This window comes from Cryobacterium sp. TMT2-15-1, assembly GCF_004402345.1.
Lineage (GTDB): Bacteria > Actinomycetota > Actinomycetes > Actinomycetales > Microbacteriaceae > Cryobacterium > Cryobacterium sandaracinum.
Map to the genome: position 1 here is coordinate 56597 of NZ_SOGD01000029.1, position 55438 is coordinate 112034.

Below are 55438 nucleotides of genomic sequence, written 5' to 3' on the forward strand. Positions count from 1 at the left end.
CAACGAGAGGGGCTGGCACGCCAAGCGCGCTAAAGGAAGTTTCAGACAAAGTGGTGCCTTTCGGGCATCAGATTCCCCAGGCATCCGTTCCGCACGGGCGGCAACTCGGAGCCTCAGAGGTTTCACATGGCGAAGGTGCCGATGGGCACATCCGTTCGCCGTAAGAAGGTTTGATTCGAAAAATCGGGCCGGCCCGGGTGGGCTGCCGCAATAAGAAGAGGGCGTTCTACGACGCAGCGAGCACAACTACGCACTCGCAAGTTTCCATCTTAGCGGATGCTGTCAAGCCTTCGGGTCGAACGCCCGCCCGACGGAAGCCGTGGGGTGGCGCTCCGCACCGGGGGTCAGCTCGCCGACGGGCACCTCCGCGGCCACGGTATTGCCGGCCTGGGGCAGCGGACAGGCCCACATCGGGTCGTACGCGCAGGACGGGTTGTAGGCGAAGTTGAAGTCGAGGATGATGCTGTCGTCGTCGGCCCCGGCGCCCAGGTCGGCGCCCTTGACCGTGTCGAGCAGGTAGCGACCGCCACCGTAGGTTCCGCCGGGCTTGCCGGCCAGGCCGTCGCGCACAGGCAGAAAGAGCCCGCCGCCGTAGCTGGAGAGCCGCCACAGGTCGATCGGTCCGAGGTAGGGCAACCGCACGGTTCCGACGAGGTCGAACTGCACCTTCCCGTCGGTGCCGGTGTCAACCGAGATGCGCACCGGATGTTCCGCGCGGTGCACCTCGGCCTCGAACCGCCAGTCGGGGTCGTAGGCGGCGACCGGCAGCCCGGTGAAGCCGGCCCGGTCGTCGGGCATCAACGGCGACGCCGAATGCCCTCCGAACAGGTCGTCCCTGCCGCTCCGCCACAGTTCGTGGCCGGCGGCCGGGTCGTGCGCGCTGAGCTGGCGTACGCCGCCGTACAGCCCGAACACGCGCCGACGCCAGTCGGCCACCTGCAGGGCGCCGAGGGTGGTGCTCACGAGGTCGCGCCGGACTCATCGACGCCGAGGTCGAGGCTCCAGTTCGGCGCGAGGCGCTTGAGCTGGTGCAGCCGCCACTGCCAGAGCGCCCAGAAAACGGGCCAGCTGGCCAGGGTGAGCGCGCCGGTGCGGAAGATCAGCTGATCTCGAAAAAGCGTCTTGCCGGTGCCGGCCGGGTCGGGAGACACGGCCATCCGGTGGTCCCAGAGGGTGACCGAGGCGAGCGGCCCCGATACCCCGCGGCCGGTGTCACGCAGGATGCGCACGCCATCCTTCCGGGTGGTCGCCATGGTCAGGCGGATCACCTGGTCGCCCATCGGCACCAGGCCGAGCGCGGTCAGGCTGACCGGATGCTCACCCGGCTCCCAGATGGTGGGGAAGCCATCCATCTCGAGCGATTCGACGCTCACCACGGGCGAACTCACCTCGCGGAACACGGCCGGACTCCGCAGGGCGCGCCAGGCGGCATCGGGGGAGCAGTCGAGGATCTCTTTCAGAAGAACACGCATGACCCCAGTCTGTGGTGCTGGGGCATGCAGTACAACTAAGAGGGTGGCAATTCGATACTGGCTGGGCGTTGCCTCGCGCGAACACGTGCTGCGCGCCGTCGCTGTGGGGCTCGTGCAGGCCAGCCACGGGGCCCGGGTGGCGCTCGAGCAGATGGGCGAGTCCGACGGGGTGGTCTACTATTCCCCGAAGACGCACATCGACGGGCTCGCGCTGCGCGAGTTCACCGCGATCGGTCGCATCGCCCCTGGAATCGTGCATCAGGGCGAGTCCGACGCCCCGAGCTCGTACCGCCCGTGGCGACGTCACATCGATTACGAAACGGATGTCGTTGCCGCCTCCATCCGCCCGCTCCTGTCGGTGCTCGAGTTCACGCGCAGCAACCCCGACTGGGGCTACCAGCTGCGCCGGGGGCTGCTCGAGATCTCCCGGCACGACTTCGAGGTGATCCGGCGGCAGATGCGCCGGGAGTAGCGCTGGAACCAGCCGTTCTTCGCCGATGATGCCGAGGCGACCCGTCCCCGCGGCGATTGTGGGTGGGACCGGCGATTTTCGAGGACGTGCCGCCGGGTACGGCGCCGGGGTGAGGCGCATCCGTTCGGTACACTGAACGCATGACTGGCGAGTTCTGGTGGGTGCCCTCGGCCGTCGTTTTCGGTGGGGCGGCAGCGGTCGTCGTGGTGATCGTGATGATCATGCGGCGCCGGGTCCGGGCGCGCGCGCGCGTCGACCGCACTCTGGCCGCGGATCGCACCCGAGCCGCCGCAATCGCCCTCGTGCGTGCGGATGACCTGATCGAGGTCGCCACCGACGAGCTCGGTTTCGCGGTCGCCCAGTTCGGGGAGAACGCCACCAGCGACTTCGCCGCCGCGCTCGACGCCTCCCGGCGGCAGGTGCGTGACGCGTTCCTGCTGCAGCAGAGGCTCGACGACAGCGTGCCCGACTCCGAGGGTGAGCGTCGCCGCTGGACCGAGGAGATCGTCGTGCTCGCCGACGAGGCCGTCAAGCGCCTCGGCGCGCAGACCCGCACTTTCGACTCCCGGCGCGGCGTCGAACGGGATGCCCCGCTGCTACTTGACAAGTTGCGTCGCCGCCTCGACCGGGTCGCCGACCGCGTCGCGGCCGGCACCGCCAGCCTCTCCCGGCTCAGCCGCGCGTATGCCGCGCACGCCCTGGCCCCGATCAGCGGCAACGTCTCCCGCGCCGAAGAGGCCGTCGATGACGCCCGCCGGGCAGCGGATGCCGCGGCCGCCCGTCTCGCCCGCGAAGCCACCGACCCCGTGGGTGACCAGTTGCTCGCGGCCGAGCAGGCCCTGCACCGCGCCGGCACCCTGCTCGACGCGATCGAACAGGGCGAAGACCAGTTGCACGTCGGATTCGCATCCCTGGCCCGAGCGCTTGACGCGGCGGACGCCGAGCTGGCCGAGGTGCGCGCGCTGCGTGACACCCACGAGGAGACCACGGCCCGCGGCGAACTGAACCGCGTTATTGCGGAGGCCGACCGGGTGGTCGGCGAGCTGCGGCAGCCGTCGCGCTTGAGCGACCCTGCCGCTGACCAGGCCCGACTGCGCACGGCGATGGACGGTCTCGACCTGATCCGTTCCGAGGCCCGCAACCGCCAGTTGCGGCTCGACAACGCCCGCGGCGCGCTGACCGGCGCTCTGTTGGCCGCGCGGAGCCAGATCACCGTGACCCGCGACTTCATCACCGCGCATCCCGGCCGCGTGGGCGCTGTGGCGCGCACCCGCCTCGCGGAGGCCGAACGCAAGCTGAGCCTGGCGGCTTCGGAGGCCGACCCGGTGTCCGCACTGGACACCGCGCGCAGCGCGATGGCCCATGCCACGGATGCCGACGCGCTCGCCCGCTTCGACGTCCGGTAGCGCCGCCGCTACCCTTGGGGCGTGAACAAAGACGCGCCCCAACAGAAGTACCAGGTCCGTTTCGATGTCGGCCTGGCCGGGTTCCAGGCTCTGGCCGCCGAGGCCGACGTGGTCATCCTGGCCGACGCTTTGCCGTCGCCCGGCTCCGAGGTCGTTCTCCCGACTGCCCTGCACGAGCACCAGGTCATCGCCGCGAGCCTCGCCAACCGTGAGAGCGTGGCCGACTGGGTGCTCGCCCGCCAGGCGGAGAAGGGAGACCGGTTCTCCGTGGCCGTGATCGCCGTGGGCGAGCGACGCCAGGGCGGCGCCCCCCGGTTCGCGGTGGAGGACTTCCTCGCCGCCGGCGCCGTGATCGACGCCCTCGCCGCCCGCGGCATCGACCACTGCTCGCCGGAGGCGGCCGCGGCCGCCGCGGGATTCGCGGGTCTCACCCGGGCCGTGCGGCACCTGGTCACCGCGTCCGAAACCGCCCAGGCGCTCGTCGCCGAGGGGCGGTCGGCCGAGGTTCAGGCTGCGGTACGTCTCGAGGCCCCGGCGACGCAGGCCCCGGCAACGGATGCCCAGGCGACGGATGCCCCGGCGCGCTCCCCGGGAATCTCCCGACTGCGGGAATTCGCCTTTCCGGGCTGAGGTTGCTCCTGGCACGGCCGCTGAGGCCGAACCCCTCGTTTGACCCTCACTGTTCGAATTTCACTGTTCGAATTTCACTGTTTGAATCTCACTGAAGGAGCAACTCCCATGAAGGCAGTACTCAACGGCACCGTCATCGCCGAAGCACCGCAGGCAGATCTCCTCAAGATCGAGGGCAACTGGTACTTCCCACCGGCGAGCGTGAACTCCGGGTTCCTCGTCGAGAGCCCCACGCAGTACACCTGCTCCTGGAAGGGCGCGTGCCAGTACTTCAGCGTCAAGGACGGCGAGACTCTGCTGCAGGATCGCGCCTTCAGTTACCCGAATCCGCCCTCGGCCTCCTTCGACCGGGTCGGCCAGGACTACAGCAACTACGTCGCCTTCTGGAAAGAGGTCCAGGTCTCCGAGTAGCCCGCTCCGGGCCGTACGGCCGGCCCGAGCAATCGGTGGTCGAGCCTGTCAAGACCACAGGGCACAGCTAGGGCTTGGCCGCCGCCGCCGCAGCCTGTCGCCGGGCGGCGGCCGTGATCTCGCGCCGTGTCCACCGGATCAGGAACCGCTTGTCGAATCCACGCACGCACAGCCCGCAGGCGAACGCCCGGGTGGGTTGTCGGTAACGGTAGTGCACGTGGCCGGCCGGGCAGGTGCCGACCCACGGCGCGAGCTCGTCGGCGATCTCGCCGTCGTGCGTGCTCTTCCCGTCATAGCCGAGGTTCCGCGCGATCACCTTCCACTTCGGCCCGTGGCCGGCGCGCGGTCCGGCCAGGGCGTGCGCGACCTCGTGCAGCAGGATCTGGTGCACGTCATCGTCTTCGTAGCGCGCCGCCAGGTAGCGGGACACGGTGATGCGCCGCACGGAGAAGTTGCAGAGCCCCGCTCGCTTCTTCGCGTTGTCGAAGGCGAAGGTCCAGCTGGGGTCGAGGTGCAGCGTGATCAACGAGTCCGCCCAGTGCCGCACCCGGTCGAGGTCGGCCATCAGGGTGCCACCGCCACCTGGTAAAGCCGGTCGTCGCCGGCGGAAGGGGTGCCGCGGCCATCCGTATTATTGCTCACGAACCACAGTGTGCCATCGGGCCCCGACACCACATCGCGCAGCCGCCCGAAGCTGTTCCCGAACCAGTCATCGACCTCGCCTGTGGAGGGATCGATGCGCCAGAGACGCTCGCCGCGCAGGGCCGCCATGAAGATGGTGTCGTTCACGATGGCGAGACCGCTCGGGCTGGCCTCGCTGGTGGGCCACTGCTGCTCCGGTTTGAGGTAGCCGGAGTCCGCGCTCTGTCCCCGGCCCTCGACGATCGGCCAGCCGTAGTTGCCGCCCGGGGTGATGAGGTTGAGCTCGTCCCAGGTGTTCTGTCCGAACTCGCTCGCCCAGAGCCGGCCGCTGGAGTCCCAGGCGATCCCCTGCGGGTTGCGGTGGCCGTAGGAGTAGACGAGCGTGCCGAACGGGTTGTCGTCCGGCACGGCGCCGGTCGGCGTCATCCGCAGGATCTTGCCGCCGAGGGAACCCAGGTCCTGAGCGTTCTCGGGGTTCCCGGCGTCGCCGACCGTGGCGTAGAGCAGGCCGTCCGGGCCGAAACCGAGCCGACCGCCGTTGTGGTTACCGGCCTTCGGGATGCCGCCCTGCACCGGTTCGGATGCGCCGAGGGTGTGGCTTCCGACCGTGCCGAGCAGCGGCATCCGTACGATCTTGTTGTCGTCGGCGGACGTGAAGTAGGCGTAGACCCACCCGGTTCCGCCCGGTGCGGCCGGGTCGGCCAGTGCGGCGAGGCCGAGCAGCCCGCCTTCACCGCCCGGGCTCGCCTCGGCGACCCGGCCGGCGTCGCGCAGGCTGCCGTCGGGCAGAAGTTCGCGCACGAGGGTCGTGTCGCGTTCGCTGATCAGGGTGCCATCGTCCGGCAGGCGCAGGATCGACCAGGGAGCATCCAGCCCGGAGGCGATCACGACCGGGGCGTCGACCGGCCGCACCGATGGCCCGGCGGTGCCGGTCGGCCCGGGTGCAACGGTGTCGGACGGAACCGGCCGGGCGGGGGTCGAGGTTTCTGCCGCGGGCCCGGGCGCGGTCGCCGTGCACGCGCTGAGCAGCAGGAGCGCGCCCAGGGCCAGCACCCCGGTCGCGCCGCTGCGTGGTGGCATCCGCCCGCTCATCTTCCACCTCCTTCGCACCGGCACGCTCGCCGGCGCTGTGTCCAGCATGCCCCGAATTCCTGCTTCGGGGTGAGTGGCCCCTTTCGTGCATAACTCCTGCAAATCGATGTCCGGAGGCAGCGGGCCGGTCAAGCGCGGGCCGGTCAATCGCCGGCCGGCACCCCGCGGCGCCGAAGTGCTACTGCTGCAGGCGGGACTGTCGCCGCTCGGCGATGAAGGACTCGACCACCGCAACGGCGACGAGCGCGCTCTCAAGGAGGGCGGGCGTGGCGCCGGCCTGCTCCCGCAGCGTCACCGAGGCCGTGAAGTCTGCCAGGGCGGCGTCGAGGTCGCCCTGTTCGAAGTGCACCTTGCCGCGGCTTTCCCGGGCGAACGCCGCGACGGCACCCCACTCGTGCGTCTCGGACTCGAGCACACAATGGGTCAACTCGGTCACCGCCTCGTCGAGCTTGCCTCGGTACTGCTGCACTTGGGCGCGACGGATGCGACTGAACGCGAGTTCTTCCCGCGACCCGGTGAACCGGGACTGGCGCAGCGCAGTGTTCGCCATGTCCCAGGCCTCGTCGAGGCGTCCGGTCAGCCGCAACAGTACGACCTTCTCGTTGAGGGCGGACAGGCTGCGAAGCTCGCCGAGTTCTTCGAGGCGCAACTCTGCAGCAGAGAGGTCGACTTTCTCACGCAGGGTGACGGCGTCGTAGCCAATGATGATGGGCAGGGTGTGGTCCTGAGGCGAAGGCGGCACATGCCGCGGAGTAAACGTGGTCCCGTTCAGCGTAGCCGGGCCGGGCCGGTCCCCGATCCGCCGCGATCCGCCGCCATCTGCCCCGATCCGGCCCGCCCCACCGGCATCCGTCGCCCTCGTCGCCCCGCCGCGAGCAGCACACGTGGCCAACTCAGGAGATCCCAGCGCGTGAGCACATAAAGCCGCGTGAACACGGACGCCCGCAACACTTGGACCCCGGATCTCCTGAGTTGGCCACACATCACCCGGCGCGCGACCCCCGGCGTAACCGCGGCTCAGCTGCCGAGTTGGAACACCGTGCGGCCGGGCAGCGGCGACGGGGTGGCCGTCGCATCCGTCGTCACCATCGCGGTCGCCATGAAGTGCGCGAGCTCAGCACCCTCGACGACTTTCGACGGATGCGGCCCGCCCGCCAGCAGCCGCGACACCCAGCTCGTGTCGATGGGGGTGTGCGCGGCGACGAAGACGATGTTGCCGAACCGGCGCCCCTTGAGCACCTGGGTCTCCGCGAGCGCGAGCACGTGCCCGAAGACGGCGGACAGCGTCGCGGCCTGTGAACGGGCGAACGGCAGACCGGGCCCGTCGGCGACGTTCACGACGAGCACCCCGCGCGGCGACAGAAGGGGAGCGGCCAACTCGTAGAACTCGCGGCTGGTCACGTGGGCCGGGGTGCGGGCCCCGGAGAAGATGTCGACGACGACGAGGTCCACCGCGCCGTGCAGCCCGGCCGGCAACTTGGCCAGCACCTCGCGGGCATCACCGTGCCGCACGCGCAGCTGCGCCCGCTTGTCCCAGGGCAGCTCGCCGCGAACGAAATCGACAAGGTCGCTCTCCAGCTCCACGACCTGCTGACGGGAGCCCGGCCGGGTCGCCTCCACGTACCGGGGGAGAGTCAGCGCGCCGGCGCCGAGGTGCACGGCGGTGATTGGCTCGCCCACCTCGCCGATCAGGTCGATTACGTGGCCGATCCGCTGCACGTATTCAAAGAACAGCTCGCCCGGGTCGTCCAGGTTCACGTGCGACTGCGGCGTGCCGTCCACGATCAGGTTGAAGCTGCCCGGGGTGAATCGGTCGGGCTCGATGACGGCATGGTGGCCGCTCAGTTTCAAGGTGATCGACGGATGTTGCGCTACAGGCCTGCTCATCCCTCAAGTCTGCGCCCTCCGCAGTCTGAACCGGAGCGGCCCGAAACCGGGTTATACCTGAGAATTTATGGCACGTCAAGAATTGAGTGGACATGGTGAGCTATCCGGCATATAGTTGTTCTTTGCGCTCCCAGACTAAACTCTGCCTTCATATTGCGGTCGGCTTTGCGTGCTCAAGCCACCTTGACGCATACCTCGTTCCAGGATTTCAGAACACCGGAATTTCAGAACGCGAGGGTCTGAGGAGTTCGTACTCGGTATTCCTTACTAACAGTGACTAGACCTGACGGGGTCCACGGAGGTTATTTCCTTGGCTGCTGCGCGCAACGCAACCACCAACTCACCCAAGAACGGACGTGCCGCTGGCCGTCTTTCGTTCGCGAAGATCACCGACAATCTGACTGTTCCGGATCTGCTTGCTTTGCAGACCGAGAGCTTCGATTGGCTCGTCGGTAACGACAACTGGAAACAGCGTGTCGCAGAAGGCCAGGCGGCCGGTCGACAGGACCTGCCGACTCGCACCGGGCTCGACGAGATCTTCGAAGAGATCTCACCCATCGAGGACCTCGGCGAAACGATGCAGCTGTCGTTCACCAACCCGGAACTCGAGCCGGAGAAGTACACCATTGACGAGTGTAAGGAAAAGGGTAAGACCTACTCCGCACCCCTCTATGTGAACGCTGAGTTCATGAACCACCTCACCGGTGAGATCAAGACCCAGACCGTGTTCATGGGTGACTTCCCGCTGATGACCCCCAAGGGCACCTTCGTGATCAACGGCACCGAGCGTGTCGTCGTCTCACAGCTGGTCCGCTCCCCGGGCGTCTACTTCGACCGCCAGCAGGAGAAGACGTCCGACAAAGACATCTACTCCGCTCGCGTCATCCCGAGCCGCGGTGCCTGGCTCGAATTCGAGATCGACAAGCGCGACCAGGTCGGCGTACGCATCGACCGCAAGCGCAAGCAGTCCGTCACCGTCTTCCTCAAGGCCCTGGGCCTTACGAGCGAAGAGATCCTCGAGGAGTTCAAGGGCTTCGCGTCGATCGAGCTCACCCTGGAGAAGGACAACATCCTCACCAAGGAAGAAGCCCTCAAGGACATCTACCGCAAGCTGCGCCCGGGCGAGCAGGTTGCCGCCGAGGCCGCGCGTGCGCTCCTGGACAACTTCTTCTTCAACTCCAAGCGCTACGACCTGGCCAAGGTCGGTCGTTACAAGATCAATCGCAAGCTCGGACTCGAAGCGCCGCTCAGCGACTCCGTGCTGACGCTCAAGGACATCCTGGCCACGATCAAGTACCTGGTTGCGCTGCACGACAACCAGACCACGATCGCCGGCGTCCGCGACGGCAAGCAGACCGACATCCGCATCGACATCGACGACATCGACCACTTCGGCAACCGTCGCATCCGTGCCGTCGGCGAGCTCATCCAGAACCAGGTGCGCACCGGCCTGTCCCGCATGGAGCGCGTCGTTCGCGAGCGCATGACCACGCAGGACATCGAAGCGATCACCCCGCAGACCCTGATCAACGTGCGCCCCGTCGTCGCCGCGATCAAGGAGTTCTTCGGTACCAGCCAGCTGTCGCAGTTCATGGACCAGAACAACCCGCTCGCCGGACTGACGCACAAGCGTCGCCTGTCCGCGCTGGGCCCGGGTGGTCTGTCCCGTGACCGTGCCGGCGTCGAGGTGCGAGACGTTCACCCCTCGCACTACGGCCGGATGTGCCCCATCGAAACCCCGGAAGGCCCGAACATCGGCCTGATCGGTTCGCTCGCCTCGTTCGCGCGGATCAACGCCTTCGGTTTCATTGAGACCCCGTACCGTCGCGTCGTCGATGGCAAGGTCATGAACGACCAGATCGACTACCTCACCGCCAGCGAAGAAGACGAGTTCATCGTCGCCCAGGCGAACGCCCCCCTCACCAAGGACTGGCACTTCGCCGACGCCCGTGTTCTCGCCCGCAAGAAGGGTGGAGAGGTCGACCTCTTCCCCGCGGAAGACATCGGCTACATGGATGTTTCGCCTCGCCAGATGGTGTCTGTCGCCACCTCGCTCATCCCGTTCCTCGAGCACGACGATGCGAACCGCGCACTCATGGGTGCCAACATGCAGCGTCAGGCCGTCCCGCTCCTGATGAGCGAGAGCCCGCTCGTCGGCACCGGCATGGAGGTCTTTGCGGCCATCGACGCCGGTGACGTGCTTACCGCCGACAAGGCCGGCGTGGTGATGGAGGTTTCGGCCGACGTCGTCACCATCCAGCTCGACGAGGGGGGCACGCAGGAGTACTACCTGCGCAAGTTCGCGCGCTCCAACCAGGGCACGAGCTACAACCACCGCGTCATCGTGCAGGCCGGCGAGCGGATCGAAGTCGGCGAAGTCATCGCCGATGGCCCCGCCACCGAAAACGGAGAACTCGCTCTCGGCAAGAACCTGCTCGTCGCGTTCATGCCGTGGGAAGGCTACAACTTCGAGGACGCGATCATCCTGAGCCAGAACCTGGTCAAGGACGACACCCTCTCGTCGATTCACATCGAGGAATACGAGGTCGACGCTCGCGACACCAAGCTGGGCAAGGAAGAGATCACTCGCGACCTGCCCAACGTGTCGCCTGATCTGCTTGCAGACCTGGACGAACGCGGCATCATCCGGATCGGTGCCGAGGTTCGCCCCGGCGACATCCTCGTCGGCAAGGTCACGCCCAAGGGCGAGACCGAGCTGTCCGCCGAGGAGCGCCTGCTGCGTGCCATCTTCAACGAGAAGAGTCGCGAAGTTCGCGACACGAGCCTTAAGGTTCCCCACGGTGAGCGCGGCACCATCATCGGTGTCAAGGTCTTCGACTCGCAGGACGGCGACGACGAGCTCGGCTCGGGCGTCAACCAGCGCGTCGCGGTCTTCATCGCGCAGAAGCGCAAGATCACCGAGGGTGACAAGCTCGCCGGCCGTCACGGCAACAAGGGTGTCATCTCCCGCATCCTGCCGATCGAGGACATGCCGTTCCTCGCCGACGGAACCCCGGTCGACATCATCCTCAACCCGCTGGGCATCCCGGGCCGCATGAACTTCGGTCAGGTCCTGGAGACCCACCTGGGCTGGATCGCCAAGCAGGGCTGGCAGGTGGAAGGCAAGCCCAAGTGGGCCGGCCGTCTACCCGAGGCCGCGCACAGCGCAGCTCCGAACACCAAGGTCGCGACCCCGGTGTTCGACGGCGCGCTCGAGGTCGAGATCGAGGGTCTCCTCGACTCGACGACCCCGACTCGTGACGGCGACCGCCTGATCGACCGCACCGGTAAGACCCAGTTGTTCGACGGCCGCTCCGGCGAGCCGTTCCCCAACCCGGTTTCCGTGGGCTACATGTACATCCTGAAGCTGCACCACCTTGTCGATGACAAGATCCACGCCCGTTCCACCGGCCCCTACTCCATGATCACGCAGCAGCCGCTGGGTGGTAAGGCGCAGTTCGGCGGACAGCGTTTCGGTGAGATGGAGGTGTGGGCGCTCGAAGCATACGGAGCCGCTTATGCCCTGCAGGAACTCCTGACCATCAAGAGCGATGACATCCTCGGCCGGGTGAAGGTCTACGAGGCCATCGTCAAGGGCGAGAACATTCAGGAGCCGGGTATCCCCGAGAGCTTCAAGGTTCTGATCAAGGAAATGCAGTCGCTGTGCCTGAACGTCGAGGTGCTGTCGAGCGACGGCACCGCCGTCAGCCTGCGCGACACGGATGACGAGGTGTTCCGCGCTGCGGAAGAGCTCGGCATCAACATTTCCACCCGGTTTGAGTCGTCTTCGATCGACGACATCTAGGCCCGGCCGATGACGAACACTTCGAATACTTTCCAAGGAGAGAAATTGCTCGACGTAACCACATTTGACGAGCTTCGCATTGGCCTTGCGACCGCCGACGACATCCGTCGCTGGTCTCACGGTGAGGTCAAGAAGCCCGAAACCATCAACTACCGCACGCTCAAGCCGGAAAAAGACGGCCTGTTCGGCGAGCAGATCTTCGGCCCGTCCAGGGACTGGGAATGCTCATGCGGCAAGTACAAGCGAGTGCGCTTCAAAGGCATCGTCTGTGAGCGCTGTGGCGTCGAGGTCACGAAGTCGTCGGTGCGCCGTGAGCGCATGGGCCACATCGAGCTCGCCGCCCCGGTCACCCACATCTGGTACTTCAAGGGTGTCCCCTCGCGTCTCGGTTACCTGCTGGACATGGCTCCGAAGGACCTCGAAAAGGTCATCTACTTCGCCGCGTACATGGTCATCACGGTTGACGAAGACGGCCGTCACCAGGACATGCCCGGCCTTGAGAACGAGCTCCGCCTCGAGATCAAGACCATCGAGGGCCAGCGCGATTCCCGCATCGCCGACCGTCTGCAGCGCCTGGAAACCGACCTCGCAGCACTGGAGGCCGAAGGCGCCAAGAGCGACCAGAAGAAGCGCACCAAGGACGCCGCCGAAAAGGAGATGAGCCAGGTCCGCAAGTCTCTCGACGAGCAGATCGCTCACCTCGAGCGCGTGTGGGAAGACTTCCGCACCCTCAAGGTCGGCGACCTGAAGCCCGAAGACTCCGTCTTCCACGAGCTGCAGGACCGTTTCGGCATGTACTTCGAGGCCTACATGGGCGCCGAAGCCATCAAGAAGCGCCTGCTGGCCTTCGACCTGGTCACCGAGAGCGAAAACCTGCACCTGCAGATCGCCGAGGGCAAGGGCCAGAAGAAGATCCGTGCGATTAAGCGCCTCCGTGTGGTCAATGCGTTCATCATCACCGGCAACTCGCCGGCCGCGATGGTGCTCGACGTCGTCCCCGTGATCCCGCCCGAACTGCGCCCGATGGTGCAGCTCGACGGTGGCCGCTTCGCGACCTCCGACCTCAACGACCTCTACCGTCGCGTGATCAACCGCAACAACCGCCTGCGTCGTCTGCTCGACCTCGGTGCCCCCGAGATCATTGTGAACAACGAGAAGCGGATGCTGCAGGAGGCCGTTGACGCACTCTTCGACAACGGTCGTCGTGGCCGCCCCGTCACGGGTACCGGTAACCGCGCTCTCAAGTCGCTGAGCGACATGCTCAAGGGCAAGCAGGGTCGTTTCCGTCAGAACCTGCTCGGCAAGCGCGTCGACTACTCCGGCCGTTCGGTCATCGTCGTCGGCCCGCAGCTCAAGCTGCACCAGTGTGGTCTGCCTAAGCAGATGGCACTCGAGCTGTTCAAGCCGTTCGTGATCAAGCGCCTGATCGACCTGAGTCACGCTCAGAATATCAAGGCAGCCAAGCGCATGGTCGAGCGTTCGCGCCCGCAGGTCTGGGACGTGCTCGAGGAGATCATCCGCGAGCGCCCCGTGCTGCTGAACCGGGCACCGACGCTTCACCGCCTCGGCATCCAGGCGTTCGAGCCTCAGCTCGTGGAAGGTAAGGCGATCCAGCTGCACCCTCTCGTCTGTGCCGCGTTCAACGCCGACTTCGACGGTGACCAGATGGCAGTTCACCTGCCGCTGTCGATGGAAGCCCAGGCCGAAGCGCGCATCCTGATGCTCGCCTCGAACAACATCCTGAAGCCGTCTGACGGTCGCCCGGTGACCCTGCCCACCCAGGACATGATCATCGGTCTGCACCACCTGACCACGCTCAAGGAAGGCGTCATCGGCGAGGGCCGGGCGTTCTCCTCGATCGCGGAAGCGATTCTCGCTTTCGACCAGAAGAAGGACGCGAACCAGGGCCTCGACCTGAACGCCAAGGTGCGCATCCGTCTGGCCGACAAGTACTTCGAAGAGGGCACGCAGCCCGAAGGCGTCGAACTCGTCAACGGCCAGGCCGTCGGAACCGTGCTGGTGACCACCACGCTCGGCCGCGCGATCTTCAACGAGGCCATGCCGGTTGACTACCCGTACTTCGAAAAGGTCGCCGACAAGGGCAGCCTCTCGGCGATCGTCAACGACCTCGCCGAACGGTACCCGAAGGTGGAAGTCGCCGCGACGCTTGACCGCGTCAAGGACGCCGGTTTCTACTGGGCCACCCGGTCCGGTGTGACCGTGGCGCTCAGCGACATCCTGACCCCGCCGAACAAGCCGCAGATCGTTGCCGGCTATGAGAAGCAGGCCGCCAAGGTGCAGTCGCAGTTCGAGAAGGGTCTCACGACCGACCTCGAGCGTCGCCAGGAGCTCATCCAGATCTGGACCAAGGCAACCGAAGACGTCGCCGCGGCCATGCAGGAGAACTTCCCGGCCGACAACACCATCAACCGCATGGTCACCTCCGGTGCCCGTGGTAACTGGCTGCAGGTGCGCAACATCGCCGGTATGCGAGGCCTGGTCAACAACCCGAAGGGTGAGATCATTCCTCGCCCGATCATCTCGAGCTACCGCGAAGGCCTGTCCGTCGCCGAGTACTTCATTGCTACTCACGGTGCTCGTAAGGGTCTGGCCGACACGGCTCTGCGTACCGCCGACTCCGGGTACCTCACGCGTCGTCTCGTGGACGTCTCGCAGGATGTCATCATCCGCGAAGACGACTGTGGCACGACCAAGGGTCTGGAACTGCCGATCGCCGAGGTCAACCCGATGGGCGAGCTCGTTCGCCACCCCAACGTGGAAAACGCGGTCTACGCTCGCAGCCTGGCCACCCCGGCGGTCAACGCCAAGGGTGAGATCGTCGCTGACGCCGGCGACGACGTGGGTGACGTGCTCATCGACAAGCTGGTCGAGGCCGGTGTCGAGACCATCAAGGTGCGCTCGGTGCTGACCTGTGAGTCGGCTGTCGGGGTGTGTGCGGTCTGCTACGGCCGCTCGCTCGCCACCGGGCTGCTCGTCGACATCGGTGAGGCCGTCGGTATCATCGCCGCACAGTCCATCGGTGAACCGGGTACCCAGCTCACGATGCGTACCTTCCACACCGGTGGATCGGCATCCGCCGACGACATCACCCAGGGTCTGCCTCGTGTGCAGGAACTGTTTGAGGCCCGTACCCCCAAGGGTGCGTCGCCGATCGTCGACACCGCCGGTCGCATCACCATCGAGGACACCGACCGCAGCCGGAAGGTTATCCTGACCCCCGACAACGGCGATGAGCCGATTGCCTACCCGGTGCTCAAGCGCTCCACCCTCCTCGTCGAGGATGGCCAGCACGTCGAGCTCGGCACGCAGATCATCATCGGCGCCGTCGACCCGAAGGAAGTTCTTCGCGTCAAGGGTGTTCGCGCCGTGCAGAAGCACATCGTCGGGGGCGTGCAGGATGTCTACCGGTCGCAGGGTGTGCCGATTCACGACAAGCACATCGAGGTCATCGTTCGCCAGATGCTGCGCAAGGTGACCGTCGTCGAGCACGGCGACACCGGCCTGCTCCCCGGCGAGCTCGTTGACCGGTTGAAGTACAACGATCTCAACCGCACCGCGCTCACCGAGGGCAAGAAGACGGCGTCGGCTCGTCAAGAAGTCATGGGTATCACCAAGGCTTCGTTGGCGACCGAGTCCTGGCTGTCGGCCGCTTCCTTCCAGGAAACCACCCGGGTTCTGACCCAGGCGGCCATGGAAGGCAAGAGCGACCCGCTGATGGGCCTCAAGGAGAACGTGATCATCGGTAAGTTGATCCCGGCCGGCACCGGCCTTCCCCGCTACCGCGACGTCACCGTCGAGGCAACGGATGAAGCCAAGGCTGAGCGTTACCCGAACCGCATCTTCACCGATGATGCAGCGTTCAACGAAGGTGACCTGAGCTTCGTCGACTTCGACAGCTTTTCGTCGGATGACTTCACCCCCGGCACCTACAACTAGTCACTAGCGATAGGTTCCACGGACGGCCTCCTGCCTCGGCAGGGGGCCGTTCCGCTTTTACGCCCGCTGCCCGAGCCTGTCGAGACCCGACCCTGCCGAGACCCGCGATAGGCTGGTCCAGAATCTTTCTGGGGGTATCGCATGGGTGCAGGTCCGGTGTCCGCTTCGGCAATGACGCGTCGTCGGATGTGGGTGCTCCTCGGCGCCGTCGGCTCCCTGCTGGTCATCGCCCTCATTGTCCTGCTCATTGTCTGGCGGGGCGGCGCGGGCGCGCCGGAGGGAGAGGCGGTCGGGCGGCCGCAGCCGCACTCGTCCCCTGCACCCCTGGCCCTCGCCAGTGTGCCTGCTCCGACGGCCACGACGGATGGGCCGCATCCGTCGACCTGTGATGAGCTCTACAGCCCGGCGATCGTGGCCGCTTTCGGTGACCTGGTGCTCAACCCGGCCTGGGTCGCTGAGGAGAACTCGGACGTCAACCGGGGGTCCGGGGACCCGGAGTTGATCGCCCTGATCGACGCTGCCGGGGAGCGTCTCACCTGCGTGTGGGCGAACGCCAACGGCGGGTCCGGCCTGGGACTGACCACGGAGCTGGTGTGGGTGACCCCGGAACAGTCGACTCAGATTCAAAGCCGGCTGACCGCCGCAGGTATGAACTGTTACGAGGAACTCGGCGGAATGCGTTGCCTCATCGAGACAACGAAGGACGGTGAACTCGTCGGTGAGTCGCACTTTCTTCGCGACGACATCTGGCTGGCCACCAGATATGTCAATACCGGACCGGACGGCTACACGCACGATATCATCGCCAACGTGTGGGCCGACGAGTAGTCGCCGGGGAGATCCGCAATCCGCGCACAAAGTAGGGTAGAAGCAACGACCGGCAGACCTGCTTTTCGGGAGCAGAGGAACAGTATGCGGTTGGTCGGGCAGCTCGGTGGAGCGCTAGTCGGTGCCATGGGTCTCCTGGTGCTGGTCAGTTGGTACGTTGGAGTCGACGCCCTGCCGCCCGTGCTCCGCGACTTGCTGGCGATGAAGCCGACGGCAGCCCTGGGGCTCGTGCTGGTGGCGGTTGCCGTGCTGGCCGTCGATCGTCGCAGGTTGACCGTGACCCTGGGTCTGCTGGCACTGATGATCGGCGCTCTCACGATCGCGGAGTTCGTCGTCGGCCGATCACTCGGCATCGATGTGCTCCTGCCGGGAATCGACTTCGGGGGGCGGTCGGAGCGGATGGCGCCGTCCACGTCGGTGGCGCTGGTTCTGCTCGGTGCGTCCGTCATCGCCAGCCGGGCCGCTCGATCCGCCGTGATGCTCGGCTTCGCATTCGCGGCTCTGGGCGTCAGCCTGGTCGCGATCCTGGGTTATGCCTACGGCGTCTCCTCGCTGTATTCGCTGGGCGGCTACACGAGTATGGCCTGGCAGACGGCCCTGGGCGTCGGAATCCTCGCCACGGCCCTGTTGGTTCAGCGCCCCGATGCCGGTCTGATCGGCCTCTTCCGAGACGGTGGCAGTGCGGGTCGGCTCCTCCGCCAGGTCATTCCATTCCTAGTTCTGGGACCGTTCATCCTCGGTTGGCTGCGGCTGTGGGGACAGCGCCAGGGCTGGTACGACACGGCCTTCGGCGTCGCCATTCTGATCCTCGGCATGACAGTGCTCAGCTGCGTGCTGGCGTGGGTCGCCGCCCGCCGGCTGCGTGACCTCGATCGTCAGCGTGATGCCGCGATGCAGGCTCTCGCTGAGGCCAACCACACGTTGGAGGCGACGGTCGAGAACCGAACCCGCCAGCTCGCGGAGACGGCCGACACGCTGCACACCCTCATCAAGATCGCACCCGTTGGAATCGTGCAGATGGATGCCGCGGGCGGGCTCGTGTCCGCCAACGACCAGTGGCTGACACTCAGCGGCCTCACGAAGAGTCAGTCGCGCCGCGACGGCTGGGCCACCGCGCTCCATCCGGACGACGCGGAACGGGTGCTCCTCGGTTGGGAAGCGAGCGCCGCAGCCGGCGAGCCCTACGAAACCACCCTGCGGTTCCGCACACCTGAGGGCCACATCAACTGGGTGCAGGTGAACACCGCCCCGATGCGTGATGAGAAGGGCATCATCGGGCACCTGGCCAGCGTCACCGATGTCACCGCGCAGCGTGAGGCCGAGAACGCGGCTACGGCCGCCGCGGCCCGGTTCGAGGCTGCCTTCGCTTCCTCGCCATTGGGAACGGCCATCGTGACGCTCGACGGACAGGTAGTGGCCGCCAACAGGCGGCTTCTGGAACTGGCGGGTCACCAGAACCCGCTCGTCAGCGCCCATATCGAGACGATCTTCATGCCGACTGAGGACGGTGACGATGAGGAGTCGGAGAGCGCTGGCCTGGAAGGTCCGTCGACCCGACAACGCATCGACCGACGGATGCGCCACGAAGGCAATCAGGAAACCTGGGTCAAGGTCAGCATCGCCGAGATCTTCGAGGGAGACCAGGCTGGGGGACTGCTGTACCAGCTGGAGGACATCACCGCCCGACGCCTGGCCGAGGCGCGGGTTGAGCACCTGGCATTCCACGACCCGCTGACGAACCTGCCCAACCGTCTGCTCCTGCTCGACCGGTTGAAGCAGGCGCTTCTGCAGGCGTCGCGCCAGGGGCGCGGCGTTGCGGTGCTATTCATCGACCTCGACCGGTTCAAGTTCGTCAATGACAGTCTTGGGCACCACGCCGGTGACACAGTGCTGAATGAGGTTGCCATCCGCCTCCGGCAGAGCATCCGCGCCGGCGACACGGTGTCCCGGATCGGCGGCGACGAGTTCGTCGTGATCTGCCCGGATGTCGGTGGCAGCGAGGATGTGCACCGGATCGCCGATTCGATCCAGGCGGCCATCGCGCGGCCGATCACGATCGGCGACCAGTCGGCATCCGTCGATGCCAGCATCGGGATTGCTTTTGGCCTCGGGCACGACGATGCCGAACTACTCCTGCGCAATGCGGATCAGGCCATGTACCTGGCGAAGGACCGTGGGCGCGCCCGCTACGAGGTCTTCGACGACGACCTGCGGTACCGCATACATCAGCGGCTCGACAGCGAGTTGGCCCTGCGCGACGCGGTGGAACTGGGCCAGATCGAAACCTGGTATCAGCCGATCGTGGATCTGCAGGACCACAAGGTGGTGGCGACCGAGGCTTTGGCACGCTGGCGGCGGCCCGAGCGCGGGCTCGTGATGCCGGGAGACTTCATTGCTCTCGCCGAGGAAGTGGGTCTGATCAAGGGAATCGGATCGACGGTGCTCGGCCAGGCGTGCCGGGCGGCCACGGGGCTGGCTCAGGGAATGGCGGTCAGCGTCAACGTGTCCGCGCGGCAATTCGTGCAGGATGACTTCGGTGACGTCGTCAAGCGGGCCCTCGCCGAGTCGGGTCTGCCGCCGGAACAGCTCTGGCTGGAGCTGACCGAGAGTGCGGTGCTCGACGCCATCGATTCCGCGGCTCGGACCTTCCAGGAGCTGCGTAACCTGGGCGTGCGGCTGGCCATCGACGACTTCGGCACGGGGTATTCATCTTTCACCCACCTGCGCGCGTTCACGGTTGACCTGCTCAAGATCGACCTGACGTTCATTCGCGACGTCGAGAGCTCCGATCACGATCGCGCGATCGTGGAGGGAATCCTGCGGCTGGCCGATTCCCTGAACCTGGATGTCGTCGCCGAGGGCATCGAGACGACGAGCCAGCGGGACCTGCTGCAGAAAATGGGGTGCCGCTACGGCCAGGGCTACCTCTTCTCGAAGCCCGCCCCAACCGCGTCCCCCGCCCTCCTCCTCGCCCCCTGACGCGCCCCTGCCCGTGACGCTGGTCGAGCCCAAGAGCTACAGCGCTGCCCGCTTGCTCGGCAGTGCCACCAGCGTCTGCTCCGGATCTACCTCGACCGGTGGCCTAAGCCAGTACTGCGTTCCGGTGCGGCTGATCGTCCAGTGCTGGTTGTGCAGCAGCAGGTGGTGGGGATGGCAGAGGAGTACCCCGTCGGCAAGGTCCGTACATCCGTTGTTTTTGAGCCACTCGTTGACGTGATGGGCCTCAGTCCACGCCGGTGGCCGGTCGCAGTCGATCCAGAGGCATCCGCCGTCACGAACCCCCATTGCGACCCGCTGTGCCTCGGTGAAGAGCCGTTCGTCACGGCCGACATCGATGATCTGGCCGTCCGCGTCGAACTTGATGCCGCGGGTGCCGGTGTCGCAGAGGAGTCGGTCGATGGTCTCCTGCGAGATGGGGACCGGGTTGCCCTCGATCTGCCCGTGAGCGGCCCCTTCGGCGGGTTCGACGGGCCCAGATTCGCCCGTTTCAGTCTGGACGGTCGTCGGCGCCGGCCCGGTCTGGCCCTGCTGCCCGGTCTGACCGGTCTGACCGGCCTGGCCACCTTTCAATGCCTTCTCGGTCACGATCACGCGCACCGAGGGGCGGCGGCCGCCGAAGACCCGGCCCGGGTCGGCCTCGCCGGCGATCTTGAGCAGCTGCACGAGGGAGTCCGCGGCGATCTGTTCGGTCGTGCGGGGGTCGCCTTGCATCTACTTTGCCCAGGCTGCGCGGTCCGGGTCCACGAACCGTACCCCGCCGCGGCGGGGGCTGGTGATGGAGTCGAAGGTGGAGAGCACGAACTCGCCGTCTTCGGGGGCAAACAGCCCGCTGAGTCGTACGTTGCCGTTGCCCAGCCGGTAGACCCGCAGGTAGCGGTCGTCGTGGGACTGCTTCTCGCGGGCGGCAATGCCGGCCTCATCGAGCCGGTCGCGCATCCGTCTCGCCTGCTTGAACACCTGATCGGCATTCAGCGACGACACCTCCGCCAGGAGCGCTTCCAGCGCCACCGCGAGCTTCTCGGCGGTGACCGAGGTATCGATTTGGCCGAGCCCCGCGCGAATCGACTCGGCCGCGTCGACGGAGAGGGTGCCGGCGGTGACGGCCCGGGCGATCGGCGCCTGCCACGGCACCTTCGCGGCGAGCTGGGCGAGCTGGGCGACCTCGGCGGCATCGGTGTGGGGCGAGGAGAGCGCCGCCTCGACGAGCCTGTCGGCCGCCTCGGCATCGGCTATCATCGTGCCGACCGCGACCAGCTTGTACGCGTCGCCCTTCGACGAGCCGGTCGAGTTCTGGATCAGGGCCTCCGGGGAGAGGTACCCCTGCTGCGCCGCCAAACCCGAGTGCCCGAGCTCCGGTCGGGAACGTTCGGCGATGGTCGCCGCCATCCAGGCGGCATAGGTATCGACGAGACGGCGGATCGAAGCGATTCGCTTCTGACCGGCCAACACCTCGGCATCAGGAAGGGCCGAGAAGTCAGCGCATGACGAGCCCAGCAGGGCCACGGCATCGGCCGCCTGCCTGAGGTCATCCGCGAGGTTGGACATGTTAAAAGAATACCTCAACTCGCACCCAGTGTCGAGAGTTACTCACATAATTATAGAGAATAATCGAACTTATCTCTGAGCAACTTCGGCCGCTCCGAAGCCGTGCAAGGTCGCCGGTTGCCTCAATGGAGACCCCGGCTATAGTGGAGGGCACAACCTCGGAGTATGCGCCGATGAGTCCAGAGAATGCGGCCGAGAACGAGAACGGCACCGGGCCTGAGCCCCCGACGTCGGGCCGGCCGGCCGCCGGTCGCCGGGCCTGGATCGGGCTGGCCGTCCTCGGAGCCGCACTCCTCGTGATCCTCGTGGTGGCAGTGGTCTGGCGGGACGGCGAAGGTTTCCCGGGCGCAGGCGAGACCACCGGATCCGGCACCGTGACGCCCGCCCCGACCAACCCACCCACCGCTACAGGTTCTCCGACCACCACCACGCCCCCGGCAACCCTCAAGCCGACGCAATCCGAACCCGGGCAGACCGCGGCGCCGGGCGTTCCACGTCCGACCGCGTGAACGTAGCTCTACAGCCCGACCATGGTCGAGGCGCTCGGCGACCTGACCCTGAAGCCCTTCTGGAGCCGGGACCCGGATGCCGGCGTGTCCCACGGCACCGACGACGCCGAGCTGCGCGTCCAGATCGACACTCTCGACCACCTGACCTGCGTCTGGGCGAGCCCGTACGGGGGATCCGACACCGGGATCATCACCACCGTGGTCTGGGTGACCCGGGGAGAGAGCGCCGCGGTGGAGGCCCGGCTCGTCGCAAACGGACTGGAGTGCTTCACCCAGTCGGAGGGCCGCCGCTGCGTCATCCAGACGAACACGGCAGACGGCGCTTTCGGTGAGTCCCACTTTCTGAGGGGCGGCATCTGGCTCGCCACGAAGTACACGAATGCCGGCCCGCTGGGATACACACAGAACATCATCGACAACCTTTGGATGGGTGTCTAGACCGTCTCAAGCAGGCCGAGACCGCCCCGGGCATCGCCCAGCAGCGGCCGCATTCCGCCTGCCGCTCCGCGGGCAGCAACCGTGTCGATGCCGTGTCGACACCGGTCGATACCGTGTCGATGTCGGGTCGAAGCCCCGCCCCGTTAGGATCACTGAACAGAGGCATTTTTTTGAACCGTGTCCCCCCTCATTGTGGGTCTGGCCGGATTCCGTGCCCCCGAGATAGCGTTATCCGTTACTTACTTACCGAGCCTGTTCGAGAGGATCGCGTGGCCAGCCTCACCGAAATCTTGATCCTGCACGGTCTGCTGCCGATCGAGGAGCTCGACCACCTGATGGCCGGCGACCCCGCCGATGAGAGCGCCGTCCGCGCCCTCGTCGCCAAGGGCGTCATCACCGAGGTACAGTTCGCCAAGGCTCGGGCCCAGCAGGCCAACCTGCCCTTCGTCGAGCTGATCGACTACCCGGTCGATCGCCTCGCCGTGGCTCTCGTTCCGGTGGCCGTCTGCAAACGCCACGAAGTGCTCCCGATCGCCGTCGACGACGGCCGCCTCATCCTCGCCATGGTCGACCCCGGCAACGTCTTCGCCGTCGATGACGTGCGCGAAGCATCACGGATGCGCGTCACCCAGGTTGTCGCCGAACGTAGCGACCTCCTCGCGGCTATCACCCGCTACCACCGGGCCGACGACGAGCTCAGCGACCTCACCTCCACACTCGAGGAAGAGAACGCCGCCACCGAGAGCTCCTCGTTCGGAGTCTCGGACTCCATCGACGACGATGCCCCGATCGTGCGGTTCGTGAACCTGTTGGTCAGCCAGGCCATCCAGGACCTGGCCTCGGACATCCACATCGAACCCGGCGAGCACAGCCTGCGGGTGCGCTACCGCATCGACGGCGTGCTGCACGAGATGCAGACCGCACCCAAGAGCATCCAGAACGGTGTTATCTCCAGGCTCAAAATCATGAGCGATATCGACATCGCCGAGCGGCGCAAACCGCAGGACGGCCGCATGACCGTGCGCCATGCCGGCCGTCAGATCGACCTGCGCGTTGCGACTCTCCCCACAGTGTGGGGCGAGAAGGTTGTCATGCGAATTCTCGACAACTCGAACACGACTCTCGACGTGCGCGCGCTGGCCCTGCTCGAGCACAACTTCGAGGCCTACAAGACCTCCTACTCCAAGCCCTACGGCATGATCCTAATCACCGGTCCGACCGGTTCGGGCAAGTCGACCACGCTCTATACGACCCTGGGTGCGGTCGCTCGTCCCGAGATTAACGTGATCACGGTCGAAGACCCGGTGGAGTACCGCATGGCGGGCATCAACCAGGTGCAGGTGAACCCGAAGGCGGGCCTCACCTTCGCGAGTGCGCTGCGTTCCATCCTGCGAAGCGACCCGGATGTCGTTCTGCTGGGTGAGATCCGCGACCACGAGACCGCGCAGATCGCCATTGAGGCTTCGCTGACGGGCCACCTCGTGCTCTCCACCCTGCACACCAACGACGCGCCGAGCGCCATCACCCGCCTGACGGAAATGGGTATCGAGCCCTTCCTGGTGGGTTCCGCCCTGGACTGCGTGGTCGCCCAGCGCCTGGCGCGGCGCCTCTGCGACAAGTGCAAGACGCCATCCGTGCTGACCGTCGACTACCTGACGCGCCTCCGCTTCGCGTTCGACCCGGAGCGCCCGCTGCCCACGATCTTCGAGGCGGTCGGCTGCACGCAGTGTTCGAAGACCGGTTACCGCGGGCGCATCGCCGTGCACGAGGTGATGACCGTGACCGAGGAGATCGAGCGGCTCGCCGTGGCCCGAGCATCGAGTGCCGAAATCGGCCGGGTGGCGCGCGAACAGGGCATGATCACCCTCCGCGAGGATGGCTGGGCCAAGGCCCAAATGGGTTTGACATCGATCGAAGAAATCTTGCGAGTGGTCGCATAGTGCAAAAGGGGATATCTGCATGAGCCAGCCCATCTATGAAATTCCGGTCACGCCTCCTGGGGCTGCCGAGGGCAGCTGGAGCCTCGGCGATCCCGAGCGTCGTGGTGCCGAACCGACGGAGCACGATGCCGCGCCGGCCGCTCCTGACTCGGCGGAGTTCGATTTCGTCGATGTGACGGATGCCGCACAGCCGCCGACAACGGTCCTCCCGGTGGACACCAGCGCGGTCGAGACGACCGGGCGCCGCGCCCGTGCCAACCGCACCGGCGACAACGAGGTCTCCGACCTTGACCTGCTGAACGCCCTGGCCGAGGTTCTCGACCTGAACGCCTCCGACCTGCACATCACCGTCGGAGCGCCGCCGAGCATTCGTGTCGATGGCGGCCTGCGACCGATTGAGGGCGCGAGCAAGTGGATGGGTGACAAGGTCACCTCGGCGCTCTACAGCATCCTCTCGGCGAAGCAGCGCACGCAGTTCGAGGAGGAGCTCGAACTCGACTTCGCCTACACGGCCGGCGGCGCGCGCTTTCGCGTGAACTACTACTACCAGCGCAACTCGATCGGCGGGGCGTTCCGTCTGATCCCGCGCGAGATCAAGCCGCTGAAAGACCTCGGCATCCCCGAGACCGTCGGTCAATTCGCCAAGCTTCCTCGCGGCCTGGTGCTGGTGACCGGGCCCACCGGTTCGGGCAAGTCCACCACCCTGGCGGCACTGATTGACCTGGTCAACCGCACCCGTGCCGACCACATCGTCACGGTCGAAGACCCGATCGAGTTTCTACATAAGCACCAGAAGTCGCTGGTCAACCAGCGCGAGGTGGGCCACGACACGAAGAGCTTCGCCTCCGCACTCAAGCACGTGCTGCGCCAGGACCCCGACGTGATTCTGATCGGCGAGCTGCGTGACCTAGAGACCATCTCGGTGGCCCTGACCGCCGCCGAAACCGGCCACCTCGTCTTCGCCACCCTACACACGCAGTCGGCGGCCCAGACCATCGACCGCGTGATCGACGTGTTCCCGCCGCACCAGCAGGGCCAGGTGCGCGCACAGCTGGCCGCCACCCTGCAGGGCGTGGTCTGCCAAACCCTCGTGAAGAAGGTCGGTGGCGGTCGTGTCGTCGCCACCGAGGTCCTGGTCACGACTTCCGCGGTCGCGAACCTGATCCGCGAGGGAAAGACCTACCAAATCGCATCTTCGATGCAGGCCGGCCGCGCCCTCGGCATGCACACCATGGATCAGCACCTTGCCGAGCTCGTGGATGCCGGCTTGATTACCCGAGCGTCGGCCGAGGAGAAGGCGCAGGACCAGGAGGGTCTTGCTCAACTTATTCGGCGCGTCGATCCGACCGAGACATCAGTGAACTCAATGTCTGGCGGAATCGACTTTGGTGACTCCTTCTCCCCACGGGGGCGGTAAATGGCCGCGACAACGGCCTACGCGTACAAGGCCCGTGATGCAGCTGGCAAGGCCGTCAAGGGGCATCTGGATGCCGCCTCAGAAAGTGCCGCTATGGCTCGGGTGCGCACTATGGGGTTATCTCCCGTGTCGATGGTCGTGGTTCCGCAAGGCGCAGGCCTCAACATGGAGATCAACATCCCCGGATTCACGAAGGGAGTGGGTCTGAAGGACCTGGCGATTATGAGCCGTCAGATGGCCACGATGATCGGCGCCGGCCTGTCGCTCCTGAGAACGCTGAATATTCTGGCAGAGCAAACTGAGAGCAAACCACTCACAAAGATATTGGTCGCGGTCAGGGACGACGTCGAGACCGGCGTGTCGATCTCGGATTCAATGGCCCATCACGCCGAGGCATTTCCCCCTTTGATGGTCAATATGGTTCGGGCGGGAGAGACAGGAGGTTTCCTGGAAGGAGCGCTCGAATCCATCGCAGAAAACTTCGAGAAAGAAGTGAAACTTCGCGGCACCATCAAATCCGCGATGACGTATCCCGTGATCGTTTTGATCATGTCACTCGTATCTGTCGTCGCGATGCTGATCTTCATTGTTCCAGTGTTTGAAAACATGTTCACGAACTTGGGAGGACAGCTTCCGCTGCCGACCATGCTGCTCGTGTACTTGTCCCGGTCAATGGTCTATGTCGTTCCGATCCTCGCCGTGGTTGGTATCGCGTTTGCAATTTGGTGGCCGCGCAACAAGAACTCGGAACATGTGCGTAAGTTCCTTGACCCGCTCAAGTTGAAGCTGCCTGTCTTTGGCCCATTGCTCAAGAAGATCGCTGTTGCCCGATTCAGCCGAAACTTTGCCAACATGATCGGGGCCGGCGTGCCAATCCTCCAGGCCCTCCACATCGTCGGGGAGACATCGGGCAACTGGGTGGTTGAACGGGCACTGGTTAAGGTTGCCGACTCAGTGCGCCAAGGTCATTCCATTAGCGGGCCTCTTGCGCTGGAACCGGTGTTCCCGAACATGGTTGTTCAGATGATCGCCGTGGGTGAGGACTCCGGATCCCTTGAGCAGATGCTGAACAAGATCGCGGATTTCTATGACCAGGAGGTCGAGTCGGCCACCGAGCAGCTGACCGCCATGATCGAACCGTTGATGGTCGCCTTCCTCGGTGTGGTGGTCGGGGGCATGATTGTCGCCCTTTACCTGCCGATCTTCAACATTTCGACCCTGATCGAGTAGTTCCTGAAGCGGGGGCGAGGTAATGAGGCCATTCCCCTCTAACTGGGGGTAGAAACGGCAGTCCACCCCCCCCTTTGCGGGATTTACTGGGAAATTTCTCCCAATATCATTGGTAAAAGCTGGATCTTATGATCCGGAATTCCCGCCCACAGCAGCAATAGACCGAAATGGACATCCTCATGGTTTCTCGCATCATGGGCGGGCTCAACAGCCGCCGCAATTCCCTTCAGAAGAGTGAGAAGGGCTTCACACTCATCGAGCTCCTCGTCGTCGTCATCATCATCGGAATCCTGGCGGCCATTGCTATTCCGGTGTACCTCGGCATCCAGAACAACGCCAAGGACAGCGCCGTGAAGTCAGACGTGGCCAACGCGAAGACCGCTATCGCGGCTTTTGCGACGGACAATAACGGTGCGCTTCCGGCTTCGCTTGCAGTTGCGGACCTGCCCGCAAAGTACGGCTACACCCAGCCGGCGGCTGGCGGCAACTACACCACTCTTCCTGGATTCACGAAGGCCACCGCCCCAGCGACCGGCTACTGCATCATCGCGACAGCAGTGACGGGCACGATAATCGGCGCTAGTGACCTGACCGGTGTCAAGGTAGCTGCCACATGCTCAGCAGGAGTGCTCGGCTAACAACTTGCGGCGTTGACCTGGGGGTGCCTCCAAACTCACCCCCAGGTTTCCGCGAACAGTGGGCGTCCTCCACTCACTGTTTCACTGATCGGAAATTGGTGGAGATGATGATTTCTCTGGGCTCGCGTTCACGAAGTACACGTTGTCAGCACTTTCTGAGGGGCACACAGGGCTTCAGCTTGATCGAACTCCTCGTCGTGGTGATCATCATGGGTGTCCTCACTGCTATCGCCACCCCGTTGTATTTGGGAATTCAGAATAATGCCAGGGACAGCGCCGTGAAGTTGGATGTCTCCAATGCCAAGACCGCGGTCGTCGCGTATGCGATTGATAACAAGGGTGCGCTTCCTGACTCTTTCTCGAATGCGGACCTGCCGACCAAGTACGGCTTCACCATTCCGCCTGCCGACTACTATTCAGCTTCTGGCCTCCCCGCCGTGTCCAAGGGCACTACAGGCTCCGCATTTTGTGTCTAGGCGGAAAGCGTGACGACCAGACAGGTCGCTGCCAGCGACCTGTCTCGCGTGGTAGCGAGCGCCACGGCTGGTGCCTATCAGGCGCAATGGTTCGCTAGCACGATGATGCTGAGGACGGGCGCAGGGATGCCGCACGACGGGGCCACGTGACGCATCACATTACCCAGGGCTGCAAGGCCCACGACACTCAAACGAGGTAGGGATGAACACCCAGGTCAGTGGCCGTCGATCTATCAGCGATGATGTGAGCGGATTTGGCATCATCGAGATCGTGGTTTCGATGTTCCTCCTAGCTCTGCTTATTATCTCCTTCGCACCCGTTCTCGTGAACACAATCAAATTCACCGCTAGAAACACGACGATCGCCACCGCGGCCCAAATGGCCAACAAGCAGATTGAGGCAGCCCGCGCTGTGCGCTCCGCGACCTCCACTCCTCCGAGCTGCAACGACATTAAGCAGTTTCTTTTGGTCACCCTGCCACCGGTCGTCGATCCCCGCGGTATCACCCTGCAGCCGCAGTGGGACCCCTTCGCGACCTGCACTGCGAGTACGATCCCCGGATACGTGCGAGTTAGGGTGTCGGTCTCCCAGGCGGGTTACGCCACCTCGACCGCTTCGGCAGCAACTTTCATCTTCGTCGCCGCGGGTGGAAACTAACCATGCAGGCGCAGCGGGATCACCTGCAATCAGGTCGAGACTTGGGATTCTCACTCGTGGAGCTCTTAATCTACATGGGTCTCCTTGTCCTCGTGATTTCTGTTGCGGGCGGTCTTCTGATTACCGGCTTGAAAACCCAGGAGACAACGCAGGCCGTCACTACAGCGGCGACCACTGCGCAGCAGATCGCTCGTTCCGTGCAAGCGGGAGTACGGAACGCATCGGCGGTCACGGTGACAAGTGATAACCCAGTGTGGCCGACCGGCGCGCAACTTTTGGTCGCGCGCACGATAGGAACCGACCCCCTCTCGACTACCCCGTCTTGCCAGGCCTGGTATTTCACGGGCACTGGGGTGAGTGGTAGCGGTTCGGTTTACACAAAGAGGACAAACCCAGCGGCCGTAATTACAGTGCCTAGCGGTGGCCCCGAGGGGACTTGGACTCTACTGGGCTCCGAGGTCAGACCCGACGACCCGGTGACTGCACGGGTCTTCAACGCCCCGAGTGGGTCGCGGGTCGATCTAAATTTCAACGTATCTGCGGGGACACACCCCTACGTACTGATCAAAACCACGACATACACCCCACAAGTCGCGACGGTGAGCACACCATGTTTCTAGCTAAAAGGGTCCGGGACGTCCACCGAGGCGAACGCGGTAGCGCGATGCTCGTCGCCATCGGTATGACAGCGGTAGCCGGCATCATCGCGATCACGATCACGTCGAGTTCTCTTTACGCCGTCGGCTACACCACGTCGATTCGATCTGGCGTCCAGGCCCAGGCCGCTGCCGAGGCGGGAATTGATTTTGCGGCGGCGGGCCTGGCCACCGCCGTGTGCCAAGCGCAGTACGGACCGACTTTAACCGAACCCAAATTCACAGTCAACGTCTCGTACTCGCTTCAAACAGTTTCCACGACAGGTGACAACGACACGTCCTGGCAAACCGGATGTCCGACGTTGGCCGCCAAGAGGGTCAAGCTTGTTTCTCTCGGAACGGCCACGGTCCTCGGGCTTGCGGGGAATTCGTCGGGCGACACGCGCAAAGTTGAAGCCGTTTACCCCTACGCGCCCACACAGCCCGGCACCGGCGCGGCAATCTATTCCTTCGCCCAAACCGACGCCACCGTCAACAACCTGACGATCCACGCGACAGCGGGGGCGCCGGCGACGGTCCAGTACCTGTCGGGGAGCCTTAACTGCACGTCCGGGTCGGTAATCGATGGCAGTGTGATTCTTGGGCTTGGCGGAGCTTCGCTTGCAAGCGGATGCGAAGTTAACGGCGATCTTTTTGTCTCCGGGTCGGTGAACCTGCAGAATTCCACCGTCCGCGGAAATGTGACTGCGGACAGCGGAACTTACCCGTCGGTGTCACTCGCCCCCTCTGCCACAATCCTGGGAAGCATTTATGCCGGCGGTCCGGTCAAAATGCAGGGCGCGACCGGTGGCGACATCATCGCTGGCCCTGGGATGGGAACGACGAACATCTCCGGATCGGTCGGTGGTTCGGTCATTGCGTCCGGCAATGTGAGCTATTCTGGCCCACCGAGGTCGCCGAGAAATATTGTTGAGGGCCAGAACGGCATGATCGCCCCGACCATCCCGTTTGTGCCCGGATGGCTCGATTATCCATTCGCCCCGGCCGACCAGACGCGCTGGGCTAGCTTGGGCTATACCGAATTGTCCCTGACCGACTGCAGAGCCGCTCCGTTTAGAGCCGCCATGAACACGGTCCTGACCTCGACCACTCCCCGCGTGCTGAATGCGCTTGGTTGTGGAGCCGGAGGGGTGGATTTTAGCCTGCTCACCAGTGCCACTAGCACTCTGAAGAGCAACTTGGTGATCGTTGCGAACGCGTTCGACTTCAGTGGAAACAACCTTGAGTCGTCGGACGGGAGGGACAAAAGCCTCTGGCTCATTATTCCGGATCGGGGACCCGGTGGAAATCCTCTGGAACCGCCCAACCGCACTACGGACTGTCCCCCCGGCGGTATATTCAAAATGAGGAATCACGTGACTGTCGGCTCCCACGTAAACGCATTGATCTACTCCCCGTGCAACATCACCAACTCTGCCGACGTGTGGCAGGGTCAGATCTATGCTGCCGGATCGCAGACCGCCAACGCCTTCACGCTGAACTACGTGCCGATCGGCATTCCGGGCTACGACTTCAACACCGGGCTCTTGATTAATCCGAGCGCCCCAACCACTGGCGTTCTCGGTGCCCGCACGGCGACTCGCAACATAGCCGTTGGTTAGCGTGGCTGTAATCGTCGCTGCTTTCGGGTCATTGATCGGATCCTTCCTCAACGTCGTCGTCTACCGACTACCCCTCAAACGGTCTCTCGTGTCGCCGCCGAGCGCTTGCGGGGGGTGCGGGGCCCGGATCCGGCTCTGGGACAACGTGCCTGTTCTGTCCTGGCTGGTGTTACGAGGACGCTGCCGAGACTGCCATGCACGAATATCGGCCCGGTACCCCCTCGTCGAGCTGGGCACCGCGATTTTTTTCGGTGTAGTCGCGTGGTGGGCTCAGGCTGAATTTCCGTCGACGGGAATCGTGACCTTAGAATCCACCATCACCCGGTTTGCGGCCCTGGCACCATTTCTTTATCTGGCCGCAGTGAGCGTGGCCCTTGCAATAATTGACCTTGACACACACACCCTACCTAACCGAATTGTGTTGCCGGCTTACTTCGTAGGCGCCGTCCTGCTGACGGTAGCTGGCGTGTTGGTGGATGAACCTACTCGCATGTCGGGAGCCTTCATCGGAGCCGGCGCTCTATTCGGGGTCTACTTCCTCATGGCCATGGTCTATCCAGCGGGCATGGGTTTGGGAGACGTGAAGCTGGCCGGCGTACTTGGTCTCTATCTGGGCTGGCTCGGATGGGGGCAACTCGCTGTCGGAGCGTTCTCCGCATTTCTGCTGGGTGGAGTCTTCGCGCTCGTACTCCTTGTTGCCCGACGGGCCAGTCGAAAAAGCGGCATCCCGTTTGGCCCTTGGATGTTGGCCGGAGCATGGCTCGGCATCTTCTATGGTGAACAGATAGCCAGTGGCTACCTGTCCCTTTTTGGTTTGGCATGACCGCGGCAGTCGCGAGGGAGAAGCAATGACGACAAGTGTTGTAGGAATCGACATCGGAACGTCCGGGGTGCGTGCCGCTGAGGTGAGTGACGCAGACAAGGGGAAGCCAATCCTGCTTCGCTACCACTCGGTGGAATTGCCCGAAGGTGCGGTCAATCGTGGGGAGGTTGTTGAGCCCAATACTGTCGCGGCCGCGATCAAGACCCTGTGGTCATCAGGTGGTTTCAAGAGCAAGAAAGTTGTACTTGGTTTGGGAAACCATCGTGTACTTGCCCGTGATCTCACGGTGCCCAAAATGCCCATCAACCGAATTAGGGAGTCTCTTCCCTTCCAAGTGCAGGATCTGCTCGCGGTCCCGGTGGCCGACGCACTGCTCGACTTTTATCCTATTTCCGAGAGCGAAGGTGAATCCGGGCTGGAGGTGAACGGACTTTTGATTGCTGCCGTGAAGGACGCTGTCGTAGGGAACGTCAAGGCGGTCCAACTGGCTGGCCTCACGCCAGTGGAAGTGGATTTGATCCCGTTCGCACTTACACGGGTAATTCACCGAGGCGCCAAATCCGATGGCGCGGTCGTGCAGATCGACGTCGGACAGGCAACCACCACCGTTGTCGTCACGCTGAACGGAGTTCCCCAATTTGTGCGACTCATTCCCGCGGGCGGCGGGGACCTCACCCAGGCGATGGTCCTTCGCCTGGGTTCGACGGCCGATGAGGCAGAGCTGCTCAAACGCACGATCGGCCTAGAACCAGCGTCCGCGCATCCGCAGGCGGCCACGATCATCCACGAGGTGACGACTGAACTGCTCAACAGTCTGAGAAACACTGTCAATTATTTCGTCAACACGAGAAACCACATCGCGGTTACGCGGATTGTCCTGACTGGCGGCGGCGCGCAATTGCGTGGCTTCGCTGCCGCGCTGGGTGAACTGACGCGACTTCCCGTCTTTGAGGCCGATCCCGCTGCGGCGGTAACACTCGGGCGTGGCGTCACCGCTGAAGCTCTGCAGAACACTCGGGGCGCGTTTTCTGTCGCGCTAGGGCTTGCCCTTGGGAGCAACTCATGAGCCGTTCCAAGGTTGGTGACGAGCTGGTATTCGGTGGTGAGCCACGGGTCGACTTGCTGCCCCCGGAGGTCAAGGCCGGGAAGAAGGTCAAGGCAACCCGCCGGCGTCTAGGCGTAACACTCATCGCAGTCGTCGTCTTGGTTATCACGGGGGTGGGCGCTGCGACGTGGCATGCGCAGCAGAGCCAAGATGAACTAGTCTCTGCACAAGCGCGCACGGCAGAGCTACTCGCCAGTCAGGCTAAGTATGCCGAAGTGAATCAGGTCCAGAACGAGGTCGACATGACTATCGCGGCACGCCAATTCGGCGCGTCCACCGAGGTCGACTGGAAGGCTTACCTGTCGCAGGTAAGGGCAGCGCTGCCAGCAGACGTTTCCATCGATACGGTCAGCGTAGATGCCGCGTCGCCACTCGGCGTTTATATCCAACCGACGGCACCCCTGCAAGCTGCGCGTGTTGCGACCCTCACGCTCACCGTGACCAGTCCGAACCTGCCGTCCGTCCCGCAATGGCTCGACGCGATCAAGGGGCTGCCTGGCTACGCGGATGCCACCCCCGGTTCGATCAAACGATCTGAGACCGGCGCGTATACCGTCGACCTCGTCATGCACATCAACGGGGGAGCGTATTCGAATCGCTTTGCCGCCACGGAGGGAAAGTAAGCATGGACCTGAACAGGCTCTGGGTTTTTGGCACCGTTGTACTGATCGCGGCCACCGCCCTCCTCGGCTGGGTCCTCGGGATTTCCCCGAAACTCAGTGAAGCGAGTCTCGCTGACGCAGATCGTGTCGTAGTAGAGGCCGAGAATGCTGCATTTGAACTCAAAGTCGCTGCCCTAAAGAAGAAATTCGCCAGCATTGGTGAGCTTAATGGCGAATTGGCGGCGCTCAGACTAGCTGTTCCAGATGCGGCCGAGATCCCTGCATTCCTCACTCAGCTGGACTCCATCGCGCAACAGCACCAAGTGACGCTGACCGACATTTCGGTGAACGATGCCCAGGCGTACGTACCCCTCGTTGTCGCTCCCCCCGCACCGGCAGCTGAGGCGGTACCGGCAGAGGACGCTGCGTCACCAACACCCACCCCCACCCAAACAGCTGCACCGACGGCGGCTGAGGTTGCCGCAGCCCTTGCTCCCGTCCCAAACGAGCTCATCACTGCCTCGAACTTCGTGTCCGTGCCTGTCTCCCTCACCGTTTCCGGCAGCTATGGGAACGTGCTCGACTTTATTGACGGTCTTCAAAAGGGCACCCGGCTGGTCATGGTGACGACCTTTGCAACATCCATGGTTGAGTCTCCCTCCGTTGCAGCGGCAGCAGCCACCAGTAAAACCGCCGTCGACACCCCCGTGGGTTCGGATCAGGTGACGACCACGATCTCAGCACTTATCTACGTGCTTCTCGATCCCGATACGACCGCCGGCTAGTTCCGCCGCACCGACCGCCACCGAGTAACGCGACCCAACACAGAGCCTCGCCAGGCCGAGCCTCCCTCAGCTGGGGGACACACATTGCTAAAGTTATGGCTGATCGTCACGGCCAACCACAAGGAGCGCACCATGAGCGATACAACGTCCCCTGAGGGCAACCGCAATCGCAACCACGACAACGAGCCTGAACCGGTCGACTACGCCGGCCACGAAGAGCGCACGGATGCCCCCGACTACTCCGGCACCGGCTCCCACTCCGCTCCGGCCGCCTCCGGTGACGCGCACGAGCCGACCACCGGGTCACCCGCGTCCTACCCGGCCGAGCCCGTCGGCGAGCCTGTCTCCTATGACGCTCCCGACGCATCCCGCGAGCCCGCGACGCCTGCCTACGTGCCCGCCGCGTCCGTGAACCGCTCCTCCGAGAACACCACCGCCGAGACCCAGCGCCTCGAGCCGGTCGAGCACGTGGACGAGCGCCCCGTCGCCACCCAGGCAGTCACCCAGACAGCGAACCCGGCCGACGCCCCACCGAACACCACGGCGCAGCCCCCCGTCTACATCCAGGCGCCGACCGCTCCCCGCTACAAGAGCAACCGCGGCCCCGGCGTGCTGATCGCCCTGCTCTCCACCGTCATCTTCGGCGCCCTCTACGCCGTGGTCGCGTTCGTGCTGTCCGGCATCGGCAGCTTGTCCATTGCGGACACGGCCTCGAAGTTCACCGACTTCATCGTGCTGCCGATCTTCTACGTGCCGGTCATCTTCTTCTTCGTCGCGTTCGCCCTGCTGGTGCTGATCGTGAACCGCGGCGGCTGGTGGGCCTACGTACTCTTCGGCTTCCTGGTGGCCGTGGCCGTCTACTTCTCCTACATCGGTGCGGCGCTGTTGAGCGTGCAGGCCTGGAACTTCACGCCCGACCAGGCGGCGCGCTTCATCAGCCAGCAGTGGCTGAACCCGGGGGCCATCGCCGCTGCGGTCGTCGCCCGCGAGGTGCCCATCTGGGCCGGCGCCTGGATCGCCCGCAACGGCCGTGCCGTCACCGAACGCAACACTGCAGCGAAGGCCGAATACGACCGCGTCCTCGCCGCCGGACCGCAGGGCATCCGCAGCAACTAGTCGGTCGACGCCCGGCGCTCAGCGTGCCGGGCCCCAGCAGGTACGCCATCAAGGGGAAGCGATGCGAAATTACCAGAAGTACGCGACGATCGTCGCCGTCTTCGCGGCAGTGCTCCTTGCCGCGCTCCTCGTCGCCGCCTTCGGAATGATCAGCCTGTTGACCGACACGGATGTCATCAGTGACCCCAACGCCGGACCTCTCGTCGGCCCGATCATGACCGCCGCCGCCGTGGTGCTGGTGTTCACCCTGATGCTGCTGCTCGGGCTGCGCACCAGACCGGAGAACCAGCGGATCGCCGTCGGGTACTCCCTCGGCACCGGGGTCGCCGCGCTTGTCGTCTTCGTTCTGGTGGGCGGGGTGCTCTACGCGCTCGGCACCGGGGTGCCGGCCGACACCGCCGGGCTCCCGGGCGATAGCGTCGGGTTCGCAGCCTCCGTGCTGCTGGGCCCGTTCGCGGTGACCACCGGCATCCTCTCCTTCATCGTCACCCTGCTCTACTCGCTGGTCCTCGCCTCACGGATGCCCGAACGCGGCCCCCCGAAATGGCCGTGGGAGCAAGGCGAAGACTGAAACACCGCCGGCCTGAAAGTCGCTGACTGCGGAGCACTCCGATCGGGTACCCTTGTCTTTCATGGGCGGTTCCATCGAGTTGCGGGTCAGCCAACAGGTTGACGACTGGCTCAACTGGCTGCCTCGCTGGCGCCCGGGCACGCATCGCGGCCGTTCACGGCTGTGCCGCACTTGCTTCGGGTCGCCGGTCATCGCCGCCGCCGGCCTCGCCACGGATGTCCCGCACGCCGTGCAGCACGCCCTCGCCATGCGCCTGAAGCACCTGATCGACGCCGAGGTCGACGAGTTCACCGAGACGCACCTCCCCCTGCTGCTCCGGGAGATCCGCCTGAACGAGGAGCGCAAGCAGGCCGCGTTGACCTACCGCCCCGCTGAGGGTCTGGACCCGGCCTACACCGGCCTCGACCTCGACCCGCCGGCCATGCCCGACGCCCCCTACCTCTTCACCTTCGCCGAACTCGCCCGGCCCGAGGCATCCGTGGCCCTGCCCGTTGACCCGCCTCCCTTGACCGTCGAGGAGAAGGCGGCCATCCGCGCCGAGGTCACACGCGCCGACGAACACGCGGCACTGGTCGGCGGTCGGGTCTGCGCCGAACTGTCCCGGCACCGTGAACGGATGCGCAGCGCCGTCACCGAATTCGTCGAACCCTGGGTGCTCGCTCTCCTCGCCGACCTCGACACTGCGCTCGATTCCCCGCTCTGGCCGCGCGGCCCGTGAACAGCACCTGAACGAACCCCCGGGGCCGCGTGATCCATTTGACCCAGCGGTCACCCCCGGGATATCCTTTCAAGGTGTGCGCTTTGTCGTGCGCTTGAGTCATGCCACCGCGATCTTGTCGTGCCGCACCTTAGGCGCCTCGATCTGGCACTCACACAGGGTGTGCTCTCCGAGCAGCCCCCACGGCATACCCACTACGGCCCGCGGAACTCATTCCGCGTGTTTCGGTGGGTCCAGATGAACTCGATCGGGCCGGAAACGGAACGATTCGAATGCTAACCATCAATGAGCTGTCACCGTGCAGCAAAAACAAGGAGTAATTAGTGCCCACCATTCAGCAGTTGGTACGAAAGGGCCGCAGCCCCAAGGTCACCAAGACCAAGGCGCCCGCCCTGAAGTCCAACCCCCAGCAGCGCGGCGTGTGCACCCGTGTTTACACGACCACGCCGAAGAAGCCGAACTCGGCCCTCCGCAAGGTCGCCCGCGTCAAGCTGTCGAACGGTACCGAGGTCACCGCCTACATTCCCGGCGAGGGTCACAACCTGCAGGAGCACTCGATGGTGCTCGTCCGCGGTGGTCGTGTGAAGGACCTCCCCGGTGTTCGATACAAGATCGTTCGCGGCGCACTGGACACCCAGGCCGTCAAGAACCGCAAGCAGGCTCGTAGCCGCTACGGCGCCAAGATGGAGAAGAAGTAATGCCTCGTAAAGGCCCAGCGCCCAAGCGTCCCGTTATCGCTGACCCGGTATACGGCGCCCCCATCGTCTCCCAGCTCGTCAACAAGATCCTCCTCGACGGAAAAAAGGGCCTCGCCGAGCGCATCGTTTACGATGCACTCGAAGGCGTCGTTGCCAAGAACGGTGCGGATGCCGTCGTCACCTTGAAGAAGGCACTCGACAACGTGCGCCCGACCCTCGAGGTGCGTTCGCGCCGCGTCGGTGGTTCCACCTACCAGGTGCCCGTCGAGGTCAAGCCGCACCGCGCCAACACCTTGGCTCTGCGCTGGTTGACCAGCTACGCCAAGGCCCGTCGCGAGAAGACGATGACCGAGCGTCTCACCAACGAAATCCTCGACGCATCCAACGGCCTCGGCGCCGCTGTGAAGCGCCGCGAGGACACGCACAAGATGGCCGAGGCGAACAAGGCCTTCGCTCACTACCGCTGGTAGTCGCGTTCCGGAATCCGGGCTTGTCGAGATCAGATCTCGATGGGCCCGGTTACCGGATGCCCTGTTTCGCCCCAAGATCCATAAGCAAACTTCCGGAGGACCCCTGTGGCACTTGACGTGCTCACCGACCTGAGTAAGGTCCGCAACATCGGCATCATGGCTCACATTGATGCTGGCAAGACCACCGTCACTGAGCGCATCCTGTACTACACGGGTGTCAATCACAAGATCGGCGAGACGCACGACGGCGCCTCGACCATGGACTGGATGGCGCAGGAGCAGGAACGTGGCATCACCATCACGTCTGCCGCGACGACCTGTTTCTGGGCCTCAAACCAGATCAACATCATCGACACCCCCGGCCACGTCGACTTCACCGTCGAGGTGGAGCGTTCGCTCCGCGTCCTCGACGGCGCCGTCGCAGTGTTCGACGGCAAGGAGGGCGTTGAGCCCCAGTCGGAGACCGTCTGGCGTCAGGCCGACAAGTACGACGTGCCCCGCATTTGCTTCGTCAACAAGATGGACAAGCTCGGCGCCGACTTCTTCTACACGGTCGACACCATCGTGAAGCGCCTCGGCGCGAAGCCGCTCGTCATCCAGCTGCCCATCGGCGCCGAGAACACCTTCGAAGGTGTCGTCGACCTCGTCGAAATGCGTGCACTGACCTGGCGCGGCGACTCCAAGGGTGACGTCGAGATGGGCTCCAAGTACGCCATCGAGGAGATCCCGGCCGACCTCGCCGAGCAGGCCGCGGAATACCGCAAGCTTCTCCTCGAAACCGTCGCCGAGACCGACGACGACCTCATGGAGAAGTACTTCTCCGGCGAAGAGCTCACTGTCTCCGAGATCAAGCACGCGATTCGCAAGCTGACGGTCTCCAGCGAGATCTACCCGGTCCTCTGCGGTTCCGCGTTCAAGAATCGCGGCGTGCAGCCGATGCTTGACGCAGTCGTCGACTACCTCCCCACCCCGCTCGACGTGCCGGCCATCGAGGCCCACGATGCGCGCGACGAGGAAAAGGTCGTCATGCGTCACCCCGACGCGACGGAGCCGTTCACGGCCCTCGCGTTCAAGGTCGCCGTCCACCCGTTCTTCGGTCGTCTGACCTACGTTCGCGTGTACTCCGGTCACCTTGACTCCGGCGCCCAGGTCGTCAACTCGACCAAGGGCAAGAAGGAGCGCATCGGCAAGATCTTCCAGATGCACGCCAACAAGGAGAACCCGGTGGCCTTCGTGACCGCCGGTCACATCTACGCGGTCATCGGCCTCAAGGACACCACCACAGGCGACACCCTGTGCGACCCGAACGCGCAGGTCGTGCTCGAGTCGATGACGTTCCCTGACCCGGTCATCGAGGTTGCGATCGAGCCGAAGACGAAGCAGGACCAGGAAAAGCTGGGTCTTGCGATCCAGAAACTGGCCGAAGAAGACCCGACCTTCCGCACCGAGCAGAACCAGGAAACTGGTCAGACGGTCATCAAGGGAATGGGTGAACTTCACCTGGACATCCTGGTCGACCGGATGCGACGTGAATTCAACGTCGAAGCCAACGTCGGCAAGCCTCAGGTCGCCTACCGCGAGACCATCCGCAGGGCGGTCGAGCGTCACGACTACACGCACAAGAAGCAGACCGGTGGATCCGGGCAGTTCGCGAAGATTCAGATCGCGATCGAGCCGCTCGAGATCACTGCCGAGAAGAGCTACGAGTTCGTCAACAAGGTCACGGGTGGCCGCATCCCCCGAGAGTACATTCCCTCGGTGGACGCAGGAATCCAGGATGCGCTGCACGTTGGCGTCCTGGCCGGCTACCCGATGGTGGGCGTCAAGGCAAGCCTGCTCGACGGCGCCGCGCACGACGTCGACTCCTCGGAGATGGCGTTCAAGATTGCCGGTTCGATGGGCTTCAAGGAAGCCGTTCGTAAGGCTGACCCTGTTCTGCTCGAGCCGTTGATGGCCGTCGAGGTTCGTACGCCCGAGGAGTACATGGGCGACGTCATCGGCGACCTCAACTCGCGTCGTGGACAGATCCAGACCATGGAGGACGCTCAGGGCGTGAAGGTAATTCGCGCCAACGTGCCGCTGTCGGAGATGTTCGGATACATCGGTGACCTGAGGTCGAAGACCTCGGGCCGCGCGGTGTACTCGATGACCTTCGAGAGCTACGCGGAGGTCCCCCGGGCCGTGGCCGAAGAGATCATCCAGAAGAACAAGGGCGAATAGCCTGCGGCCTTCCGGTCTCTCCGGGCCTTCGGGCCCAAATCGCTTCGGCCTCCCGGCCCGAGTAGCATAAGTACACAAATCCAGCAGTTTCACCGGCCGCAAACCAGCGGTCGATGGAGCCATGAGTCCTGAGGAGGACCCACAGTGGCCAAGGCCAAGTTCGAGCGGACCAAGCCGCACGTAAACATCGGAACGATCGGTCACGTTGACCACGGAAAGACCACGCTGACTGCAGCGATCTCCAAGGTCCTTGCCGACACGTACCCGTCCAAGACGAACGTTCAGCGCGACTTTGCGTCGATCGACTCTGCTCCGGAAGAACGCCAGCGCGGCATCACGATCAACATCTCGCACGTTGAGTACGAGACCGAAAAGCGTCACTATGCGCACGTCGACGCACCCGGCCACGCTGACTACATCAAGAACATGATCACCGGTGCTGCTCAGATGGACGGGGCGATCCTCGTGGTTGCCGCGACTGACGGCCCGATGGCTCAGACCCGTGAGCACGTTCTGCTCGCGAAGCAGGTCGGCGTGCCGTCCCTGCTCGTCGCCCTGAACAAGTCCGACATGGTTGACGACGAAGAGATCCTTGAGCTCGTTGAGCTCGAGGTTCGCGAACTCCTCTCCGCCCAGGGCTTCGACGGCGACAACGCTCCCGTCGTGCGCGTTTCCGCACTCAAGGCGCTTGAAGGCGACGAGAAGTGGGTCGGCAACATCCTTGAGCTCATGAAGGCTGTCGACGACTACTTCCCGGAGCCCGTCCGCGACAAGGACAAGCCCTTCCTGATGCCGATCGAGGACGTCTTCACGATCACCGGTCGTGGAACTGTCGTCACCGGCCGCGCCGAGCGTGGAACCCTCAAGATCAACTCCGAGGTCGAGGTTGTCGGCATCCGCCCGACCATCAAGACCACGGTCACGGGTATCGAGATGTTCCACAAGCAGCTCGACGAGGCATGGGCCGGCGAGAACTGTGGCCTTCTTCTTCGTGGCACCAAGCGCGAAGACGTCGAGCGCGGCCAGGTTGTCGTCAAGCCGGGTTCGGTCACGCCGCACACCGACTTCGAGGGCACCGCGTATATCCTGTCCAAGGATGAGGGTGGGCGTCACAACCCGTTCTACGCGAACTACCGCCCGCAGTTCTACTTCCGCACCACGGACGTCACCGGCGTCATCACGCTGCCTGAGGGCACCGAGATGGTCATGCCCGGCGACACCACCGACATGAACGTCGCGCTGATCCAGCCGATCGCCATGGAAGAGGGCCTCGGCTTCGCCATTCGTGAAGGTGGCCGCACCGTCGGCGCCGGAACGGTGACCAAGATCATCAAGTAGTTCCCTTCAGAAAAAGGGGTCGGTCCTTCGGGGCCGGCCCCTTTTTTCGTCCCCGACTTGCGGGGCCGGTTGATCCCGAATCGCCCAGGAACTAGCCTCGTTATGAACCTCAACCGCCCCCGATCGGAGCACCCCGTGAATTTCAACGACATCAGCCGCAAAGCGCAGGAGTTCCTCAAAACAGGGAAGGGCGAGAAGATCGCCGACAAGATCCTTGACGGGGGCGCCGCCGCCGCGAACAAGGTCACCGGCAACAAGCACGCCGACAAGATCAAGGATGCCCGAGCGGCGGCGGACAAACACCTCGGTCGCGGTGACGGTCCGACCGACCGCGACGCTCGAGGCACTGGCCCCGACGCCAGGTAACCGCTGGTCGAGCTCACTGCGGTGACCGAGCGCACCGTGGCGCGGGTCGTGCGCCGCTTCGCGCGTGGCATGCCACCTGCGAACGGGTCCGCGGCTGTCCTGTGGGGACTCCCCACGCTCGCCGGCTGGCCGCCCGAGGTCCACTCCCTCACCGAACGCACCCGCGGCGGACGCTCAACGCCGGGTATCCGCAAGCATGCATCGGGACTCGACACGCGGGATATCGCCGTGGTGAACGGACTCCTGGTCACCAGCATCGAACGCACGGTCGTCGACCTCGCCGCCACTCTGGATCTGAAGTCCGCGGTCGCCATGGCCGACCGCGCCATTGCGGTGGATCGTAGGGGGCGCATTCTGCCTCTGACCACCAGAGCCAGGCTGCTTGAGACCTGGGCAGGGTTGCTTCCCTTCCGCGGGTCCGTGCGGGCGCGGGCCGTGATCGACTTCTCTTCGACGCTGTCCGGTTCCCCCAACGAGTCCGGAAGCCGCGTCAACATAGCACTGAACGGATTTCCGGAGCCGGTGCTGCAGCATCCGTTCGTCGTCGAAGGCAAGACCGTCTTCACGGACTTTTACTGGATCGACGAGGACTCGGTGGGGGAGGCCGACGGCAAGGGCAAATACTTCGACCCCTCGATGCGAGGCGATCGCACCACCGCCGAGGTGGTCGACGACGAGAAACGCCGTGAGGATGGCGTGCGGCGCCAGGTGCACGCGTTCACCCGGTGGGACTTCCCGGTCGGGATGAGTCAGAGCCGGCTGCGCGCTCGACTGCTGCAGTTGGGGCTGCCGATCGGGCGCCCGCGACTCCAGTTTCGGTGAGGTGCCGGTGGTGCGCGGGTGCTGCGCCGCTGCGCTGGTGGCGTGCCCCGCGCGGAGCAGCGCAGCACCCGCGCGCGGCGTGAATGGTGGCGGCGACGCGCCCGGGGCGAGAGCCGGCCGAGCCGCGGAACGACGCGGATGTGGCGACACGCCGCCCGCGACACGCCCGGGTTGCACAATGACCCAACCCTGTGGCAGACTCTTCTAGTTCAACACTTTCGACTGCCGCGCTGCACGCGGTGTCGGGATCACTGCCAGGCAGTGCATAGCTTGTGCCGTTCGCCGTGAAAGGCGCCAGGTGCACAGTTAGGCCGCGGGCAGCAGAACATAGCTCAAACCAACAGCCGGGAAAGCTGGGTAAATCCATGCCTTCCCCCACGCGCGAGTGTGGAGAAGCGGGTTGGCTCGGCATGACCGCTCCGCGGCCCTGCCGAAATTGACAGATGAACAGTGGTGCGACAGCAGCAGTGCTACTACGGCGTCCAATGCAGCCCCTCGGGATGTACGAAGCCTTGACAAGAAAGCGAGTTCGACATGGCGGGACAGAAAATCCGCATTCGACTTAAGTCGTATGACCACGAGGTCATCGACATCTCGGCGCGCAAGATCGTCGACACAGTGACCCGCGCGGGTGCGACTGTCGTCGGCCCCGTGCCGCTTCCGACCGAGAAGAACGTGGTGTGTGTCATCCGTTCCCCTCACAAGTACAAGGACAGCCGGGAGCACTTTGAAATGCGCACCCACAAGCGTCTGATCGACATCATTGACCCGACCCCGAAGGCCGTCGACTCGCTTATGCGTCTCGACCTGCCGGCCGACGTCAACATCGAGATCAAGCTCTAGGGCCCGCGATGTCTTACGCAGATACCAAGACCACCAAGGGTCTCCTCGGCAAGAAGCTCGGCATGACGCAGGTGTGGGACGAGAACAACAAGCTCGTTCCCGTCACCGTCATCGAAATCTCGCCCAACGTTGTCACCCAGATCCGCAGCAAGGATATCGACGGTTACGCCGGCGTCCAGATCGCTGCTGGGGCCATCGATCCGCGCAAGGTCAACAAGCCTTCCGCCGGACACTTCGAAAAGGCAGGCGTCACGCCTCGCCGCCACCTCACCGAGCTCCGCACTGCGGATGCCGCTGACTACACCCTGGGCCAGGAACTCACCGTTGACGGTGTGTTCGCTGCCGGTACCAAGGTCGATGTCATGGGCACCAGCAAGGGCAAGGGTTTCGCCGGTGTTATGAAGCGTCACAACTTCAAGGGTGTTTCCTCCTCTCACGGTTCGCACCGCAACCACCGCAAGCCCGGTTCCATCGGTGCTTCCTCGACCCCGAGCCGTGTCTTCAAGGGCATGCGCATGGCCGGTCGTATGGGTGGCGAGCGCGTCACTGTGCTGAACCTCAAGGTTCACGCCGTGGATGCGGAGAAGGGCCTCCTGCTGGTCAAGGGTGCCGTTCCCGGCGCCAAGGGCCGCCTCGTATTCGTCCGCAATGCAGTGAAGGGAGCCTAGTCGTATGACTACCTCACTCGATCTCATCGACGCCAAGGGTAAGAAGGCCGGCTCCGTTGAGTTGCCCGCCGAAATCTTTGACGTTCAGACCAACGTCCCGCTGATCCACCAGGTCGTCGTCGCGCAGCTCGCTGCCGCACGTCAGGGAACTCACAAGACCAAGCGTCGTGGCGAAGTTTCCGGTTCCGGCCGCAAGCCGTTCAAGCAGAAGGGAACCGGTCGCGCTCGTCAGGGCTCGATCCGCGCCCCTCAGATGACCGGTGGTGGAATCGTCCACGGACCGACCCCGCGTAACTACGAACAGCGCACCCCCAAGAAGATGATTGCGGCAGCACTGCGTGGATCCCTTTCTGACCGCGCCCGTGGTGACCGCCTGCACGTCGTGACCGCACTCTTCAGCGCCGAGACGCCCAGCACCAAGGGCGCCATCGAGCTGCTCAGCCAGATCGCCAGCAGCAAGCACGTGCTGGTCGTCCTGGAGCGCACCGACGAACTGACCCTGCGCAGCATCCGCAACCTGCCGACGGTGCACGTTCTGCCGTGGGACCAGCTGAATGCCTATGACGTTCTCGTCAGCGACGACATCGTCTTCACCAAGGGCGCGTTCGACGCGTTCGTGGCGAGCAAGACCAAGAAGGAAGAGGTGTCCGCATAATGGCTACCCCGATCAACAAGGATCCCCGCGACGTCATCATCGCTCCGGTCGTCTCTGAGAAGAGCTATGGCCTGATCGACGAAGGCAAGTACACCTTCATCGTGGACCCGCGCTCGAACAAGACCGAAATCAAGCTCGCGATCGAAAAGATCTTCAAGGTGGAGGTCGCTTCGATCAACACCATGAACCGCATCGGCAAGACGCGTCGCACGAAGTTCGGTCAGGGCAAGCGCAAGGACACCAAGCGTGCCATCGTCACGCTCAAGTCCGGTTCCATTGACATCTTCACGGCCGTCGGCTAAGCGGCGCGGACTAGAGGAATAAGAAATGGCTATTCGTAAGTTCAAGCCCACGACTCCCGGTCGTCGCGGATCATCTGTTGCAGACTTCGCAGAGATCACCCGCTCCACGCCGGAGAAGTCCCTGCTTCGCCCCCTGTCCAAGACCGGTGGCCGTAACAACCAGGGTCGCATCACCACCCGTCACATTGGTGGTGGACACAAGCGCCAGTACCGTCTGATCGACTTCCGTCGTAACGACAAGGACGGCGTCAACGCCAAGGTTGCTCACATCGAGTACGACCCCAACCGCACGGCGCGCATCGCGCTCCTGCACTTCATGGACGGCTCCAAGCGCTACATCATCGCCCCGAACAAGCTGAACCAGGGCGACATCGTAGAGTCGGGCGCCGGTGCTGACATCAAGCCCGGCAACAACCTGCCGCTGAAGAACATCCCGACCGGTACCATCATCCACGCGGTCGAACTGCGTCCGGGCGGTGGCGCCAAGATGGCCCGCTCCGCCGGATCATCCGTTCGCCTCGTTGCGAAGGATGGCATCTACGCCCAGCTGCGCCTGCCGTCCGGAGAAATCCGCAACGTCGACGCCCGCTGCCGCGCCACGATCGGCGAGGTCGGTAACGCCGAGCAGTCGAACATCAACTGGGGCAAGGCCGGCCGGATGCGCTGGAAAGGCGTTCGCCCGACCGTTCGTGGTGTTGCCATGAACCCGGTCGACCACCCGCACGGTGGTGGTGAGGGTAAGACGTCCGGTGGACGTCACCCCGTCAGCCCTTGGGGCCAGAAAGAAGGGCGTACCCGCCACCCGAACAAGGAAAGCGACAAGCTCATCGTTCGTCGCCGTACCGTCGGCAAGAAGCGTAAGTAGGAGTAGACGATGCCACGCAGTCTCAAGAAAGGCCCGTTCGTTGACGACCACCTGCTTCGCAAGGTTGTCAAGGCGAACGAAGCCAGCAGCAAGAACGTAATCAAGACCTGGTCGCGCCGTTCGATGATCATCCCCGGCATGCTCGGGCACACCATCGCCGTGCACGACGGGCGCAAGCACATCCCGGTGTTCGTCACCGAGAGCATGGTCGGGCATAAGCTCGGCGAGTTTGCGCCCACCCGCACCTTCCGTGGACACGTGAAGGACGACAAGAAGGGCCGTCGCCGCTAACGCGGGGACGTGAAGGAGGATAAGAAATGGTGGAGTCGATCGCACGCGTGCGTCACATCCGCGTTACCCCCCAGAAGGCTCGTCGCGTTGTCAACCTGATCCGCGGCAAGCAGGCCTTCGAGGCCCTGGGAATTCTGAAGTTTGCGCCGCAGGGCGCGAGCGACCCGGTGTACAAGCTGGTTGCCTCGGCAATCGCCAACGCGCGAGTCAAGGCTGATGCAGCCAACACCTTCCTCGACGAGCAGGACCTGTTCGTCAGCCAGGCGTTCGTTGATGAGGGTACGACCCTCAAGCGTTTCCAGGCCCGTGCACAGGGTCGCGCATTCCAGATCAAGAAGCGCACGAGCCACATCACGGTTGTGCTCGCCACTCCTGAGGAGGGTACGAAGTAATGGGTCAGAAAGTAAACCCCTATGGCTTCCGTCTGGGAATCACGACCGACCACGTGTCGCGTTGGTTCTCTGACAGCACGAAGCCGGGCCAGCGTTACAGCGACTTCGTCGCTGAAGACGTCAAGATCCGCCGCCTGTTGAGCACCAGTCTCGACCGCGCCGGCGTTTCCCGCATCGAGATCGAGCGCACTCGTGACCGCGTTCGCGTCGACATCCACACCGCCCGTCCGGGCATTGTGATCGGTCGCCGCGGCGCGGAGGCCGAGCGCATTCGCTCCGACCTCGAAAAGCTCACCGCCAAGCAGATCCAGCTGAACATCCTCGAGGTGAAGAACCCCGAGGTCGACGCTCAGCTGGTCGCTCAGGGCATCGCCGAGCAGCTCTCCGCTCGCGTGGCATTCCGCCGCGCGATGCGTAAGGGCCTGCAGGGTGCCCAGCGCGCCGGTGCCAAGGGTGTTCGCATCCAGGTCTCCGGTCGCCTGGGTGGCGCCGAGATGAGCCGTTCGGAGTTCTACCGCGAAGGCCGTGTGCCCCTGCACACTCTGCGCGCGAACATCGACTACGGGTTCTACGAAGCCAAGACCACCTTCGGCCGCATCGGCGTGAAGGTCTGGATCTACAAGGGCGACATCACCAACAAGGAACTCGCTCGCGAGCAGGCCAACGCTAAGTCGACCCGCCCCGAGCGTCGTGACGACCGACCGCGTCGTGCGCCCCGCGCAGAGGCAGCGGCACCGGTTGCAGCAGGAGTTGAGGCATAACCATGTTGATTCCACGCAGAGTCAAGCACCGCAAGCAGCACCACCCGGGCCGTACCGGCCACGCAACCGGTGGTACCGAGCTGTCGTTCGGTGAGTACGGCATCCAGGCCCTCACGCCCGCCTATGTGACCAACCGTCAGATCGAGTCCGCTCGTATCGCGATCACCCGTCACATGAAGCGCGGCGGCAAGGTCTGGATCAACATCTACCCGGACCGACCGCTCACCAAGAAGCCGGCCGAAACCCGCATGGGTTCCGGTAAGGGTTCCGTCGAGTGGTGGGTTGCCAACGTCAAGCCCGGTCGCGTGCTTTTCGAACTCAGCGGTGTCACCGACATCGTCGCAAAGGAAGCGCTGACCCGCGCTATCCACAAACTGCCCTTGAAGGCACGCATCATCAAGCGCGAGGAGGGCGACGCATAATGGCGATCGGATCCAAGGAGCTCGCCTCAGTCGAGCTCGACACTTTTGAAAACGAGCGGTTGTTCGATGAGCTGAAGAAGGCGAAGGAAGAACTCTTCAACCTTCGCTTCCAGTCGGCCACCGGCCAGCTCGAGAGCCACGGCCGCCTCCGCGCGGTCAAGCGCGACATCGCTCGCATCTACACGGTGCTCCGTGAGCGCGAGTTGGGCATTCGTCCGACTCCCGCACCAGTCGAGGCTCCGGCCAAGGCTGAGAAGAAGACCAAGAAGGCCAAGCCGGCAGTGAAGTCCGTTGACGACTCCGCTGCGGCCGACGCCGCCCAGACGAAGGAGGCCTAGTCATGGCGAAGACTGACGAAAAGGTCGTCGCTGCCGAGGCTGAGGCTCTCGTTCGCGGCTACCGCAAGACGCTGCGTGGTTACGTGACCAGCGACAAGATGGACAAGACCATCGTTGTCGAGGTCGAAGACCGCGTGAAGCACCCCCTGTACGGCAAGGTCATCCGCCGTACGTCCAAGCTGAAGGCTCACGACGAGGCGAACATCGCCGGCGTCGGCGACCTGGTCCTGATCAGTGAGACCCGTCCGCTCAGCGCCTCCAAGCGCTGGCGCCTGGTCGAGATCCTCGAGAAGGCCAAGTAGGCCTCGCGCTTACTTGATAGAAGGGTATAAAAAGTGCTTCAGCAAGAATCACGACTCAAGGTTGCCGACAACACGGGTGCCAAGGAGCTGTTGACCATTCGCGTGCTCGGCGGTTCCGGCCGTCGCTACGCAGGCCTCGGCGACACGATCGTCGCCACCGTCAAGGACGCCATCCCGGGCGGCAACGTCAAGAAGGGCGACGTCGTCAAGGCCGTCGTCGTTCGCGTCAAAAAGCAGACCCGTCGTTCAGACGGTTCGTACATCAAGTTCGATGAGAACGCCGCAGTGATTTTGAAGAACGAAGGTGACCCCCGCGGCACCCGAATCTTCGGACCGGTCGGTCGCGAGCTTCGCGACAAGAAGTTCATGAAGATCATCTCGCTGGCACCGGAGGTTATCTAAATCATGGCCAGACTCAAAAAGGGTGACCTCGTAGAGGTCATCACCGGCCGCACCCAGGCCCGCGGCGGAGACCGTGGCAAGCAGGGCAAGGTCATTGCCGTCCTGGTGGAGAAGAACAGGGTCCTCGTTGAGGGCATCAACTTCGTCACCAAGCACGTTCGCGTTGGCCAGACCCAGCGCGGCACCAAGACCGGCGGCATCGAAACCATGGAGGCGCCGATTCACGTGTCCAACGTGGCCCTCGTCGACCCGGAGACCAAGAAGCCGACTCGCGTCGGTTTCCGCCTCGAAGAAGTAACGAAGGACGGCGTCACCAAGACGGTCCGCATCCGTTACGCCAAGAAGTCAGGGAAGGACCTCTGATGACCGACACTTCAGTTGCAGCAGCAGAAGCGCCCGTTGAGGCCGTCCTGCCGCGTCTCAAGCAGAAGTACCGCGATGAGATCATGGCCCAGCTCAGCAAGGACCTCGGCTTCACCAACGTTCACCAGATTCCGAACCTGGTCAAGATCGTTGTGAACATGGGTGTCGGCGAGGCAGCACGCGACGGCAAGATCATGGATGGCGCCGTCGCCGACCTCACCAAGATCACCGGTCAGAAGCCGCAGGTCACCAAGGCCCGTAAGTCGATCGCGCAGTTCAAACTGCGTGAAGGACAGCCCATCGGCACGCACGTCACACTTCGTGGCGACCGCATGTGGGAGTTCCTCGACCGGCTCCTGAGCCTGGCGCTTCCGCGCATCCGCGACTTCCGCGGTCTGAGCGACAAGCAGTTCGATGGCAGCGGTAACTACACCTTCGGTCTCACCGAGCAGGTCATGTTCCACGAGATCGACCAGGACCGGATCGACCGTATCCGCGGTATGGATATCACGGTTGTGACGACGGCCAAGAACAACGAAGAAGGCCGCGCGCTGCTCAAGGCGCTGGGCTTCCCGTTCAAGACGGCCGAAAACACCAAGTAAAGTAGCTCTTTGGCTCTTGTAGTACACACCCGGGGCTGGACAACCGTCCAGCCCCACCACGACCAAGGTCGTCACCCGTGTAACGGATGAACGAAACCAGGCGAGAAAGGCACCACAAATGACAATGACAGATCCGGTCGCAGACATGCTGACCAGACTGCGCAACGCTAACTCGGCGTTCCACGACACCGTGTCCATGCCGCACAGCAAGCTCAAAGCGAACATCGCAGACATTCTCAAGGCCCAGGGTTACATCTCGGCTTGGGATGTCAAGGATGCAGTGGTCGGCAAGACCCTCACGCTCAACCTCAAGTTCGGTCCGAACCGCGAGCGTTCCATCGTCGGCATCAAGCGGGTTTCCAAGCCCGGCCTGCGCGTGTACGCAAAGTCGACCGAAATCCCCACCGTTCTCGGTGGTCTCGGCGTTGCCATCCTGTCCACCTCCAGCGGTCTGCTCACCGACCGCCAGGCTGAGAAGAAGGGCGTAGGCGGAGAAGTTCTCGCCTACGTGTGGTAGCCGACAATGTCACGTATTGGAAGACTTCCCATCCCGATTCCCGCGGATGTCACGGTCGCCACTGAAGGCCAGCGCGTCAACGTCAAGGGCCCGAAGGGCGAGCTCGCGCTCACCGTCGCGAACCCCATCGAGGTCAAGATCGAGGACGGCCACGTCGTCGTCACACGCCCGAACGACGAGCGCAACTCGCGTTCGCTGCACGGACTGACTCGCACGCTGATCGCAAACCAGATCATCGGGGTGACGGTGGGTTACACCAAGTCCCTCGAGATCGTCGGTACCGGTTACCGCGTCGCCCAGAAGGGCAGCTCGATCGAGTTCGCCCTCGGCTTCTCGCACCCGGTCCTCGTCGAGGCACCTGCCGGCATCACCCTCACCGTGGAGAGCGTCAACCGCCTCACGGTCGGTGGCATCGACAAGCAGGCTGTCGGCGAGGTCGCCGCCAACATCCGTAAGATTCGCAAGCCGGAGCCCTACAAGGGCAAGGGTGTGCGTTACGCCGGCGAGATTGTTCGCCGCAAGGCCGGAAAGAGTGGTAAGTAACCATGGGTCTAGGAACTAGAGGTAAGAGCAAGGCCGCTGCCCGCGGACGCAGGCACACACGTCTTCGCAAGAAGATCGAGGGGACCGCGCTTCGTCCGCGTCTCGTCGTGACCCGCTCGGCTCGCCACGTGTTCGTGCAGGTCGTCGATGACAGCAAGGGTTTCACCCTTGCTTCGGCGTCCACGCTCGAAGACGGTCTGCGCACCTTCGATGGTGACAAGACCGCCAAGGCCCGCAAGGTCGGCGAACTCGTCGCCGAGCGTGCGAAGGCCGCCGGCATCGACGCCGTCGTATTTGACCGTGGCGGAAGCAAGTACGCAGGACGCGTCGCTGCGATCGCCGATGGAGCTCGAGAGGGTGGATTGAACCTGTGAGCACTGAAACCGCTAACACAGCAACCAAGGAGACCGTGGTGGCCGCAGAGGCACCCGTCGAAACCGCTGCCTCAACGGCACCTGCCCAGAACGAGCCCCGTGAGGCTCGTCGTGGCGGTCGTGAGCGCAACCCGAACAAGGACCGCGGAAGCCGCGATGCCGACAAGAGCCAGTTCCTGGAGCGCGTCGTCACCATCAACCGCGTTTCCAAGGTGGTGAAGGGTGGTCGTCGCTTCAGCTTCACCGCTCTCGTCGTCGTCGGTGACGGAAACGGCCTCGTCGGCGTTGGATACGGCAAGGCCCGCGAGGTGCCGACCGCCATTTCCAAGGGCGTCGAAGAAGCGAAGAAGAACTTCTTCCGCGTTCCCCGCGTCGGTCTGACGATCCCGCACCCCGTGCAGGGTGAAGCCGCAGCCGGCGTCGTCCTGCTGCGTCCCGCCGCGGCCGGTACCGGCGTTATCGCCGGTGGCCCGGTGCGCGCCGTTCTCGAGTGCGCGGGCATCCACGACGTCCTCAGCAAGTCGCTCGGTTCGTCGAACACCATCAACATCGTTCACGCCACGGTCGAGGCCCTGCACCAGCTCGAAGAGCCGCGTGCGGTTGCGGCTCGTCGTGGCCTCGCGTACGAAGACGTCGCTCCGGCGCGCTTCCTGCGTGCCGACGCCGCAGCAGCAGCAGCTGCAGCGGCAGCAAAGGCAGGTGCCTGATGGCTCGCCTCAAAGTGACACAGATCAAGTCCAAAATTAGTGAGAAGCAGAACCAGCGCGACACGCTTCGCAGCCTGGGTCTCAAGCGCATTGGCGCAGTCACGATTCGCGAGGACAACTCGCAGAACCGTGGCTATGTCAACACCGTTGCTCACCTCGTAAAGGTCGAGGAGATTGACTAATGGCTGACGAGAAGGAAGCTGCCACGGCAGCCGCCAAGCCCGCCACTGCACAGAAGGCAGCCCCCAAGAAGACTGCCTCCGCCAAGGTCGCAGTGAAGGCTGCTCCGACCGAGAAGCGCGAGCAGGTTCTGAAGGTTCACCACCTTCGCCCCGCCCCCGGAGCCAAGAAGTCGCGCATGCGCGTCGGTCGTGGTGAAGGATCCAAGGGTAAGACCGCCGGCCGTGGAACCAAGGGCACGAAGGCGCGCTACAACGTGCGCATCGGGTTCGAGGGTGGCCAGATGCCACTGCACATGCGTACTCCGAAGCTGCGCGGGTTCAAGAACCCGTTCCGCGTCGAGTACCAGGTCGTCAACCTCGAGAAGCTCGCGGAGCTTTACCCGAACGGCGGCGATGTAACCATCGCCGATCTGGTCGCCAAGGGTGCCGTTCGCGACAACGAGAAGGTCAAGGTTCTCGGCAATGGTGACATTGCGGTTAAGCTGAACATTGCAGTGGATAAGGTCTCCGGCTCAGCAGAGCAGAAGATCGTCGCTGCGGGTGGCTCAATCAAGTAAGTCCGTAGACGCTGAGCGAGCTTGTCGAGGCCACCAATCGAAATCTTTCGATGCTGGTCTCGACAAGCTCGTTTTTCACGTTATTAACTGGAGGCATTGTGTTCAGCGCCATCGCGCGGATATTCCGCACACCCGACCTGCGCAGGAAAATCGGGTTCAGCCTGGGTATTGTTGCCCTGTTCCGACTGGGCTCGTTCATCCCTGCCCCCTTCGTCGACTTCGGAAACGTTCAATCGTGTCTGGCGGCGAACCAGGACGCCAGCGGCCTCTATGAGCTCGTCAACCTCTTCAGCGGGGGCGCCCTGCTGCAACTGTCGGTCTTCGCGCTCGGCATCATGCCGTACATCACGGCCTCGATCATCGTGCAGCTCCTGCGCGTGGTCATCCCACATTTTGAGACACTACACAAGGAAGGCGCGTCCGGACAGGGCACGCTCACTCAGTACACGCGGTACCTCACCATCGCCCTCGCGATCCTTCAGTCGACGACGCTGATCACGGTGGCCCGCAGCGGAGCACTCTACGGCACGTCCGCCAGCGCCGAGTGCTCGCAGCTGCTCACCAATGACGCCTGGTACGCCATCATGCTCATGGTCATCACCATGACCGCCGGCACCGGCCTGATCATGTGGATGGGTGAGCTCATCACCGAGCGCGGCATCGGCAACGGCATGTCACTGTTGATCTTCACCTCGATCGCAGCTCTCTTCCCGGGATCGCTCGCCTCCATCGGTCAGCAGAAGGGCCTCGACATCCTGATGATCGTGATCGCGGTCGGTCTGGTCGTGGTCGCTGCCGTGGTCTTCGTCGAGCAGTCCCAGCGTCGCATCCCGGTGCAGTACGCCAAACGGATGGTCGGACGCCGCACCTACGGCGGGAACAACACGTATATCCCGATCAAGGTGAACATGGCCGGCGTTGTGCCCGTCATTTTCGCGTCGTCACTGCTGTACCTGCCGGCCCTGATCGCGCAGTTCAACCAGCCGGCGGCCGGACAGGCGCCGGCGGCGTGGGTCACCTGGGTCACCAACAACCTCACGCAGGGCAACGATCCGCTCTACATGGCGCTGTACTTCCTCCTCATCGTCGGATTCACCTACTTCTATGTCGCGATCACCTTCAACCCCGAAGAGGTCGCCGACAACATGAAGAAGTACGGCGGATTCATCCCGGGCATCCGTGCCGGTCGTCCGACCGCCGAGTACCTGGACTTCGTTCTCACCCGGGTGACGCTGCCCGGTGCCCTGTACCTGGGCCTGATCGCCCTGCTGCCGCTGATCGCGTTCTCCGCGATCGGAGCCGACCAGAACTTCCCGTTCGGTGGCGCCAGCATCCTGATCGTGGTCGGTGTCGGACTCGAGACGGTCAAACAGATCGACGCACAACTCCAGCAGCGCCACTACGAAGGGCTTCTCCGATGACCCGTTTGCTGCTGATCGGCCCGCCCGGCGCGGGCAAGGGAACCCAGGCCGAGCGCCTGTCCGATGCCTTCGACGTTCCGGCCATCTCCACCGGTGACATCTTCCGCTTCAACGTGAAGAACGACACCGAACTGGGTCTTCAAGTCAAGGCGTTCATGGATGCCGGCGCGTACGTGCCCGATTCCCTCACCAACGCGATCGTGTCCGATCGGTTGCAGCAGCCCGACGCCACCGGGGGATTCCTGCTGGACGGCTACCCGCGCACGCAGGAACAGGTTCTGGAACTGGACCGGATACTGGAGGCCGACGGTGACGCACTCGACGCCGTCGTGCTGATCGTCGCCGACACTGAAGAGGTCGTCGCCCGACTCCTCAAACGTGCCGCCGAGCAGGGGCGTGCGGACGACACCGCCGACGTCATCCGGCACCGCCTCTCCGTCTACGAGGAGCAGACGTCTCCTCTGATCGACGTTTACTCCTCCCGCGGTCTCGTGGTCACGGTCGACGGCCTCGGCGCCGTCGACGAGGTGACCGGGCGCATCCTTGCGGCACTGACCGAGCGCGGACTCTCCGTGCCCGTCACCAGCGCGCCCGTCACCAGCGTTCCCGTCACCAGCGGAGACGCAGCCAGCGCCTCCTAACCCGGTCGTGCACGCCCAGCGTGCGCGTCCTCAGCAGTTTGCAGAGATCTTCACCATGAGCCTTCGACGATCCATCTACAAGTCGCCGGCGCAGATGCGGTTGATGATCGCGCCCGGACTGGCCACGGCCGCATCCCTGGATGCGGCCCGGGCGGCCATCCGTGTCGGTGGGACCACCCTCGAGCTCGACGCGGCCGCCGAGGCGGCCATCGTGGCTCGGGGCGGCTTGCCGAACTTCAAGCTGGAGCAGGGCTACCACCACACGGTCTGCGCCTCTGTCAACGAGGATGTCGTGCATGGCATCCCGGGGGCTCGCGTGCTCGCCGCCGGCGACATCGTGTCGATCGACAGCGGCGCCATCATCGACGGCTGGAACGGCGACGCGGCCTTCTCCTTCGTGATTCCGGACCCGGCCCGGCCCGAGGTCGTCGCCGAGCGCGAGAAACTGTCGCACGTCACGGAGCAGTCGCTGTGGCACGGGATCGCCCGGCTCGCGGTGGCGCGTCACCTCAACGAGGTCGGCGATGCCATCGAAGACTACGTCGAGTCTCAGGGGGACTACGGAATCCTCACCGACTATGTCGGTCACGGCATCGGCCGGTCCATGCATGAGGCCCCGCCCGTGTTCAACTATCGCGTGCGCCAGAAGGGTCCGGACGTGAAGCCCGGTCTCGTGATCGCGATCGAGCCCATGGTCGTCATGGGATCCATCGAGACGTTCGTGCGCGACGACGACTGGACCGTCGCCACCAGCGACGGCCTGGCCGCCGCGCACTGGGAGCACAGCGTGGCCGTGCACAAGGACGGCATCTGGGTGCTCACCGCCGCCGACGGCGGCGCTGCGGGGCTGGCCCCGCTCGGCATCACGCCCGTCCCGCTCCCGTAGCCGCACACGGCCCGAACCAGCCGCACTCGAAACGTCGGATCTCACCGCACTGCGTGGACG

The 55438-nt window shown here is 64.3% G+C and carries 62 protein-coding genes and 1 pseudogene (1 of these 63 only partly in view); 54 read left to right on the plus strand and 9 right to left on the minus strand.

Annotation, left to right across the window (positions count from 1 at the left end):
• The 3 genes from E3O62_RS06630 to E3O62_RS06640 form a co-directional block, all read right to left on the minus strand.
• Nucleotides 1–49: the start of a DEAD/DEAH box helicase gene (locus tag E3O62_RS06630; RefSeq protein ID WP_134397953.1), read on the minus strand. It extends 1520 nt beyond the left edge of the window; the window shows 49 of its 1569 coding nt (coding positions 1–49); the start codon lies at nucleotides 47–49; its stop codon lies beyond the left edge, outside the window.
• A 233-nt stretch (nucleotides 50–282) separates the two neighbouring features.
• Nucleotides 283–963 (minus strand): DUF1684 domain-containing protein, encoded by a 681-nt coding sequence (locus tag E3O62_RS06635; RefSeq protein ID WP_134395157.1) that lies wholly within the window; start codon nucleotides 961–963, stop codon nucleotides 283–285.
• Nucleotides 960–1472 (minus strand): hypothetical protein, encoded by a 513-nt coding sequence (locus E3O62_RS06640; RefSeq protein WP_134395156.1) that lies wholly within the window; start codon nucleotides 1470–1472, stop codon nucleotides 960–962. Before E3O62_RS06640 ends, E3O62_RS06635 begins: the two co-directional genes overlap by 4 nt.
• Nucleotides 1473–1515: 43 nt before the next feature.
• Between E3O62_RS06640 and E3O62_RS06645 the strand changes: the two genes are divergently transcribed.
• The 4 genes from E3O62_RS06645 to E3O62_RS06660 all read left to right on the plus strand — a co-directional run bounded on the left by E3O62_RS06645 (nucleotide 1516) and on the right by E3O62_RS06660 (nucleotide 4391).
• The gene (locus E3O62_RS06645; RefSeq protein ID WP_241973351.1) at nucleotides 1516–1944 is read left to right on the plus strand and encodes an EVE domain-containing protein; all 429 of its coding nucleotides are present in this window, start codon (nucleotides 1516–1518) and stop codon (nucleotides 1942–1944) included.
• A gap of 140 nt (nucleotides 1945–2084) precedes the next feature.
• The gene (locus tag E3O62_RS06650; RefSeq protein WP_134397954.1) at nucleotides 2085–3350 is read left to right on the plus strand and encodes a hypothetical protein; all 1266 of its coding nucleotides are present in this window, start codon (nucleotides 2085–2087) and stop codon (nucleotides 3348–3350) included.
• 21 nt (nucleotides 3351–3371) lie between these two features.
• A complete protein-coding gene (locus E3O62_RS06655; protein ID WP_134397955.1) occupies nucleotides 3372–3980 on the plus strand; it encodes a 2-phosphosulfolactate phosphatase in 609 nt (202 codons plus the stop codon).
• A gap of 108 nt (nucleotides 3981–4088) precedes the next feature.
• The gene (locus E3O62_RS06660; protein ID WP_134397956.1) at nucleotides 4089–4391 is read left to right on the plus strand and encodes a DUF427 domain-containing protein; all 303 of its coding nucleotides are present in this window, start codon (nucleotides 4089–4091) and stop codon (nucleotides 4389–4391) included.
• A gap of 67 nt (nucleotides 4392–4458) precedes the next feature.
• On the opposite strand, the gene E3O62_RS06665 is transcribed toward E3O62_RS06660, so the two are convergent.
• The 4 genes from E3O62_RS06665 to E3O62_RS06680 all read right to left on the minus strand — a co-directional run bounded on the left by E3O62_RS06665 (nucleotide 4459) and on the right by E3O62_RS06680 (nucleotide 8012).
• A complete protein-coding gene (locus E3O62_RS06665) occupies nucleotides 4459–4956 on the minus strand; it encodes a SprT-like domain-containing protein (RefSeq protein WP_134397957.1) in 498 nt (165 codons plus the stop codon).
• Nucleotides 4956–6125 (minus strand): sorbosone dehydrogenase family protein, encoded by a 1170-nt coding sequence (locus E3O62_RS06670; protein ID WP_241973352.1) that lies wholly within the window; start codon nucleotides 6123–6125, stop codon nucleotides 4956–4958. The genes E3O62_RS06665 and E3O62_RS06670 overlap by 1 nt, the downstream gene beginning before the upstream one ends.
• Nucleotides 6126–6303: 178 nt before the next feature.
• The gene (locus E3O62_RS06675; RefSeq protein WP_241973353.1) at nucleotides 6304–6867 is read right to left on the minus strand and encodes a hypothetical protein; all 564 of its coding nucleotides are present in this window, start codon (nucleotides 6865–6867) and stop codon (nucleotides 6304–6306) included.
• A 275-nt stretch (nucleotides 6868–7142) separates the two neighbouring features.
• A complete protein-coding gene (locus E3O62_RS06680; RefSeq protein ID WP_134397958.1) occupies nucleotides 7143–8012 on the minus strand; it encodes a spermidine synthase in 870 nt (289 codons plus the stop codon).
• A 310-nt stretch (nucleotides 8013–8322) separates the two neighbouring features.
• On the opposite strand from E3O62_RS06680, the gene rpoB reads away from it, so the two are divergent.
• The 4 genes from rpoB (at nucleotide 8323) to E3O62_RS06700 (ending at nucleotide 19581) form a co-directional block, all read left to right on the plus strand.
• On the plus strand, nucleotides 8323–11817 hold the full coding sequence (gene rpoB, locus E3O62_RS06685) for a DNA-directed RNA polymerase subunit beta (RefSeq protein WP_104100993.1): 3495 nt from the start codon (nucleotides 8323–8325) through the stop codon (nucleotides 11815–11817).
• Between the two features lie 45 nt (nucleotides 11818–11862).
• The gene (locus E3O62_RS06690) at nucleotides 11863–15774 is read left to right on the plus strand and encodes a DNA-directed RNA polymerase subunit beta' (protein WP_134395149.1); all 3912 of its coding nucleotides are present in this window, start codon (nucleotides 11863–11865) and stop codon (nucleotides 15772–15774) included.
• 171 nt (nucleotides 15775–15945) lie between these two features.
• Nucleotides 15946–16602: a hypothetical protein gene (locus tag E3O62_RS06695; RefSeq protein ID WP_134397959.1), complete on the plus strand. Its 657-nt coding sequence runs from the start codon at nucleotides 15946–15948 to the stop codon at nucleotides 16600–16602.
• An 84-nt stretch (nucleotides 16603–16686) separates the two neighbouring features.
• Nucleotides 16687–19581 (plus strand): bifunctional diguanylate cyclase/phosphodiesterase, encoded by a 2895-nt coding sequence (locus tag E3O62_RS06700; protein ID WP_134397960.1) that lies wholly within the window; start codon nucleotides 16687–16689, stop codon nucleotides 19579–19581.
• A gap of 36 nt (nucleotides 19582–19617) precedes the next feature.
• Here the strand turns inward: E3O62_RS06700 and E3O62_RS17520 are convergent, their stop codons facing one another.
• Together E3O62_RS17520 and E3O62_RS17525 are read right to left on the minus strand one after the other, a co-directional pair.
• Entirely contained in the window at nucleotides 19618–20313 is a 696-nt protein-coding gene (locus tag E3O62_RS17520; RefSeq protein WP_134397961.1) for a DUF222 domain-containing protein, read from the minus strand.
• Nucleotides 20314–21147, minus strand: coding sequence for a DUF222 domain-containing protein (locus E3O62_RS17525; protein ID WP_134397962.1), 834 nt, complete (start codon nucleotides 21145–21147; stop codon nucleotides 20314–20316). It abuts the gene before it with no gap.
• 173 nt (nucleotides 21148–21320) lie between these two features.
• Between E3O62_RS17525 and E3O62_RS06715 the strand changes: the two genes are divergently transcribed.
• The 46 genes and pseudogenes from E3O62_RS06715 (at nucleotide 21321) to map (ending at nucleotide 55378) form a co-directional block, all read left to right on the plus strand.
• On the plus strand, nucleotides 21321–21656 hold the full coding sequence (locus E3O62_RS06715; protein WP_134397963.1) for a hypothetical protein: 336 nt from the start codon (nucleotides 21321–21323) through the stop codon (nucleotides 21654–21656).
• A gap of 21 nt (nucleotides 21657–21677) precedes the next feature.
• A complete protein-coding gene (locus tag E3O62_RS06720; protein ID WP_134397964.1) occupies nucleotides 21678–22094 on the plus strand; it encodes a hypothetical protein in 417 nt (138 codons plus the stop codon).
• 269 nt (nucleotides 22095–22363) lie between these two features.
• Nucleotides 22364–24034, plus strand: coding sequence for a GspE/PulE family protein (locus E3O62_RS06725; protein WP_134342115.1), 1671 nt, complete (start codon nucleotides 22364–22366; stop codon nucleotides 24032–24034).
• 19 nt (nucleotides 24035–24053) lie between these two features.
• Nucleotides 24054–25451 carry a type IV pilus twitching motility protein PilT gene (locus E3O62_RS06730; protein ID WP_134397965.1) on the plus strand — a complete coding sequence of 466 codons (1398 nt, stop codon included), beginning with the start codon at nucleotides 24054–24056 and terminating at the stop codon, nucleotides 25449–25451.
• The gene (locus tag E3O62_RS06735; RefSeq protein WP_166786438.1) at nucleotides 25452–26681 is read left to right on the plus strand and encodes a type II secretion system F family protein; all 1230 of its coding nucleotides are present in this window, start codon (nucleotides 25452–25454) and stop codon (nucleotides 26679–26681) included.
• A gap of 167 nt (nucleotides 26682–26848) precedes the next feature.
• Nucleotides 26849–27319: a type II secretion system protein gene (locus tag E3O62_RS17400; RefSeq protein ID WP_304990547.1), complete on the plus strand. Its 471-nt coding sequence runs from the start codon at nucleotides 26849–26851 to the stop codon at nucleotides 27317–27319.
• A gap of 107 nt (nucleotides 27320–27426) precedes the next feature.
• On the plus strand, nucleotides 27427–27795 hold the full coding sequence (locus E3O62_RS06745) for a type IV pilin protein (RefSeq protein WP_255573784.1): 369 nt from the start codon (nucleotides 27427–27429) through the stop codon (nucleotides 27793–27795).
• Between the two features lie 202 nt (nucleotides 27796–27997).
• Nucleotides 27998–28453 (plus strand): type II secretion system GspH family protein, encoded by a 456-nt coding sequence (locus tag E3O62_RS06750; RefSeq protein WP_134397967.1) that lies wholly within the window; start codon nucleotides 27998–28000, stop codon nucleotides 28451–28453.
• 664 nt (nucleotides 28454–29117) lie between these two features.
• On the plus strand, nucleotides 29118–30710 hold the full coding sequence (locus E3O62_RS06755) for a hypothetical protein (RefSeq protein WP_134397968.1): 1593 nt from the start codon (nucleotides 29118–29120) through the stop codon (nucleotides 30708–30710).
• Nucleotide 30711: 1 nt separating this feature from the next.
• Nucleotides 30712–30963, plus strand: a pseudogene (locus E3O62_RS17530) (A24 family peptidase); the annotation flags it as partial.
• Nucleotides 30964–31008: 45 nt separating this feature from the next.
• Nucleotides 31009–31533, plus strand: a complete 525-nt coding sequence (locus E3O62_RS17535) for an A24 family peptidase (protein WP_370448898.1) — start codon at nucleotides 31009–31011, stop codon at nucleotides 31531–31533.
• A 25-nt stretch (nucleotides 31534–31558) separates the two neighbouring features.
• On the plus strand, nucleotides 31559–32599 hold the full coding sequence (gene pilM / locus E3O62_RS06765) for a type IV pilus assembly protein PilM (RefSeq protein ID WP_134397970.1): 1041 nt from the start codon (nucleotides 31559–31561) through the stop codon (nucleotides 32597–32599).
• Entirely contained in the window at nucleotides 32596–33261 is a 666-nt protein-coding gene (locus tag E3O62_RS06770; protein ID WP_134397971.1) for a hypothetical protein, read from the plus strand. Before pilM ends, E3O62_RS06770 begins: the two co-directional genes overlap by 4 nt.
• Nucleotides 33262–33263: 2 nt before the next feature.
• Nucleotides 33264–34025 (plus strand): hypothetical protein, encoded by a 762-nt coding sequence (locus tag E3O62_RS06775; RefSeq protein WP_134397972.1) that lies wholly within the window; start codon nucleotides 33264–33266, stop codon nucleotides 34023–34025.
• 132 nt (nucleotides 34026–34157) lie between these two features.
• Entirely contained in the window at nucleotides 34158–35141 is a 984-nt protein-coding gene (locus E3O62_RS06780) for a hypothetical protein (RefSeq protein ID WP_134397973.1), read from the plus strand.
• A gap of 61 nt (nucleotides 35142–35202) precedes the next feature.
• Nucleotides 35203–35712 (plus strand): DUF6121 family protein, encoded by a 510-nt coding sequence (locus E3O62_RS16545; protein WP_166786439.1) that lies wholly within the window; start codon nucleotides 35203–35205, stop codon nucleotides 35710–35712.
• Nucleotides 35713–35773: 61 nt separating this feature from the next.
• Nucleotides 35774–36430, plus strand: a complete 657-nt coding sequence (locus E3O62_RS06790; RefSeq protein WP_134397974.1) for a spermidine/putrescine ABC transporter substrate-binding protein — start codon at nucleotides 35774–35776, stop codon at nucleotides 36428–36430.
• Between the two features lie 323 nt (nucleotides 36431–36753).
• Nucleotides 36754–37128, plus strand: coding sequence for a 30S ribosomal protein S12 (gene rpsL, locus E3O62_RS06795; RefSeq protein ID WP_055811472.1), 375 nt, complete (start codon nucleotides 36754–36756; stop codon nucleotides 37126–37128).
• Entirely contained in the window at nucleotides 37128–37598 is a 471-nt protein-coding gene (gene rpsG, locus E3O62_RS06800) for a 30S ribosomal protein S7 (protein WP_066597688.1), read from the plus strand. The genes rpsL and rpsG overlap by 1 nt, the downstream gene beginning before the upstream one ends.
• A gap of 105 nt (nucleotides 37599–37703) precedes the next feature.
• Nucleotides 37704–39818, plus strand: coding sequence for an elongation factor G (gene fusA / locus E3O62_RS06805; RefSeq protein WP_134397975.1), 2115 nt, complete (start codon nucleotides 37704–37706; stop codon nucleotides 39816–39818).
• Nucleotides 39819–39962: 144 nt separating this feature from the next.
• A complete protein-coding gene (gene tuf / locus E3O62_RS06810) occupies nucleotides 39963–41156 on the plus strand; it encodes an elongation factor Tu (RefSeq protein WP_104171753.1) in 1194 nt (397 codons plus the stop codon).
• 135 nt (nucleotides 41157–41291) lie between these two features.
• Nucleotides 41292–41522, plus strand: a complete 231-nt coding sequence (locus E3O62_RS06815; protein WP_241973355.1) for an Rv0909 family putative TA system antitoxin — start codon at nucleotides 41292–41294, stop codon at nucleotides 41520–41522.
• Nucleotides 41523–41543: 21 nt separating this feature from the next.
• Nucleotides 41544–42344, plus strand: a complete 801-nt coding sequence (locus E3O62_RS06820; protein ID WP_134397977.1) for a hypothetical protein — start codon at nucleotides 41544–41546, stop codon at nucleotides 42342–42344.
• Nucleotides 42345–42878: 534 nt separating this feature from the next.
• A complete protein-coding gene (rpsJ, locus tag E3O62_RS06825; RefSeq protein WP_035834607.1) occupies nucleotides 42879–43187 on the plus strand; it encodes a 30S ribosomal protein S10 in 309 nt (102 codons plus the stop codon).
• A gap of 8 nt (nucleotides 43188–43195) precedes the next feature.
• The gene (gene rplC / locus E3O62_RS06830) at nucleotides 43196–43855 is read left to right on the plus strand and encodes a 50S ribosomal protein L3 (protein ID WP_134363320.1); all 660 of its coding nucleotides are present in this window, start codon (nucleotides 43196–43198) and stop codon (nucleotides 43853–43855) included.
• A gap of 4 nt (nucleotides 43856–43859) precedes the next feature.
• The gene (rplD, locus tag E3O62_RS06835) at nucleotides 43860–44510 is read left to right on the plus strand and encodes a 50S ribosomal protein L4 (RefSeq protein ID WP_104100969.1); all 651 of its coding nucleotides are present in this window, start codon (nucleotides 43860–43862) and stop codon (nucleotides 44508–44510) included.
• Entirely contained in the window at nucleotides 44510–44812 is a 303-nt protein-coding gene (gene rplW, locus E3O62_RS06840; protein ID WP_104100968.1) for a 50S ribosomal protein L23, read from the plus strand. Before rplD ends, rplW begins: the two co-directional genes overlap by 1 nt.
• Nucleotides 44813–44837: 25 nt before the next feature.
• Nucleotides 44838–45677: a 50S ribosomal protein L2 gene (gene rplB, locus E3O62_RS06845; protein WP_104100967.1), complete on the plus strand. Its 840-nt coding sequence runs from the start codon at nucleotides 44838–44840 to the stop codon at nucleotides 45675–45677.
• A gap of 9 nt (nucleotides 45678–45686) precedes the next feature.
• Nucleotides 45687–45968, plus strand: a complete 282-nt coding sequence (rpsS, locus tag E3O62_RS06850; RefSeq protein WP_104100966.1) for a 30S ribosomal protein S19 — start codon at nucleotides 45687–45689, stop codon at nucleotides 45966–45968.
• A gap of 26 nt (nucleotides 45969–45994) precedes the next feature.
• Nucleotides 45995–46360 carry a 50S ribosomal protein L22 gene (gene rplV, locus E3O62_RS06855; RefSeq protein ID WP_104100965.1) on the plus strand — a complete coding sequence of 122 codons (366 nt, stop codon included), beginning with the start codon at nucleotides 45995–45997 and terminating at the stop codon, nucleotides 46358–46360.
• Entirely contained in the window at nucleotides 46360–47121 is a 762-nt protein-coding gene (gene rpsC, locus E3O62_RS06860) for a 30S ribosomal protein S3 (RefSeq protein WP_104100964.1), read from the plus strand. The genes rplV and rpsC overlap by 1 nt, the downstream gene beginning before the upstream one ends.
• Before the next feature lie 2 nt (nucleotides 47122–47123).
• Nucleotides 47124–47543: a 50S ribosomal protein L16 gene (gene rplP / locus E3O62_RS06865; RefSeq protein ID WP_104100963.1), complete on the plus strand. Its 420-nt coding sequence runs from the start codon at nucleotides 47124–47126 to the stop codon at nucleotides 47541–47543.
• The gene (gene rpmC / locus E3O62_RS17405) at nucleotides 47543–47881 is read left to right on the plus strand and encodes a 50S ribosomal protein L29 (RefSeq protein WP_134395130.1); all 339 of its coding nucleotides are present in this window, start codon (nucleotides 47543–47545) and stop codon (nucleotides 47879–47881) included. Before rplP ends, rpmC begins: the two co-directional genes overlap by 1 nt.
• A 2-nt stretch (nucleotides 47882–47883) precedes the next feature.
• Nucleotides 47884–48183, plus strand: coding sequence for a 30S ribosomal protein S17 (gene rpsQ, locus E3O62_RS06875; RefSeq protein ID WP_104100961.1), 300 nt, complete (start codon nucleotides 47884–47886; stop codon nucleotides 48181–48183).
• A 33-nt stretch (nucleotides 48184–48216) separates the two neighbouring features.
• On the plus strand, nucleotides 48217–48585 hold the full coding sequence (rplN, locus tag E3O62_RS06880; RefSeq protein ID WP_104100960.1) for a 50S ribosomal protein L14: 369 nt from the start codon (nucleotides 48217–48219) through the stop codon (nucleotides 48583–48585).
• A gap of 3 nt (nucleotides 48586–48588) precedes the next feature.
• On the plus strand, nucleotides 48589–48948 hold the full coding sequence (gene rplX / locus E3O62_RS06885; RefSeq protein ID WP_134369268.1) for a 50S ribosomal protein L24: 360 nt from the start codon (nucleotides 48589–48591) through the stop codon (nucleotides 48946–48948).
• Entirely contained in the window at nucleotides 48948–49550 is a 603-nt protein-coding gene (gene rplE / locus E3O62_RS06890; RefSeq protein WP_134395129.1) for a 50S ribosomal protein L5, read from the plus strand. The genes rplX and rplE overlap by 1 nt, the downstream gene beginning before the upstream one ends.
• A 118-nt stretch (nucleotides 49551–49668) precedes the next feature.
• Nucleotides 49669–50067 carry a 30S ribosomal protein S8 gene (gene rpsH, locus E3O62_RS06895; protein WP_104100957.1) on the plus strand — a complete coding sequence of 133 codons (399 nt, stop codon included), beginning with the start codon at nucleotides 49669–49671 and terminating at the stop codon, nucleotides 50065–50067.
• Between the two features lie 6 nt (nucleotides 50068–50073).
• Complete coding sequence (gene rplF / locus E3O62_RS06900) at nucleotides 50074–50610, plus strand: 50S ribosomal protein L6 (RefSeq protein WP_104100956.1); 537 nt, start codon at nucleotides 50074–50076, stop codon at nucleotides 50608–50610.
• A 2-nt stretch (nucleotides 50611–50612) separates the two neighbouring features.
• Nucleotides 50613–50984, plus strand: coding sequence for a 50S ribosomal protein L18 (gene rplR / locus E3O62_RS06905; protein WP_104171761.1), 372 nt, complete (start codon nucleotides 50613–50615; stop codon nucleotides 50982–50984).
• A 35-nt stretch (nucleotides 50985–51019) separates the two neighbouring features.
• Nucleotides 51020–51691, plus strand: coding sequence for a 30S ribosomal protein S5 (gene rpsE, locus E3O62_RS06910; protein ID WP_104101028.1), 672 nt, complete (start codon nucleotides 51020–51022; stop codon nucleotides 51689–51691).
• Entirely contained in the window at nucleotides 51691–51873 is a 183-nt protein-coding gene (gene rpmD, locus E3O62_RS06915; RefSeq protein WP_174235710.1) for a 50S ribosomal protein L30, read from the plus strand. The genes rpsE and rpmD overlap by 1 nt, the downstream gene beginning before the upstream one ends.
• On the plus strand, nucleotides 51873–52430 hold the full coding sequence (rplO, locus tag E3O62_RS06920; protein ID WP_134395128.1) for a 50S ribosomal protein L15: 558 nt from the start codon (nucleotides 51873–51875) through the stop codon (nucleotides 52428–52430). Before rpmD ends, rplO begins: the two co-directional genes overlap by 1 nt.
• A 98-nt stretch (nucleotides 52431–52528) precedes the next feature.
• A complete protein-coding gene (secY, locus tag E3O62_RS06925; RefSeq protein ID WP_104171762.1) occupies nucleotides 52529–53851 on the plus strand; it encodes a preprotein translocase subunit SecY in 1323 nt (440 codons plus the stop codon).
• Complete coding sequence (locus E3O62_RS06930; RefSeq protein ID WP_174720119.1) at nucleotides 53848–54492, plus strand: adenylate kinase; 645 nt, start codon at nucleotides 53848–53850, stop codon at nucleotides 54490–54492. Before secY ends, E3O62_RS06930 begins: the two co-directional genes overlap by 4 nt.
• 55 nt (nucleotides 54493–54547) lie before the next feature.
• Nucleotides 54548–55378, plus strand: coding sequence for a type I methionyl aminopeptidase (gene map, locus E3O62_RS06935; protein WP_134395127.1), 831 nt, complete (start codon nucleotides 54548–54550; stop codon nucleotides 55376–55378).
• The last annotated feature ends 60 nt before the right edge of the window (nucleotides 55379–55438 follow it).

Bases quoted from the DNA above. Each gene is read 5' to 3' on its own strand.
- rpsS (WP_104100966.1), top strand. From the start codon at position 45,687: ATGCCACGCAGTCTCAAGAAAGGCCCGTTCGTTGACGACCACCTGCTT.
- E3O62_RS06680 (WP_134397958.1), bottom strand. From the start codon at position 8,012: ATGAGCAGGCCTGTAGCGCAACATCCGTCGATCACCTTGAAACTGAGC.
- rplW (WP_104100968.1), top strand. From the start codon at position 44,510: ATGGCTACCCCGATCAACAAGGATCCCCGCGACGTCATCATCGCTCCG.
- rplP (WP_104100963.1), top strand. From the start codon at position 47,124: ATGTTGATTCCACGCAGAGTCAAGCACCGCAAGCAGCACCACCCGGGC.
- rplO (WP_134395128.1), top strand. From the start codon at position 51,873: ATGGCTGACGAGAAGGAAGCTGCCACGGCAGCCGCCAAGCCCGCCACT.
- rplD (WP_104100969.1), top strand. From the start codon at position 43,860: ATGACTACCTCACTCGATCTCATCGACGCCAAGGGTAAGAAGGCCGGC.
- E3O62_RS06665 (WP_134397957.1), bottom strand. From the start codon at position 4,956: ATGGCCGACCTCGACCGGGTGCGGCACTGGGCGGACTCGTTGATCACG.
- rpsJ (WP_035834607.1), top strand. From the start codon at position 42,879: ATGGCGGGACAGAAAATCCGCATTCGACTTAAGTCGTATGACCACGAG.
- E3O62_RS06770 (WP_134397971.1), top strand. From the start codon at position 32,596: ATGAGCCGTTCCAAGGTTGGTGACGAGCTGGTATTCGGTGGTGAGCCA.
- E3O62_RS06640 (WP_134395156.1), bottom strand. From the start codon at position 1,472: ATGCGTGTTCTTCTGAAAGAGATCCTCGACTGCTCCCCCGATGCCGCC.
- E3O62_RS06780 (WP_134397973.1), top strand. From the start codon at position 34,158: ATGAGCGATACAACGTCCCCTGAGGGCAACCGCAATCGCAACCACGAC.
- rpsC (WP_104100964.1), top strand. From the start codon at position 46,360: ATGGGTCAGAAAGTAAACCCCTATGGCTTCCGTCTGGGAATCACGACC.
- pilM (WP_134397970.1), top strand. From the start codon at position 31,559: ATGACGACAAGTGTTGTAGGAATCGACATCGGAACGTCCGGGGTGCGT.
- E3O62_RS06700 (WP_134397960.1), top strand. From the start codon at position 16,687: ATGCGGTTGGTCGGGCAGCTCGGTGGAGCGCTAGTCGGTGCCATGGGT.
- E3O62_RS06670 (WP_241973352.1), bottom strand. From the start codon at position 6,125: ATGAGCGGGCGGATGCCACCACGCAGCGGCGCGACCGGGGTGCTGGCC.
- E3O62_RS17400 (WP_304990547.1), top strand. From the start codon at position 26,849: ATGGACATCCTCATGGTTTCTCGCATCATGGGCGGGCTCAACAGCCGC.
- E3O62_RS06660 (WP_134397956.1), top strand. From the start codon at position 4,089: ATGAAGGCAGTACTCAACGGCACCGTCATCGCCGAAGCACCGCAGGCA.
- E3O62_RS06745 (WP_255573784.1), top strand. From the start codon at position 27,427: ATGATTTCTCTGGGCTCGCGTTCACGAAGTACACGTTGTCAGCACTTT.
- E3O62_RS16545 (WP_166786439.1), top strand. From the start codon at position 35,203: ATGCGAAATTACCAGAAGTACGCGACGATCGTCGCCGTCTTCGCGGCA.
- rpsG (WP_066597688.1), top strand. From the start codon at position 37,128: ATGCCTCGTAAAGGCCCAGCGCCCAAGCGTCCCGTTATCGCTGACCCG.
- E3O62_RS06750 (WP_134397967.1), top strand. From the start codon at position 27,998: ATGAACACCCAGGTCAGTGGCCGTCGATCTATCAGCGATGATGTGAGC.
- rplF (WP_104100956.1), top strand. From the start codon at position 50,074: ATGTCACGTATTGGAAGACTTCCCATCCCGATTCCCGCGGATGTCACG.
- E3O62_RS06790 (WP_134397974.1), top strand. From the start codon at position 35,774: ATGGGCGGTTCCATCGAGTTGCGGGTCAGCCAACAGGTTGACGACTGG.
- rpmD (WP_174235710.1), top strand. From the start codon at position 51,691: ATGGCTCGCCTCAAAGTGACACAGATCAAGTCCAAAATTAGTGAGAAG.
- E3O62_RS06715 (WP_134397963.1), top strand. From the start codon at position 21,321: ATGAGTCCAGAGAATGCGGCCGAGAACGAGAACGGCACCGGGCCTGAG.
- rplX (WP_134369268.1), top strand. From the start codon at position 48,589: ATGGCCAGACTCAAAAAGGGTGACCTCGTAGAGGTCATCACCGGCCGC.
- E3O62_RS06650 (WP_134397954.1), top strand. From the start codon at position 2,085: ATGACTGGCGAGTTCTGGTGGGTGCCCTCGGCCGTCGTTTTCGGTGGG.
- E3O62_RS17525 (WP_134397962.1), bottom strand. From the start codon at position 21,147: ATGTCCAACCTCGCGGATGACCTCAGGCAGGCGGCCGATGCCGTGGCC.
- rplE (WP_134395129.1), top strand. From the start codon at position 48,948: ATGACCGACACTTCAGTTGCAGCAGCAGAAGCGCCCGTTGAGGCCGTC.
- rpsH (WP_104100957.1), top strand. From the start codon at position 49,669: ATGACAATGACAGATCCGGTCGCAGACATGCTGACCAGACTGCGCAAC.
- map (WP_134395127.1), top strand. From the start codon at position 54,548: ATGAGCCTTCGACGATCCATCTACAAGTCGCCGGCGCAGATGCGGTTG.
- rpsQ (WP_104100961.1), top strand. From the start codon at position 47,884: ATGGCGAAGACTGACGAAAAGGTCGTCGCTGCCGAGGCTGAGGCTCTC.
- E3O62_RS06775 (WP_134397972.1), top strand. From the start codon at position 33,264: ATGGACCTGAACAGGCTCTGGGTTTTTGGCACCGTTGTACTGATCGCG.
- rplB (WP_104100967.1), top strand. From the start codon at position 44,838: ATGGCTATTCGTAAGTTCAAGCCCACGACTCCCGGTCGTCGCGGATCA.
- E3O62_RS06695 (WP_134397959.1), top strand. From the start codon at position 15,946: ATGACGCGTCGTCGGATGTGGGTGCTCCTCGGCGCCGTCGGCTCCCTG.
- rpmC (WP_134395130.1), top strand. From the start codon at position 47,543: ATGGCGATCGGATCCAAGGAGCTCGCCTCAGTCGAGCTCGACACTTTT.
- E3O62_RS06930 (WP_174720119.1), top strand. From the start codon at position 53,848: ATGACCCGTTTGCTGCTGATCGGCCCGCCCGGCGCGGGCAAGGGAACC.
- rplV (WP_104100965.1), top strand. From the start codon at position 45,995: ATGGTGGAGTCGATCGCACGCGTGCGTCACATCCGCGTTACCCCCCAG.
- rplC (WP_134363320.1), top strand. From the start codon at position 43,196: ATGTCTTACGCAGATACCAAGACCACCAAGGGTCTCCTCGGCAAGAAG.
- E3O62_RS06720 (WP_134397964.1), top strand. From the start codon at position 21,678: ATGGTCGAGGCGCTCGGCGACCTGACCCTGAAGCCCTTCTGGAGCCGG.
- E3O62_RS06755 (WP_134397968.1), top strand. From the start codon at position 29,118: ATGCTCGTCGCCATCGGTATGACAGCGGTAGCCGGCATCATCGCGATC.
- E3O62_RS06735 (WP_166786438.1), top strand. From the start codon at position 25,452: ATGGCCGCGACAACGGCCTACGCGTACAAGGCCCGTGATGCAGCTGGC.
- E3O62_RS06730 (WP_134397965.1), top strand. From the start codon at position 24,054: ATGAGCCAGCCCATCTATGAAATTCCGGTCACGCCTCCTGGGGCTGCC.
- rplR (WP_104171761.1), top strand. From the start codon at position 50,613: ATGGGTCTAGGAACTAGAGGTAAGAGCAAGGCCGCTGCCCGCGGACGC.
- E3O62_RS17520 (WP_134397961.1), bottom strand. From the start codon at position 20,313: ATGCAAGGCGACCCCCGCACGACCGAACAGATCGCCGCGGACTCCCTC.